The sequence below is a fragment of the Ectopseudomonas guguanensis genome (assembly GCF_900104265.1).
GTDB lineage: Bacteria > Pseudomonadota > Gammaproteobacteria > Pseudomonadales > Pseudomonadaceae > Aquipseudomonas > Aquipseudomonas guguanensis.
On sequence record NZ_FNJJ01000008.1, the window covers coordinates 74000 to 130117 of the forward strand.

Annotated in this window: 54 protein-coding genes (1 of these 54 running past the window's edge); 17 read left to right on the forward strand and 37 right to left on the reverse strand. The window is 65.6% G+C overall.

What is annotated here, in order from left to right; translation table 11 throughout:
* From tssI to BLS61_RS13205, 24 genes are all read right to left on the reverse strand, one after another.
* On the reverse strand, positions 1–533 hold a 533-nt coding region (gene tssI / locus BLS61_RS13095; RefSeq protein ID WP_139205561.1), incomplete at its 3' end, for a type VI secretion system tip protein TssI/VgrG.
* Positions 534–557: 24 nt separating this feature from the next.
* Positions 558–1529 (reverse strand): serine/threonine-protein kinase, encoded by a 972-nt coding sequence (locus BLS61_RS13100; RefSeq protein ID WP_208598804.1) that lies wholly within the window; start codon positions 1527–1529, stop codon positions 558–560.
* Positions 1526–2254, reverse strand: a complete 729-nt coding sequence (locus BLS61_RS13105; protein ID WP_090431497.1) for a PP2C family protein-serine/threonine phosphatase — start codon at positions 2252–2254, stop codon at positions 1526–1528. The genes BLS61_RS13100 and BLS61_RS13105 overlap by 4 nt, the downstream gene beginning before the upstream one ends.
* Entirely contained in the window at positions 2254–5793 is a 3540-nt protein-coding gene (gene tssM / locus BLS61_RS13110; protein ID WP_090431499.1) for a type VI secretion system membrane subunit TssM, read from the reverse strand. The genes BLS61_RS13105 and tssM overlap by 1 nt, the downstream gene beginning before the upstream one ends.
* Positions 5790–6671, reverse strand: a complete 882-nt coding sequence (icmH, locus tag BLS61_RS13115) for a type IVB secretion system protein IcmH/DotU (protein ID WP_003242082.1) — start codon at positions 6669–6671, stop codon at positions 5790–5792. Before icmH ends, tssM begins: the two co-directional genes overlap by 4 nt.
* Before the next feature lie 2 nt (positions 6672–6673).
* Positions 6674–8005 carry a type VI secretion system baseplate subunit TssK gene (gene tssK / locus BLS61_RS13120; protein WP_090431501.1) on the reverse strand — a complete coding sequence of 444 codons (1332 nt, stop codon included), beginning with the start codon at positions 8003–8005 and terminating at the stop codon, positions 6674–6676.
* Positions 8002–8484 (reverse strand): type VI secretion system lipoprotein TssJ, encoded by a 483-nt coding sequence (tssJ, locus tag BLS61_RS13125; protein ID WP_003242077.1) that lies wholly within the window; start codon positions 8482–8484, stop codon positions 8002–8004. The genes tssK and tssJ overlap by 4 nt, the downstream gene beginning before the upstream one ends.
* Positions 8485–8489: 5 nt before the next feature.
* Entirely contained in the window at positions 8490–9686 is a 1197-nt protein-coding gene (gene tagH, locus BLS61_RS13130; RefSeq protein WP_090431503.1) for a type VI secretion system-associated FHA domain protein TagH, read from the reverse strand.
* Between the two features lie 20 nt (positions 9687–9706).
* A complete protein-coding gene (locus tag BLS61_RS13135) occupies positions 9707–9841 on the reverse strand; it encodes a hypothetical protein (protein ID WP_011920432.1) in 135 nt (44 codons plus the stop codon).
* A 37-nt stretch (positions 9842–9878) separates the two neighbouring features.
* Positions 9879–10268, reverse strand: coding sequence for a DUF805 domain-containing protein (locus tag BLS61_RS13140; RefSeq protein WP_167358725.1), 390 nt, complete (start codon positions 10266–10268; stop codon positions 9879–9881).
* 11 nt (positions 10269–10279) lie between these two features.
* A complete protein-coding gene (locus BLS61_RS13145; RefSeq protein WP_090431508.1) occupies positions 10280–11794 on the reverse strand; it encodes a sigma-54 interaction domain-containing protein in 1515 nt (504 codons plus the stop codon).
* 10 nt (positions 11795–11804) lie between these two features.
* Positions 11805–14405, reverse strand: a complete 2601-nt coding sequence (tssH, locus tag BLS61_RS13150) for a type VI secretion system ATPase TssH (protein WP_090431510.1) — start codon at positions 14403–14405, stop codon at positions 11805–11807.
* A 117-nt stretch (positions 14406–14522) separates the two neighbouring features.
* Positions 14523–15560, reverse strand: a complete 1038-nt coding sequence (gene tssG, locus BLS61_RS13155) for a type VI secretion system baseplate subunit TssG (RefSeq protein ID WP_090431512.1) — start codon at positions 15558–15560, stop codon at positions 14523–14525.
* Entirely contained in the window at positions 15524–17314 is a 1791-nt protein-coding gene (gene tssF / locus BLS61_RS13160) for a type VI secretion system baseplate subunit TssF (RefSeq protein ID WP_090431514.1), read from the reverse strand. Before tssF ends, tssG begins: the two co-directional genes overlap by 37 nt.
* 27 nt (positions 17315–17341) lie before the next feature.
* Positions 17342–17728, reverse strand: a complete 387-nt coding sequence (locus tag BLS61_RS13165) for a hypothetical protein (protein ID WP_090431516.1) — start codon at positions 17726–17728, stop codon at positions 17342–17344.
* Between the two features lie 63 nt (positions 17729–17791).
* Positions 17792–18181, reverse strand: a complete 390-nt coding sequence (locus BLS61_RS23465; protein WP_139205557.1) for a hypothetical protein — start codon at positions 18179–18181, stop codon at positions 17792–17794.
* A complete protein-coding gene (locus BLS61_RS13170; protein ID WP_090431518.1) occupies positions 18174–19646 on the reverse strand; it encodes a PAAR domain-containing protein in 1473 nt (490 codons plus the stop codon). The genes BLS61_RS23465 and BLS61_RS13170 overlap by 8 nt, the downstream gene beginning before the upstream one ends.
* Complete coding sequence (gene tssE, locus BLS61_RS13175; RefSeq protein WP_003242065.1) at positions 19636–20061, reverse strand: type VI secretion system baseplate subunit TssE; 426 nt, start codon at positions 20059–20061, stop codon at positions 19636–19638. Before tssE ends, BLS61_RS13170 begins: the two co-directional genes overlap by 11 nt.
* 6 nt (positions 20062–20067) lie before the next feature.
* Positions 20068–21546 (reverse strand): type VI secretion system contractile sheath large subunit, encoded by a 1479-nt coding sequence (tssC, locus tag BLS61_RS13180; RefSeq protein WP_090431520.1) that lies wholly within the window; start codon positions 21544–21546, stop codon positions 20068–20070.
* Between the two features lie 25 nt (positions 21547–21571).
* Positions 21572–22078 (reverse strand): type VI secretion system contractile sheath small subunit, encoded by a 507-nt coding sequence (gene tssB / locus BLS61_RS13185; protein ID WP_003242063.1) that lies wholly within the window; start codon positions 22076–22078, stop codon positions 21572–21574.
* A gap of 54 nt (positions 22079–22132) precedes the next feature.
* A complete protein-coding gene (gene tssA / locus BLS61_RS13190; protein WP_090431522.1) occupies positions 22133–23695 on the reverse strand; it encodes a type VI secretion system protein TssA in 1563 nt (520 codons plus the stop codon).
* 436 nt (positions 23696–24131) lie between these two features.
* Complete coding sequence (locus BLS61_RS13195) at positions 24132–25034, reverse strand: D-hexose-6-phosphate mutarotase (RefSeq protein WP_090431524.1); 903 nt, start codon at positions 25032–25034, stop codon at positions 24132–24134.
* Positions 25035–25131: 97 nt separating this feature from the next.
* On the reverse strand, positions 25132–26508 hold the full coding sequence (locus BLS61_RS13200) for a TRAP transporter large permease (RefSeq protein ID WP_090431526.1): 1377 nt from the start codon (positions 26506–26508) through the stop codon (positions 25132–25134).
* A complete protein-coding gene (locus BLS61_RS13205) occupies positions 26501–27046 on the reverse strand; it encodes a TRAP transporter small permease subunit (RefSeq protein ID WP_090431528.1) in 546 nt (181 codons plus the stop codon). The genes BLS61_RS13200 and BLS61_RS13205 overlap by 8 nt, the downstream gene beginning before the upstream one ends.
* A gap of 243 nt (positions 27047–27289) precedes the next feature.
* On the opposite strand from BLS61_RS13205, the gene BLS61_RS13210 reads away from it, so the two are divergent.
* The gene (locus BLS61_RS13210) at positions 27290–28387 is read left to right on the forward strand and encodes a TRAP transporter substrate-binding protein (protein WP_090431530.1); all 1098 of its coding nucleotides are present in this window, start codon (positions 27290–27292) and stop codon (positions 28385–28387) included.
* A 77-nt stretch (positions 28388–28464) separates the two neighbouring features.
* Here the strand turns inward: BLS61_RS13210 and BLS61_RS13215 are convergent, their stop codons facing one another.
* Entirely contained in the window at positions 28465–28869 is a 405-nt protein-coding gene (locus tag BLS61_RS13215; protein ID WP_013713264.1) for an acyl-CoA thioesterase, read from the reverse strand.
* A gap of 363 nt (positions 28870–29232) precedes the next feature.
* Here BLS61_RS13215 and BLS61_RS13220 point away from each other — a divergent pair, with 363 nt between their 5' ends.
* The 4 genes from BLS61_RS13220 to BLS61_RS13235 all read left to right on the forward strand — a co-directional run bounded on the left by BLS61_RS13220 (position 29233) and on the right by BLS61_RS13235 (position 31485).
* Positions 29233–29430, forward strand: coding sequence for a hypothetical protein (locus BLS61_RS13220; RefSeq protein WP_090431532.1), 198 nt, complete (start codon positions 29233–29235; stop codon positions 29428–29430).
* A 19-nt stretch (positions 29431–29449) separates the two neighbouring features.
* Positions 29450–29614, forward strand: coding sequence for a DUF1328 domain-containing protein (locus BLS61_RS13225; RefSeq protein ID WP_024306218.1), 165 nt, complete (start codon positions 29450–29452; stop codon positions 29612–29614).
* Between the two features lie 15 nt (positions 29615–29629).
* The gene (locus tag BLS61_RS13230) at positions 29630–30091 is read left to right on the forward strand and encodes an inhibitor of vertebrate lysozyme family protein (RefSeq protein ID WP_090431534.1); all 462 of its coding nucleotides are present in this window, start codon (positions 29630–29632) and stop codon (positions 30089–30091) included.
* 164 nt (positions 30092–30255) lie between these two features.
* Positions 30256–31485, forward strand: a complete 1230-nt coding sequence (locus BLS61_RS13235; protein WP_090431536.1) for a nucleoside recognition domain-containing protein — start codon at positions 30256–30258, stop codon at positions 31483–31485.
* Positions 31486–31733: 248 nt separating this feature from the next.
* Here the strand turns inward: BLS61_RS13235 and BLS61_RS13240 are convergent, their stop codons facing one another.
* A complete protein-coding gene (locus BLS61_RS13240; protein ID WP_090431538.1) occupies positions 31734–32315 on the reverse strand; it encodes a hypothetical protein in 582 nt (193 codons plus the stop codon).
* A gap of 284 nt (positions 32316–32599) precedes the next feature.
* Here BLS61_RS13240 and BLS61_RS13245 point away from each other — a divergent pair, with 284 nt between their 5' ends.
* On the forward strand, positions 32600–33577 hold the full coding sequence (locus tag BLS61_RS13245) for an NAD-dependent epimerase/dehydratase family protein (protein WP_090431540.1): 978 nt from the start codon (positions 32600–32602) through the stop codon (positions 33575–33577).
* Here the strand turns inward: BLS61_RS13245 and BLS61_RS13250 are convergent.
* Together BLS61_RS13250 and BLS61_RS13255 are read right to left on the reverse strand one after the other, a co-directional pair.
* Positions 33546–33761, reverse strand: coding sequence for a dodecin (locus BLS61_RS13250; RefSeq protein WP_090431542.1), 216 nt, complete (start codon positions 33759–33761; stop codon positions 33546–33548). The two genes, BLS61_RS13245 and BLS61_RS13250, sit on opposite strands and share 32 nt — an antisense overlap.
* Before the next feature lie 120 nt (positions 33762–33881).
* Positions 33882–34760, reverse strand: coding sequence for a LysR family transcriptional regulator (locus BLS61_RS13255; RefSeq protein ID WP_090431543.1), 879 nt, complete (start codon positions 34758–34760; stop codon positions 33882–33884).
* Between the two features lie 124 nt (positions 34761–34884).
* Between BLS61_RS13255 and trpB the strand changes: the two genes are divergently transcribed.
* Positions 34885–36099 (forward strand): tryptophan synthase subunit beta, encoded by a 1215-nt coding sequence (gene trpB / locus BLS61_RS13260; RefSeq protein WP_090431545.1) that lies wholly within the window; start codon positions 34885–34887, stop codon positions 36097–36099.
* Positions 36096–36905, forward strand: a complete 810-nt coding sequence (gene trpA, locus BLS61_RS13265; protein ID WP_090431547.1) for a tryptophan synthase subunit alpha — start codon at positions 36096–36098, stop codon at positions 36903–36905. The genes trpB and trpA overlap by 4 nt, the downstream gene beginning before the upstream one ends.
* Before the next feature lie 74 nt (positions 36906–36979).
* Here trpA and BLS61_RS13270 read toward each other — a convergent pair whose 3' ends face one another.
* Positions 36980–38416 (reverse strand): SulP family inorganic anion transporter, encoded by a 1437-nt coding sequence (locus BLS61_RS13270; RefSeq protein ID WP_090431549.1) that lies wholly within the window; start codon positions 38414–38416, stop codon positions 36980–36982.
* A gap of 203 nt (positions 38417–38619) precedes the next feature.
* Here BLS61_RS13270 and BLS61_RS13275 point away from each other — a divergent pair, with 203 nt between their 5' ends.
* A complete protein-coding gene (locus tag BLS61_RS13275; RefSeq protein ID WP_090431550.1) occupies positions 38620–39363 on the forward strand; it encodes an SDR family oxidoreductase in 744 nt (247 codons plus the stop codon).
* Positions 39364–39431: 68 nt separating this feature from the next.
* On the opposite strand, the gene dkgB is transcribed toward BLS61_RS13275, so the two are convergent.
* Complete coding sequence (gene dkgB / locus BLS61_RS13280) at positions 39432–40235, reverse strand: 2,5-didehydrogluconate reductase DkgB (protein WP_090431553.1); 804 nt, start codon at positions 40233–40235, stop codon at positions 39432–39434.
* A gap of 198 nt (positions 40236–40433) precedes the next feature.
* Here dkgB and BLS61_RS13285 point away from each other — a divergent pair, with 198 nt between their 5' ends.
* Positions 40434–41327, forward strand: a complete 894-nt coding sequence (locus BLS61_RS13285) for a LysR substrate-binding domain-containing protein (RefSeq protein ID WP_090431555.1) — start codon at positions 40434–40436, stop codon at positions 41325–41327.
* Between the two features lie 131 nt (positions 41328–41458).
* Here the strand turns inward: BLS61_RS13285 and pbpG are convergent, their stop codons facing one another.
* Both pbpG and BLS61_RS13295 read right to left on the reverse strand, forming a co-directional pair.
* Positions 41459–42361, reverse strand: coding sequence for a D-alanyl-D-alanine endopeptidase (pbpG, locus tag BLS61_RS13290; protein WP_024306200.1), 903 nt, complete (start codon positions 42359–42361; stop codon positions 41459–41461).
* A gap of 111 nt (positions 42362–42472) precedes the next feature.
* Complete coding sequence (locus tag BLS61_RS13295) at positions 42473–43393, reverse strand: choline sulfate utilization transcriptional regulator (protein WP_090431557.1); 921 nt, start codon at positions 43391–43393, stop codon at positions 42473–42475.
* A gap of 113 nt (positions 43394–43506) precedes the next feature.
* Here BLS61_RS13295 and betC point away from each other — a divergent pair, with 113 nt between their 5' ends.
* The 3 genes from betC to BLS61_RS13310 all read left to right on the forward strand — a co-directional run bounded on the left by betC (position 43507) and on the right by BLS61_RS13310 (position 48217).
* Positions 43507–45018, forward strand: coding sequence for a choline-sulfatase (betC, locus tag BLS61_RS13300; RefSeq protein ID WP_090431558.1), 1512 nt, complete (start codon positions 43507–43509; stop codon positions 45016–45018).
* 72 nt (positions 45019–45090) lie between these two features.
* Positions 45091–46011, forward strand: a complete 921-nt coding sequence (locus tag BLS61_RS13305) for a choline ABC transporter substrate-binding protein (RefSeq protein ID WP_090431560.1) — start codon at positions 45091–45093, stop codon at positions 46009–46011.
* A gap of 634 nt (positions 46012–46645) precedes the next feature.
* On the forward strand, positions 46646–48217 hold the full coding sequence (locus BLS61_RS13310) for a SulP family inorganic anion transporter (protein WP_090431562.1): 1572 nt from the start codon (positions 46646–46648) through the stop codon (positions 48215–48217).
* 206 nt (positions 48218–48423) lie between these two features.
* Here BLS61_RS13310 and aroE read toward each other — a convergent pair whose 3' ends face one another.
* Both aroE and hemF read right to left on the reverse strand, forming a co-directional pair.
* The gene (gene aroE, locus BLS61_RS13315) at positions 48424–49245 is read right to left on the reverse strand and encodes a shikimate dehydrogenase (RefSeq protein WP_090431564.1); all 822 of its coding nucleotides are present in this window, start codon (positions 49243–49245) and stop codon (positions 48424–48426) included.
* A gap of 107 nt (positions 49246–49352) precedes the next feature.
* Positions 49353–50267, reverse strand: a complete 915-nt coding sequence (gene hemF, locus BLS61_RS13320) for an oxygen-dependent coproporphyrinogen oxidase (protein WP_090431567.1) — start codon at positions 50265–50267, stop codon at positions 49353–49355.
* A 143-nt stretch (positions 50268–50410) separates the two neighbouring features.
* On the opposite strand from hemF, the gene BLS61_RS13325 reads away from it, so the two are divergent.
* A complete protein-coding gene (locus BLS61_RS13325) occupies positions 50411–51388 on the forward strand; it encodes an NADPH:quinone reductase (RefSeq protein WP_090431569.1) in 978 nt (325 codons plus the stop codon).
* A gap of 138 nt (positions 51389–51526) precedes the next feature.
* On the opposite strand, the gene tsaC is transcribed toward BLS61_RS13325, so the two are convergent.
* The 3 genes from tsaC to BLS61_RS13340 form a co-directional block, all read right to left on the reverse strand.
* A complete protein-coding gene (tsaC, locus tag BLS61_RS13330; RefSeq protein ID WP_090431571.1) occupies positions 51527–52084 on the reverse strand; it encodes an L-threonylcarbamoyladenylate synthase type 1 TsaC in 558 nt (185 codons plus the stop codon).
* Between the two features lie 67 nt (positions 52085–52151).
* Entirely contained in the window at positions 52152–53270 is a 1119-nt protein-coding gene (gene dprA, locus BLS61_RS13335; RefSeq protein WP_090431574.1) for a DNA-processing protein DprA, read from the reverse strand.
* An 81-nt stretch (positions 53271–53351) separates the two neighbouring features.
* Complete coding sequence (locus BLS61_RS13340; protein WP_090431577.1) at positions 53352–54389, reverse strand: LysM peptidoglycan-binding domain-containing protein; 1038 nt, start codon at positions 54387–54389, stop codon at positions 53352–53354.
* Between the two features lie 153 nt (positions 54390–54542).
* On the opposite strand from BLS61_RS13340, the gene def reads away from it, so the two are divergent.
* The 3 genes in view from def to rsmB are tightly spaced (at most 45 nt apart) and all read left to right on the forward strand, a layout consistent with a single transcriptional unit that may run on beyond the window.
* Positions 54543–55049 carry a peptide deformylase gene (gene def, locus BLS61_RS13345; RefSeq protein ID WP_003242326.1) on the forward strand — a complete coding sequence of 169 codons (507 nt, stop codon included), beginning with the start codon at positions 54543–54545 and terminating at the stop codon, positions 55047–55049.
* Positions 55050–55094: 45 nt separating this feature from the next.
* Positions 55095–56039: a methionyl-tRNA formyltransferase gene (gene fmt / locus BLS61_RS13350; RefSeq protein ID WP_090431825.1), complete on the forward strand. Its 945-nt coding sequence runs from the start codon at positions 55095–55097 to the stop codon at positions 56037–56039.
* Positions 56036–56118, forward strand: partial view of a 16S rRNA (cytosine(967)-C(5))-methyltransferase RsmB gene (gene rsmB / locus BLS61_RS13355; RefSeq protein ID WP_090431579.1) — the 5' end (the start) only. The gene runs 1231 nt beyond the window's last position; the window shows 83 of its 1314 coding nt (coding positions 1–83); the start codon lies at positions 56036–56038; its stop codon lies off the right edge, out of view. Before fmt ends, rsmB begins: the two co-directional genes overlap by 4 nt.

Consider the following 56118-nt stretch of genomic DNA (forward strand, 5'->3'; position numbering starts at 1 on the left):
TGGCCGCTTTCGCTGTGCTGGAAGTGGTAGTGGATGCCTTCCTCCTCGCACAGGCGCTGGACGAAGTGCAGGTCAGTCTCGTCGTACTGCACGCAATAGTCGCGCTGCGGGTAGACGCTGGGGCCTAGCTGGAACTGGTAGCGGCCCTCCACGATGCCGTGCTCTTCCAGCACCTGGGCGACGATCTGCGGCACCGTCAGGTGCTGGAAGATGCGCTGGTTGGTGCGGTGCGCCAGGTAGGCGAGCTGCGGCACGATGGCCAGGCGATAGCGGGTCAGGCGTTTGCCGGACTCGCCCTGCTCGACCCGGTGGATCAGGCCGTGGATGCCGTCGCCATTGGGGCTGAAGGCGAGGAAGGCGCGCTGGTGTAGCAGGCTGGCCAGATCGAGATCCGGGCGTTCGCTGATCAGCTCGACATCGAAGCGATAGGGCTGGCTGATGGCCTCGCGGCCGTTGAATTCGAGCACCTGCAGATCGTGCTCGACGCCTTCGATGGTCAGGCTGAAATGGGTTTCATTGGCCGGGTTGAACATGTACGTATCCTTTCGATTGAGTCCTTATGCCTTGCCCAGCCAGCGGCGCAGACGCGACGCCGGTGGCCGGCGAAACGCGTCGAGCAGCTCGCTGCAGTCGATCTGCCGCTGGCTTTCGTCGAAGGCCAGCGCGGTGCGCAGGGCCTGCCAGCAGTGCAGCGGCACCTGCGCCGGGCGTTGCAGCTGCCTGTCCAGCTCCATGCTCTTGGCCTGCTTGGCGCTGAGACGGCGAAACGGGTGTTGCCCGCTGGCCAGCTCGACCAGTACGCAGGCCAGCGCATAGACATCGGCAGCCGCCGACAGCGGCGCGCCTTCGAGCAATTCCAGCGCGGCGTAGCGCGGCGTCCAGGCGGCGATGCGGCTGCGGCACAGGCGCGGCAGACCGGGCAGCAGGCCCTCCACCGGCTGGCCGAGACCATAGTCGAACAGGCGCAGGCCGTCTTCGGCCAGCATCACATTGCTGGGCTTGAGATCGCCATGCAGCACGCCCAGCTGATGCGAATAGCACAGGGCTTCGAGCAGCGGGATGGCAATACCGCGCAGTTCGTCCCAGGGCAGGCCCTCGGGGCGTTCGCAGAGCAGCTGATCGAGGGTCAGGCCGCGCAGCAGTTCCAGGGTGATGAAGGCGCGCTGGCTGGGAATGTCCACCTCGAAACCGAACAGACGCACCACGTTGGGGTGGCTGAGCCGCGCGGTGAGGGCGAACTCGCTGTAGAGCAGGGCGTTGGCGTCCGGGTATTCGGCGAAGTCGTCGCTCAGGGTCTTCAGCGCGACATAGGGCTCGGGGTCGCCGAACTGTTCGCGCAACAGGTCGCGCGCGCGGTATACCGCGCCCATGCCGCCGACGCCGAGCAGACGCTCGATCTTGTAGCGGCCGCCGAGCACTTCCGGCAGCTCGCCGGGAGCCTGGCGCGGCGTTTCGCGCACAGGTTCCCTGGCAGCAGTGGCGGCCAGGGCGAAGTAGGTGAGGTCGCTGGCTTCGGCGGCTTCGATCATTGGCGGATCACCACGGCACTGAGGTTGTCACGGGCAGGGCCGTCGAGCACGCGCTGGAACAGGCGCTCCACGGCCAGGTGCGGCGAAGGCAGGTTGAGGCAGGCGCCCAGCTCGTCGGCGGAAACGCCCTGGTAGAGGCCGTCGCTGCACAGCAGGAAGACGTCGCCGGGCAGCACGTCGAGTTCGAGGATGTCCAGCTGCAGGGTTTCGCTGGCGCCGATGGCGCGGGTCAGGGCATGCGCCGCCGGGTGACGCGCGGCCTCCTGCGGCGTCAGGCCCTGTTCGTCGATCAGTTGCTGCACCAGCGAATGGTCGCGGCTGAGCTGATACAGACGCGCACCGCGCCACAGGTAGCAGCGGCTATCGCCGGCCCAGACGCAGGCGGCGCGGTCGCCGTCGAGCAGCAGGGCGACCACGGTGCTGCCGATCACCGTGTCCGGGCGGTCGGCGGTTACCGTCAGCTCCTGGCCGAGGCGATGATTGAGCCGGTGCAGCGCCTGACGCAGCGCCACCAGACGCTGCTCCAGGCTGCCCTGCGCCAGCTCGGCCAGTTGCTCGACGATCAGGCGGCTGGCCAGGGCGCCGTTCTGGTGCCCGCCCATGCCGTCGGCCACCACCCACAGGCCCTGCTCGGGAAGGGCCAGGAAGGCGTCCTCGTTGCGCGCGCGCACCTTGCCGGTGTCGGTGCGCGCGGCGCTGCGCCAGGCGTTGACGACTGCCGGCATCAGAGCGTCGCCGGCAGCTTGAAGCTGCGCAGCAGGCCGATGTCGAACGGGTTCGGCGAACGCTGGCTGTGCAGCAGGTAGTTGGCGTGCAGGCCGCCGAGGTTGGCCTTGAGGATCAGCACGTCACGACCGCTGTGGTAGTCCACGTCCATCAGGTCGAGCAGGCGGAACAGCGACCAGGGGCCGGTGTTCTTCTCGATGCCGACGCGGCGACCGCCGAGTTCCTCGACCACCAGGCTGGTGCGGTCTTCCTCGCTTGCCGCCGGCCAGCGGAAGGCGGTGGCGACGATCGGGCCGTGGCGGTATTCCAGCTGTTGCTTGCCGAAGCGGAAGTCGGCGCGGCTCAGGCTGGAGTCCAGCGAGTAGGGCTCGAGCTTGAACAGCACCTGCGGCTCGGCCGGGTTCTCGGCGAAGAAGCTGCGGCGGATCACCTGGGCGCGGCTCATCTGCAGGAGGAACTCGCGCGACAGCGGCAGGCCGCGGCCATCGACGCGGCGCAGGCGATACTCGTCGGCGCTGCCGCTGACGAAGGGGCGCAGGTACTGGTCGAAGAAGCGCTCGGCGATGCCCTGGGCCTTGAAGAACTCGCGGAAATCCGCCACTGCCACGTCGCTCTCGCTGTGCGCGCTGAACGGATAACGCTGCTTCAGCGAGTTGTCGTAGGCGGCGTACAGCTCGCTCTGATAGCGCTGGTTGAGGAAGTGGTAGGCGTCGTTGAGCACCAGGGTCCAGCTGTCCTCGGCCAGCAGCGCCAGCCAGTTGCCCACCGGCTGCGGCAGGCGCGCGGCGGCGCTGCGCACCTGGTTGATCGCATCGCGCTTGCCGGCCATGCGCGCCTTGGCCATCTCGAACGCGGCCTGGTCGCTGGCACCGGCATTGGCCAGGCTGGCCAGCTGGCGCTGCAGTTCGTCCAGCGCCTGCAGGCTGGCGGCCAGTTCGATACCGGCACCGCCGTTTTCATCGAGCAGCTTGTGCAGTACCTCGAAGCGGCGTTCCAGGGTCTTGCGCGCGGTGTCCGGGGTGTTCTTGGCCAGGGCCTGCTGCGCCTGTTCGGCGGCGGCGCTGGCCAGCTTGGCGGCCTTGCCCAGCTTGCCCTTGGCGCCTTCCAGCGCTTCGGCGGCGGCACCAGCGTCGTCGGCGGCCTCGGCCAGGCCCTTGAAGCGGGTGTTGTCGCGCACTTCCACCAGCAGTTGCAGCAGCGGCGAGTTGGCCGCGGTCAGGCCGCTGAGCAGGGCGGCGCCACGGCCGGCACTGCCGATCGGCTCCAGGCTGAGCTGGGCGATGGCCTCGCCCCAGTAGTTGCCGTAATCGCGGAAGTACAGCTGCTCCAGCTCCACCATCAGGCGGCCGAGGTCGCCAGCGCTGAGGCTCTCGCCCTCGCCCAGCACCCAGTTGTCGCGCAGGATCTCGCGCACCAGGTTGCCGCCCTGGGCGGTGAAGGTCTTGCTGTAGCCGGCCTGGGTGTAGAAGCCGGGGATGGCGTAGTCGCTGCCATTGATCAGCCCGGCCTGCGGCCCGAGCTTCTGGCTCAGACGGTAGTCCGGCAGGCTGCGCGCCTGTTCGCGCAGCATGCGATAGACCACACCCGCCAGCGACTCGCTGCGCAGCACCTGGCGCGCCTGGGCGACCAGCTGGGCGTTGAGCGCATAGGGCGCGAAGGACTCGTCGAGCAGACGGGCGAAATGGGTGTTGAGGCCGTGCTGCGCCGGGCTGTTGCCGGCATAGCGCAGCGACCAGTCGGCGGCCACCCACTCCTTGAGGAAGGCGGCGTCGCGGCGCTCTTCCAGATTGAGCATCAGGTAGGCGCGCAGGCTGCCGAGCAGGCGCTCGCGGTCGCCGAGGTTGGCGCGGATCTGCGCCTCCAGCTGGCGCGCCACACGTGGCAGCAGCAGGGTTTCCAGCTCGGCGCGGTAGGTCGAATAAACGGCCGGATTGACCGCTTCACCCTGGAACAGGCCGGTACGCTGCAGGTAGGACACCTCGCCCTTGGGCGGGAACACCAGGGTGGCGGCGTAGCTGCTGTCCAGCGCCTTGAGGGTCTGCAGGGCGTCGTCCTGCGGGTTGAGCGCCTGGTGCTCGCGGGTGAGCTTCTGGGCGATCTCGCGCAGTTCTTCCAGGCGCCCGTGGTTGGCCGAGAAACCGCTGGCCCAGAGCACGCCGAACAGCGCCAGCACGGCGAAGGCGGTGGCGTACATGGCGCGCTGGCCCCAGTCGATGCGGCGCACTTCCTTCTGGTCGAGCCCGGCCAGGTCGGCCTCGGGGAAGATCACCCGGCTGAGCAGGTGGTTGATGAAGCGTGCACGGCCGGTGCGGAAGGTCGGCAGGGCGCTGCCGGCCAGGCCGAGGTTGCGGCCGATGCCGGCGGTGAGCGGGTCGAGCTGTTCGTTGAGCTGCGGTGCGCTGGTCAGGTAGAAACCGCGCAGCTTGCTGGCGCGCTGGTAGCGGTTGCCGGCGAAGGCCAGCTCGATGAACAGGCACAGGCGCTCGCCGATCTGGCCGAGCTGGTGCGGGAAGTCGAGGATGCGACCACGGCGCTGGGTATCGCGCTCCTGGTGCATGCGCAGAATCACCTGGCTGTTGAGGCGGCGCAGCAGTTCCTCGAACTCCTGGCGCACCACGGCCACGTCGCTGGCATTCTGCTCCTTGCGGAAGCTGGCGCCGAGCACCTGCTCGCTCTCCTCGCGCGACAGCTGGTCGAAGAACTCGTCGAAGCCCAGCACCTTGTCGGCCTTGCTCAGCACCAGGTAGACCGGCACGTCGGCGCCCAGGCGCTGGTGGATCTCGTGCAGGCGCTGGCGGGTCTGGCGGGCCAGGGTTTCCAGCTCCACCTCGCTGCCGCCCTGCAGCTGTTCGACCGGGATGCTCACCAGTACGCCGTTGAGCGGGCGCGCGCGGCGCTGGCGCAGCAGGCCGAGCAGGGTGCCCCAGGCGCGGCCGTCGACCTGCGCGTCGGGCTGGGTCAGGTAGCGCCCGGCGGTATCGATCAGCACGGCGTGGTCGGCGAAGTACCAGTCGGCATAACGGGTGCCGGAGACGTCCTTGGTCAGGCGCTGGCTGTCGCCGCGGTTGAGCGGGAAGTCCAGACCGGAGAAGTCCAGCAGGCTGGTCTTGCCGCTGCCCTGCGGGCCGAGCAGCAGGTACCAGGGCAGGTCGTTGCGCCACTTCTCGCTGCGCCCGCGGTACAGGCTGGAGCGCTTGAGGGTGCGCAGGGCGTCCTTGAAGCGGTGGCGCAGCTCGTTCTGCTCCTCGCTGATCTGCTCCTCACGACGCAGGCGCTCCTGCGCCTCGGCGTCGTTCTCCTCGGCCTTCTTGCGTGCGGTGGCGCGCCAGCTGGCGAATACCATGGCCAGGCCCCAGAGCAGGAACAGCAGGCTGATGGTCAGCAGGCGGCTGGTGGCCGACTCCCAGAACTTGTAGTCGTCGACCGCCAGCAGCGGGCCGACGAACCACACCAGCAGGGCGAGGACCAGCACCAGCAGCAGGCTCCAGACCCAGGTCTTGCGGAAAAAGGCGCCAAGTTTGGCGAAGAAGCTCTTCATTTCACGTCATCCATGCTGACACCCGAGGCCGGGTCGAGTTGCTGATACGGCTTGAGGACGGTGTCGCGCTGCTCGCCGAGCACCCAGGCGAAACCGGCGTACATCATCACCAGGCACATCAGGGTGAACAGCGCCACCAGCCACCACGGCACGATGCGCACCAGGCGCCGGCGGGTGTCCTTCAGGCCCTGCCAGTGCGGCGAGACTTCGCGCGGCACATCGCCGCGCAGCTGGCGGATCTGCCGATAGAGGCTGTCGCGCACCGCTTCCAGCTCGAGCATGCCGCGCGGCAGCACGCGGTACTTGCCCTCGAAACCGAGCGACAGGCACAGGTACATCAGCTCCAGCATCGGCAGGTGCTTGACCGGGTTGCGCGACAGGCGCTCGAGCAGCTGGAAGAACTTCTCGCCGCCGAAGGTCTCGTTGTGGAAGGAGGACAGCAGGCTCATCTGCGACCACTGGCTCTCGTTGCCCCAGGGCGTGGTCACCACGGCCTCGTCGACCACGGTGCACAGCACGTAGCGCGCGGCCATCACCTGGCTGCTTTCCGCGCCATCATGCAGGGCGCGGTGTTCGAACAGCTTGATCTCGCGAGTCAGGCGCTGGTTGAGGGCGTCCAGGTCCTCGCTTTCAAAGCTGTGCTTGAGCCGCACCACTTCCGAGAGCAGCGCGGAGGCCGCCGCCACCAGCGGGTTGAGGCTGATGTTGAAGCTCTCCGCCGGGCGCAGGCGCGCGGCGAAGATCATGCGCTCTTCCAGCTGCTCGAACTTCGGCGGCGCGCTGAAGTCGGTCAGCGGGCTTTCGGCGCGGGCTTCGCCCTTGCGGTTGAGGATGACCGTCTTGTCATCCTGGCCATATTCCATTTCCTTGATGGTCATCGTCAGTTCCTGATCGCCCAGAATTTCAGCTCAAGCCCGGAGAACTCGCCGGACACGTGGAAGGCGAAGCCGCCGGAGCGTTCCAGCTGCGCCAGTTCCTCGGAGCTGAGCTCCAAGGCGAAGTAGGTCTTGCCCGAGTGGAAGGGGATCTGCCGCGGTGCCACCGGCAGCGGTTTGACCTTGATCCCCGGCAGGTGCAGGTTGACCAGCTGGCGGATGCGCTCCACCGGGCCGACCTTGAGGTGCGCCGGCAGGCGCTGGCGCAGCTCCTCGGAGTCGCACTGGGCGCTGGCGGCGAGCACGAAGCTGGAGGTGCCGAGCAGCTTGTGGTCGTGCAGCGGCGACACCTGAATGCCGTACTGGCGCTGCTGCAGGAGCATCTCGATGGCGTGCTGTTCGAGCACCATCGACAGCACCTGGCGAATGGCGTCCATCAGCTTGCGAAAGCTCATGCCCTGGTCGCTGTGCAGGTAGCGGCCTTCCAGACGCGGGCGCTTGGTCTCGCTGGAGAAGGTGGCCAGCTCGCCGAGCAGGCCGACCAGCTCGCGGTAGATCAGCTCCGGGTGCACCTGCTCGACGCCCAGGTGGTGACGCAGGATCGGCTCGTAGCGGTTGATCAGCTGCAGCATCATGAAATCGCCGACCTCGGCGCCGCCCACCTTGCCGGTGGCGCGGATGCGCTCGGCGAGGATGTCGCCGCGGTGGGCGAGCATGCTGATCACTTCCTTGAGGCAGGAGAGCAGGTAGCCGGAAGCCTGGAAGTTGACGTAGGTCGGGCTGAATTCCGGGTCGAGGCTGATGACCCCGTCCGGCGTGGTGTCGAGCACCTCGCACAGCTTGAGCTTCACATAGGCCTGGTCGCTCTGCTGCTCGCCGAGCAGCAGGCGGAAATCCGGGCGGCCGGTGCTGACCTGGCTGACGCTGCTGTCGCCGGCGTTGCAGTCGGCGACTTCCTCGTCGAAGGCGACGTAGCGCGCCAGCACGTCCTTCTGCTCCGGGCGGCGGCTCTCGATATGGTTGCCGGTGACCAGGGGCAGCGCCAGGTACACCGGGGTGTTGCCGGTGTTCGGCGGCACGTCCAGGCCCAGCGGCTCACGCTCGGCGCCGAGGTCGAACAGGCTGCCGTCGGGCAGCACGCCGCTGGCCTTGCTCACTACCAGCTTGCCCATGTTGAGGAACTGGCGGTCGATCTCCAGTTCGAAGAAGCCCCAGGCGTAACTGTCCAGTTTCTGCGTGCGTACCTTGAGCTGGTGCTCGAAGTAGCGATCGTTCTGCTGGAAGTGCTGCGGGCGCAGCAGCATGCCTTCCTGCCAGATGACTTTATGCTGGCTCATCGGCTGCGCTCCTGCTCGGCATCGAGGTTGCGGATGCCGCGCTCGTCGAGGCGCAGGCGCGCCTGGTTGCGCTGCTGCTCGTCGATGGCGATGACGTAGCGCCAGTTGGCTTCCGGCAGGTCGCGGTAGGCGGCGAGCACGCCGACATAACGGCTGCCTTCACCCACCGAGAGTTTCAGCTCGCGGGTCTCGCCCGGGCGCAGCTCCAGTTCCTCGAGGGTCACCAGGTCCGGCGCCAGGGCCTCCTTGGGGCGCTGGTAGAGGGAGAAGAAATCGGCGTTCTCGAAGGCCACCGGGTGCTTGAGCTCCATCAGGCGCAGCACGATGGGCGAGGGGCGGCCGTGCAGGTCCGGGTTGAGCTGGTCGCTGCCGGCCAGGCTCAGGTCCAGCTTGGTCATGCTCGAATAGGGCGACAGCGCGGCGCAGCCGGCCAGGCTCAGCAGTGCGGCGATGAAGGCGAGGGAAAGCAGGCGAGGCATGGGCATCATCCTTGAAGGTCGGTGTTGAGGGTGGCGATCAGGCGAACCTGCTCTTCGTAGGCATTGGCGAAATCGCGGGTGAACAGGCGGTCGCTCCAGTCGTCGTTCTGCGCCAGATCCGCATGCAGGCGGCGGTAGGCGCGCCAGCGGCTGCCGGCGGTGGCGAGCAGCGGCTTGCGGCCGTTGCGTTCGAAGCGCATGGCCAGCTGCTCCGGGGCGAACTGCTCGAACATGCCCTTGACCGCCGCGCGGCTGGCGGCGAGCAGCGCCACCTGGTGCGCCTGCAGGTCGCGAAAGCCGCGGCTGATGGCCTGCTCGGCAGGCAGCTGGCCGGGTTTGCCGCCACGCAGCAGGGCGCTCAGCGTCTCGCCGCTGTCGAGTCCGTGCTTGAGCGGGTTGTTGCCGGCGCCCTGCACGGTGGTCAAGGCCAGACGCAGCTCGTTCTTCAGTTCGCCGCGCGTGCGCAGGGCCTGCTGCAGGCTGCCGACGCTCTGCCTGAGCAGCTTGGCGGCATTGAGCGCCAGGGCTTCGCGGGCATCGTCGTCGAGATCGTCGAGGCGCACGCCGAGGGCATCGGCAAATTTTTCCCAGAAGCTCGGCGGCAGGCGCTCGGGCTCCGGCGCGGGTTTCGGCTGCGCTGGCGGCGTCGGCATCACCAGCTCGGGCACCAGCAGGTTTTCCTCGTCGATCTGCGCGTAGTCGCGCTGCTGCGCCTGGGCGGTGCTGGGGCGCAGCACGGCGGTCAGGTCGTCCACCTCGGCATAGACGCGCTCCTGCTGCTCCAGCGCAGTGAGCGGGTCGAGGTCGAGGAAGGCGTCGTCGGGGATGATGCTGCCGGCCGCCTGCGGCAGGCCGATATCGCCCTCGAACATGGCCGGATCCTGGATCAGCCGTGCGCGAATCTCGAAGTCGCCCAGGCAGTACACGCTGCCGTGCTCGATACGCTGCGGGCGGCCCTTGGCCAGGCTGGCGCCGCTGTCCTTGAGGGCGATGCCGTTGCTGCTGGTGTCGGTCAGGTAGAAGGCGCCATCGCGATAGCTGACCTCGGCGTGGCGGCTGGAGAGGATGCGCTTGCGATCGGGGATCACCCAGTCGCAATCCTCGGCACGGCCGATCACGCCGCCGGCCTGTTTGAAGGTCTTGGTGGTCAGCAGGCCCGGCACGAACTGCTGTGCGCTGACCATCTCGAATACCAGTTCCATGGTGACTGTGCTCCTTGCGGTCAGTGGCCGCGCTTCTCGGCTTGCGGATCGCCCAGCGGGCGGTATTGGTCGTCGCTGAACTTGTAGTTGCCAGTGCAGCCGGCCAGGACGAGGGCCAGGGCCAGCAGGGCGGCGGTCCGGTAGCGATGCAGCATGGAATGCGCTCCTTGAAGAGAGGTGAAAGTGAACATGTCAGGCCGCTCCGGCTATCTGCGTGGCAGCGGAACGTTTCAACACGGGAGGACCGTAGCGATTGGCCTGGCGTTGCCCGGGCCAGATCAGCAGCAGCGGCCAGATCAGATTGATCAGCAGTACCCAGTAGCCGCTCCGGCCCAGGTCATGCAGGCGACGAACACCGGCAGTCAGCGTGGCGATCCACCAATAGATCAGACCGAAAACGACGAGAACCGAGAGCACGTACTGCATCCACAACGGAGAGTTCTTGTTGCTCAAGGCCATAACCAGGAAAAGTGGCCAGGCGCTCCACACATGGAGCAGCAGATACTTGATTCGCCCAATTCGTCCGCTGGAGATCATTGGCTCCAGCACGAACGACGCTACACGGCCCAGTAAATTCTTCATGGCCTCTCCCATCACACTTCGCTCGGGCTGATCTTCAGCCGTTGCATGCGGTACAGCAGGGTGCGCCGGGGCAGGCCCAGCTCGTTGGCGGCGTTGGTCTGGTTGCCGCGGTTCTTGCGCAGGCAGTCGAGCAGCAGGTTGCGTTCGAGCCGGTCCATGCGCTCGCGCAGGCTCAGCGGCGCGCCATCGGGGTGCTGCGTCTGCTCTAGATTGAAGTGCTCGGGCAGCAGCTCGCCGCCTTCGCACAGCAGCACGGCGCGCTCCACCAGGCCCTTGAGTTCGCGCACGTTGCCGGGGAAGGCGTAGCCGGCCAGGTGCTCCAGGGCGGCGTCGCTCCAGCGGCAGGCGTCGCGCTGCAGCAGGCCGCTTGCGGTGGCGGCGAAGTGGCGGGCGAGCAGCAGGATGTCCTCGCCCCGCTCGCGCAGCGCCGGCAACTCGATGGGGAAGTGCGACAGGCGATAGAACAGGTCTTCGCGGAAGCGGCCTTCTTCGACGCGCCGGCGCAGCTCCTGATGGGTAGCGGCGACGATGCGCACGTCGACCTTGTGCGTCTCGCTGCTGCCCAGGGGGCGCACTTCGCCCTCCTGCAGCACGCGCAGCAGCTTGGCCTGCAGCCCCAGGGGCATGTCGCCGATCTCGTCGAGGAACAGCGTGCCGCCATCGGCGGCGTCGAACAGACCCGGCTTGTCACGGTCGGCACCGGTGAAGGCGCCGCGGCGATAGCCGAACAGTTCGCTCTCCAGCAGGTTCTCCGGCAGCGCCGCGCAGTTCTGCACGACGAAGGCCTTGCTGCGCCGTGCGCCGCAGTCGTGGATGGCGCGGGCGACCAGCTCCTTGCCGGTGCCGGTTTCGCCGGTCAGCAGCACGCTGACCGGGCTGTGCAGCACCTTGCCGATCAGCTGGTAGACGCGGCGCATGGCCTGGCTCTGGCCAAGCAGGCCATAGCCGCTGGCGCAGGGCGTGCCGGGTGCGGGGGAAGCCGGCTCGGGGGTTTCTGGAGCACGCAGGCGCTGTAGCAGCTGCAGCTGGGCCAGGGCAAAACTGCCGAGCTGGGCGAAGGAGGCGGCGAAGCCCTGCAGGCTGCGCCGCTCGTGGCTGGCCACCAGCAGCAGGCCGCGGGTATGGCCGACGCCGTCATGCAGCGGCAGGCACAGCAGGCTGCGCCAGGCACGGCCGGCCTCCGGCAGGCAGGCGATGCCGTGCAGGGCGCTATCGAGTTCGTCGATGCACAGCACCTGGTTCTGGCACAGGCAGTACTGCAGCAGCTGTTCGCCGTCGTAGTCGCTGGGCAGGCTGGCGGCCTCGCGCGGTTGCAGCAGGCCGTCCAGCCACTCGGCGGACAGGGTCAGGCGCGTATGGGTGTTATCCAGCAGGTACAGCTGGCCCAGTGCGCAGTCGGCCAGGTCGGCGGCAGCACGCACCAGATCGGCAAGCAGACGCTCGCCGCTGGCAGCGCCAGCCAGCTTGGCGTAGCTGCTGAGCAGAGCTTCGGCGTAACGCAGCGGTTGCGGGACTTCGGCGAACATCGGCAACACCTCAGGCGAACTCGCAGGTCACGGCCGAGTCGGCGTCCAGGGTGGCGTGCACGCGTTGCAGCTGCTCGCCGGCAGCCATGGCGTCGAGCAGGCGGTCGACCACCAGCGGCTGCAGGTGCTGGTCGATCAGGTGGTCGATCAGACGGGCGCCGCTGTCGCCATGGGTGCAGCGCTCGGCCAGGTGCTCGACCAGGCCGTCGCAGTGGCTGAAGGCGAGCTGGCGACGGGCCAGGCGCTCGCCGAAACGGGCCAGCTTGAGGCCGACCAGCTGGCGCAGCAGGTCGCCGTCCATGGGGTAGTAGGGCACCACGCGCATACGCCCGAGCAGGGCCGGCTTGAAGTGCTGGGTCAGTTGCGGGCGGATGGCCAGCTCCAGGTCCTCGGCAGCCGGGCGCTCGCCGCCGGCGCAGAGGCTGGCGATGCGCTCGCTGGCCAGGTTGCTGGTCATCAGGATCAGCGTGTTGCGGAAGTTGATCTCGCGCCCTTCGCCGTCGTTGGCCACGCCCTTGTCGAAGATCTGGTAGAAGACGTTCATCACGTCCGGGTCGGCCTTCTCCACCTCGTCGAGGAGGATCACCGAGTAGGGCTTTTGCCGCACGGCTTCGGTAAGCATGCCGCCTTCGCCGTAGCCGACGTAGCCGGGCGGCGCGCCGATCAGACGCGAGACGGTGTGTTTTTCCTGGAACTCGGACATGTTGATCACGGTGAGGAAGCGCTCGCCGCCGTACAGCAGGTCGGCCAGGGCCAGGGCGGTTTCGGTCTTGCCGACGCCGCTGGGACCGACCAGGAGGAACACGCCCACCGGCGCATCGGGCCGGTTGAGGCCGGCGGCGGTGGCGCGCATGGCCCTGTCCAGCGCCTGGATCGCCTGCTCCTGGCCGCGCACGCGCTGGCGCAGGTCGTCGGCGAAGGTGATGACCTTGGTGTTGTGCTCACGCGCCAGCTGGCTCAGCGGCACGCCGGTCCAGTGGCTGATCACCTCGGCCACCAGGCGCGGGCAGACCTCGAAGCTGACCAGGCGCTCGCTGGCCTGAGCCGCGGCCAGCTCGGCCTGGAGGGCGCGCAGTTCGGCTTCCAGTTCCTCCAGGCTGGCACGTGGCGCGTCGGTTTCCTCTTCATCGCCAGCGAGACGCGCCGCGGCGCACAGCTTGCGCTGCTCGAGCAGGCGCTCGGCCAGGTCGCGCTGGATCGACCAGCGGGTTTCCACCTGCTCCAGTTCGGCGCGGGCGGCGACCAGACGGGTTTCCAGGGCGTCCAGCGCTTCGTGGTCGATATTCAGGCCGGCGTCCAGGTCGCGGCGCATGGCCTCGCCCTGGCGCTCGCCCTCGGCGATCTCGCCGCGCAGGCGCTCCAGCGCCTCGGGCGCGGCGGCCAGGCTGATGCGCACGCGGGCGCAGGCAGTGTCGAGTACGTCCACCGCCTTGTCCGGCAGCTGACGGCCGGCCAGGTAGCGCGCCGACAGCTCGGCGGCGGCGACCACGGCGTCGTCACGCAGGTAAATGCCGTGGCTCTTCTCGTACACCGGCGCCAGGCCACGCAGGATGGTGACTGCCTCGTCGACAGTGGGCTCGTGCAGTTGCACCGGCTGGAAGCGACGGGCCAGCGCCGGGTCCTTCTCGAAGTACTTCTTGTACTCGCTCCAGGTGGTGGCGGCGATGGTACGCAGCTCGCCACGTGCCAGCGCCGGCTTGAGCAGGTTGGCGGCATCGCCGCTGCCGGCCTGGCCACCGGCGCCGATCAGGGTATGGGCTTCGTCGATGAACAGGATGATCGGCTTGGGCGAGGCCTTGACCTCGTCGATCACGCCCTGCAGGCGGCGCTCGAACTCGCCCTTGACGCTGGCGCCGGCCTGCAGCAGGCCGAGGTCCAGGCACAGCAGCTCGACGCCCTTGAGCACCTGCGGCACCTCGCCGGTGGCGATGCGCAGGGCCAGGCCCTCGACGATGGCGGTCTTGCCCACGCCGGCCTCGCCGACCACGATGGGGTTGTTCTTGCGCCGGCGGGCGAGGATATCGACCATCTGGCGGATCGCGCCGTCGCGGCACAGCACCGGGTCGAGCTTGCCGTCGCGGGCCTGCTGGGTGAAGTTGTGGGTAAAACGCGCCAGGTTCGACTCGCCCGGCGCCGCCGCTTTGCCGCCCGCGGCCTGCGGCTGCTGGCTGAGGGCGAAGTCGCGCAGACGCTCGGCATTGAGCTTGCTCAGCAGCGTCTGATAACGGCTGCCGGCGTAGCGCATGGGGTTGCGCAGCAGGGCGAGGATCAGCGCGGCCTGGTCGATCTGGCTGGCGCCTAGCTCCAGGTTGGCCACCAGCAGGGCGTCCTGCAGCCACTGCACCAGCTCGGCAGAAAATACCGGGTTGCGCGACTCGCTGTGCTCGCCGCGCGGCTGCAGCGCCTGGGCCAGCTCGCCGGCATCGATCTCGGCATCCTGCAGGGCGCGCGCCAGCAGGCTTTCCGGGCGCTCGAGCAGGCCCAGCAGCAGATCCTCTACGAGGATCTTGTTGCCGCCGCGTACCACGCAGCGTTCGGCGGCCATCTCCAGGTCGCGCTTGCTCGCGGCGTCCAAGGCTTGAACCAGTTGTTGCAGGTCGACGTTGATCATTTCATCTGTCCTTAGTGTGAAAGTCGCGCAGCGACGCCTTCCTTTGCCCTTCACCCTCCGGGAGAAGGTGGCGCGAAGCGCCGGATGAGGGCGACGGGCATGCCGTGAAGGCTTTCATCATTGGGCGAGCCTCTCGCGGCGTGCCTGTTCGTGAATCTTGCTGCCGAGGGTGACCAGACCGTCGGCGTTCTCACGGCCGAGCCAGGTGGTCCAGCCCAGCAGGCAGGGGTTGCCTTCGCCGATGCGCAGGTCGCGGATTTCGTCCTGACGCAGCTCCAGGCGGATGTCGTAGTCCAGCGGATCGCGCAGGGTGAAGCGCACCAGCGCGCAGAGCGGCTGGTAACCCGTGCCGATCGGCAGGAACTCGTGAAAGCGCGTCCAGCCCAGCTGGCGCACGTGGATGCGGAACTTGCCGCCGCGGTCGCGGACGCGCTCGCCGAGCACGGTGTCTTCGCCGAGCAGGCTGTTGGCGCGGCCGAGGCGGTTGCGCTGTTCTTCCAGCACCACCACCTGGCGCTCCAGGCACTGCTCGATGAACAGCTCGGCGTGCTTGAAGTAGTAACGCAGCACCGACTCGATCAGCGCCGCCGAATGGGCGCGCAGGCTGAGCAGGCCGAGGTAGGGCAGCAGGCGCTTCCAGTTCAGCTCCTGGGCCTGGCGGATCTGCTCGCTGCCTAGGCCGATCAGGGCAAACAGGTGCGCGGAGAAGGCGTCCATCGCCCCGCTCTGGAAGCTGGCGCGGTAGCGGTACTTCTGCCAGATCGGCAGCAACAGGCGCTGCAGACGGTTGTTGAACAGGTCGAGGAAGTCGCGGGTCGGGTTGCCGTCCTCGCTGTCACCCAGGGCCTGTTCGCTGTAGAAGGCCGGCAACGGCGAGCCGCCGCCGAACAGGCCGACCAGGTTGACGCGCATGCGCGCGCGCAGCTCGCCGTGCTCCTCGAAGAACTGCACGCGATCGATATCGCTGCCGGGGAAACCCAGGCTCGGGTTGGCCTGGAATTCCAGGTACTCGTAGAGGCGCTCGTCATCCAGTTGCGGATGGGCAACCTTGAGGCGCTCCAGCACCAGCTGTACGGCCTGGAACAGGCTGTACTCGCGGATGCCCCGGCTGAGCCGGTTCAGAGCAGGGGCTGCTGCCCCATGCGTGGCGTCCATTTGTACAACTCTCCCTGTGTGCTCTGTACGTGCAGCTCGTGGTAGCTGTTGAGGCTGGCGTAGAGGGCGAAAAATTCATTGAGTACCGAGGCGAAGAGGAACAGGTCGCCCTCGCCCAGGTAGCCGTCCGGGTTCATGGTCAGTTCGGTGCGCACGCCGCGTACCGGCAGGCCGCGATGCAGGCGGTCGACATGGCGGTGGCCGATGCTCTTGAGGCCACCGAGCAGGCGCTTGCTGACGCGCTCGGCGTGCTGGTCGTAGTAGCGCGGCAGGTCGTAGGTCTCGAGGATCACCTTGAGCGCCTCGACGTTGGCCAGCGACAGGTAGTTCAGCGACATGTTGGAAATCAGCTTCCACAGGAAGTCGCGGTGCAGCGGCGGCGCGTAGCAGGGGGTGACCGCACTGATGTTGCGGAAGCTGAGAAAATCCGGGGTGTCCTCGCTGGGCAGGCAGATATCGCCCAGGCTCAGCTGACGCGGCAGATTCTGGTTGGTGCAGGTCAGCTCGATGGACAGCGTCTCGTGCTGGTCGAGGTTGCGCAGGCCGAAGCTGAGCCAGGTCTCCAGGCCGTCGCCGAGCATCGACGGCTGCTGACGCACGCTGTAGTGCGGGCGCGCCACCGGCACGTCGAAGCTGGGGTCGTGCTCGAACGACTCGAACGGCACGTACTCCTCGTAGCCCATGCCGCCCGGCTTCCAGCCGGTGACGCGGTCCACCGAGAACACGCCGCAGTGCTGCGCGTCGAATTCGGCCGGCAGCAGCAGGTACTGGTCCTGCTTGCCGTCGAGGCGGATCGGGATGGCGTCGTGCTGGAACAGGTTGACCACCGGCGTGCAGTACAGGCGCACGTTTTCCAGGGTCGGGCGGATGCGCTGCACCCCGGCCTTGTGGATATCGAAGCGCAGCTCCAGGCCGCGCGCCTGCTTGAGCAGATCCTCGGGCAGGCCGTGGATGGCATCCAGGCCAAGCAGGTCGACGAAGAGGAACTTGTCCTGGAAGGCGAAGTATTCCTGCAGGTAGCGATAACCGCGGAAGGTGTTGAGCGGATAGGGGATCAGCGCCTCGTCCTCGGCGAAGCCCACCGGCTGCACCTGCTCGGGCTTGAGCTGCAGGGTGCCGAGAGTCTGGCCGAAGGCATCCTGCATCGGCTTGCCGGCCGCATCGAGCAGCACCAGCTGGATACCGCCGAGGTTGCGCAGCAGCGCCAGGTAGAGCATCTGACCGATATAGCGCTCGCCGGCCAGGTGCAGACGCAGCTTGTTCAGGCCGATCTCGCCGATATGACCATCGGCGCTCATGCCGAGGCGCAGGCTGAGCAGCGCGCCGTCGCCCTTGACCGAGTAGTCCAGGCCGTTCAGCGCCAGCGGCAGCACCTCGGTGGGGTAGCAGGTGCGAAAGCGGCAGGTGACGCCCTCGATGGCCTTGGCCTCCACCGGCGTGCCGCGCTTGACCGGCAAGGCCGGACCGGGACGGGTCAGCGGGTCGAACTGCAGCATGCTGAAGGCCGGCAGCGGACGCATGTAGTTCGGCCACAGCAGGTGCATCAGCGAATGAGTCAGCTCCGGCAGCTCGTCGTCGAGCTTCTGCCGCAGACGCCCGGTAAGGAAGGCAAAGCCTTCGAGCAGGCGCTCGACATCCGGATCACGCCCAGCCTGGCCAAGAAACGGCGCCAGCGCCGGGCTGCGCTCGGCGAAGCGCTTGCCCAGTTGGCGCAGGGCGGTGAGTTCGCTTTGGTAGTAGTGGTTAAAAGACATGCTATTTGCTCATCCCTAGGCTTGATGTCACGGACACAAGGTTGTATCGCGGATCTTCCATATGACTGGGGTGTGGCCTTTGCGCTCGACCGAAGAGCGTGTCAGCTGTGCAAGGAAGCTCTCCTTGTCAAGCACAACCGATTTTCCTTGCGCCTCAATATCCAGACGGTAGGCATCCGGAATGCTCTCCTCTAGCCTTTCGCTAAACGAGATATAGGAAAGCACCTCAACGGATTCGCCCGCTGCTAGGCTCTGACCGGGCGCGAACGGTCCCTTGCCATTGGAATATTCGCGAACAGATATCTCGACGGGGTAATTGCATACATTCTCGAAATCGACGATATGCACCGTTTTCGGTTGCGCGCTGCAGCCAACAGCAAGGAGCGAGTAGAACCACAGGAGGCGCTTAATCATCAGCCTTTCCTAATTATGCCGTTGCCACGCGTGCACAGGAATTACGAAATATCATTAATCCAACTACTCCGAGCACAATGAACTATCGCTGAAAATCCATATATGGCTATTACCTTTCACCACAGGCTTCATCCCCGATAGCCGCTCGATTAATTCATCCCTACCTAAACTCAATACCTTGCCTCTACCAAAAAAGACCCTGAGCTTATAGTCACTCTGCACTTGATCGGTAACACTCTCTGTGTAAGCCATATAGGAGGCAACAACGGCCTGTTTTCTTGGCGCAAGAGGCGTCTGATATGGCGACAGATCAAAGTTAGATCTATTCTCGGCTTCAACCGTCAACTCTTCTGCACAGCTATTTTCGAACAGCACGACATTGTGACGCGTCACTTGAGATGTACAAGCGATCACTGGCATCAGAAATATCACAATGAATAGTCTTTTAATCATTGAATTTTATCCGGCCCAGCCACACTAAACCTTTAACATCGTTTTCAGACGCCACCATGCGGCTAAATCTGTCTTTCCAGTAAACCTGCGTACTGTGATAGTGCATAATGTCTATTTCACCAGTCACCGGCATCGGGTTATTAGGTTTTTCACTTTGCCACAGGGTCGATGTGCTCTTATGAGTCCACGAATACTGTGGGATCAGACCACCATCGCCATATTCATTAAGCACTAAATGCCCAAACTCATGAGCGGCAGTCTCTTTGAACAGCCCATCAGCGAAGTCCTGTCCATCAGACCACCTAGATGGCGTATTACTCTCAACCACGAACTTGAAATAGGCATAACCCAGGTTATGGTGGATTTTCCGGAACACCCCGAAACTGGTTGAGCGTCCACCATCGTTTGTCAGGTTTTCAACAAGCGGGAAGTTTTTTGCCTTTGGCTCGATATTAATGTCAGCCGTGACACTGACCTTATAGCTCCCCACACTAGTATTTACTGGGACTCCGATACCCAGCGCACGATCTCCGCTGCGCGACCAGTAAAATTCAATGCCAGCCTTTGCCAAGTGCTCTAGCGTTTGGTAACTCAAGGCAGTTATATGGCTATTACTACCCTCTATACCTCCGTCCGAAAAACTCGGTCGCACGGTGACATTTACCTCTCCGGCGCTACGATCCACTCGAACATCGACCCACTCCACTTCTTGGGCCTTGTTCGTCAACTTGAATTCGCTCACCTGCTGCTCAGAGCCCCTGATAGCGGTAAGCCGGATAAACAGATCGGCGCTTTTCAACACCTTGGTATCGAGAACACCCGTGTTGCTGTAACCGTCCCACTGCCAGAGGTGCTCCCCCTCGGGTAGCAACGACGCGGTATCGGTTTCGCTGTAAAGCAACGCTTCACCATCGAAGACCTCCAGAGTCAGTCTGTCGGCCTCCTGCCTGCGATTGCGTATCAGGAAATCGATGGTTTCCTGATTCTTCGTAGTACCTTGAGCCAACTCTTCATAGTCGGGAATCATCAGGGGCGTCAGTACACGATTGCCTCCACGCTTTAGGCTAATGCTGTAATCCAGCCCTGGCTGTTCAGCCGCTTGTACCGGGGGAACAAGGGCGTTGACGACAGTTGCTGCCGCTCCGGCCAGAGAAAGCGGAGCAACCGGGCTGACCGCCGCCCCGCCGCCACTAGCCCCAATAATCACCGTCCCCGATCCGCCAATCACCACATTGCCGTGGCTCCCCACCGAGCCCACCACAGCCGCCGGCTTACCATTGATCAGCACGTTCGGAATCACCGCGCCGGCCATGGCGCCGCCGCAGGCGGAGGCATCGCCCATGCGCGCGGCGGGCAGGCTGTCGAACAGCACGTCGGGCGAGCCGGCGGCGATCGGGTTGGTGCCGTGGCCGGGAATCGGGCAGGCGGTGGGATCGCCGAGGCGGGCTGCGGGTTTACCGGACATGTGAGGCTCCTGGGTTGACCTTGACCTGACCGCTGCCGTCCAGGCTCGCGGAGAAACTGACCTGACGCCTGACGCCATCCATCTCCAGCATCGCGTCGATGGCGAAGGCCTGGCGCAGCGGGTCATGAGTGCGCGGCAGGGAAATCACGCGCACCTGGGTCAGTCGGGGTTCGTACGCTTCGATAAAGCGTTCGATGGCGATACGCGCCTGCTGCAGCGAGTCGTGCAGCGACAGGCGCATATCGTTCAAATCGGGCAACCCGTAGTCGGGCAGCGTCTGCACACTGCCCGCACGGGTGCTGAGCATCTTGGCCAGATGGGCAGCCACCGAGGCCATGGCGGCGACCTCGCGGCTCCAGCCGGCACGTTGGCCGGCCTCGCCACCGAGGCGCTCGAACAGGCTGCCGTAGGCCATGGCTGCTTACTCCTTGTCCAGCTTGCCGACCAGCGACAGGGTGAAGTCGGCACCCATGTACTTGAAGTGCGGGCGCACGTTCAGGCTGACGCGGTACCAGCCCGGCTCGCCTTCGACATCGCTGACGATGACCTGGGCGGCGCGCAGCGGACGGCGGCTACGCACTTCGGAGCTGGGGTTCTCCTGGTCGGCCACGTACTGGCGAATCCACTTGTTCAGTTCCAGCTCGAGGTCGGTACGCTCCTTCCAGGCGCCGATCTGCTCGCGCTGCAGCACTTTCAGGTAGTGGGCCAGGCGGTTGACGATGAACATGTACGGCAGCTGGGTGCCCAGCTTGTAGTTCAGCTCGGCGGTCTTGCCTTCTTCGCTGATGCCGAAGAACTTCGGCTTCTGCGCCGAGTTGGCGGAGAAGAACGCGGCGTTGTCGCTGCCCTTGCGCATGGTCAGGGCGATAAAGCCTTCCTCGGCCAGCTCGTACTCGCGACGGTCGGAAACCAGCACCTCGGTAGGGATCTTGGTCTCGATCTCGCCCATGCTCTCGAAGTGGTGCAGCGGCAGGTCTTCCACCGCGCCACCGCTCTGCGGGCCGATGATGTTCGGGCACCAGCGGAACTTGGCGAAGCTGTCGGTCAGACGGCTGGCGAAGGCGTAGGCGGTGTTGCCCCACAGGTAGTGCTCGTGGCTGTTGGCCACGTTTTCCTTGTAGACGAAGGTCTTCACCGGGTTGTCTTCCGGATCGTACGGGTTGCGCAGCAGGAAGCGCGGTACGGTCAGGCCGACGTAGCGGGCGTCTTCCTGCTCGCGGAAGCTCTGCCACTTGGTGAATTGCGGGCCTTCGAAGTGGTCCTTGAGGTCCTTCAGGTCCGGCAGGCCGGTGAAGGTTTCCAGGCCGAAGAATTTCGGGCCGGCCGAGGCGATGAACGGGGCGTGGGACATGCAGGCCACCGAGGCGACGTACTGCAGGGTCTTGACGTCCGGGGCGCTCGGGTCGAAGTAGTAGTTGGCGATCAGGGCGCCGACCGGCTGGCCACCGAACTGGCCGTACTCGGCGGTGTAGATGTGCTTGTACAGGCCGGACTGCACGATCTCCGGGCTGTCTTCGAAGTCATCGAGCAGATCCTGCTTGGAGGCGTTGAGGATTTCCAGCTTGATGTTCTCGCGGAAGTTGGTGCGATCCACCAGCAGCTTGAGGCCACGCCAGGAGGATTCCAGGGCCTGGAAGTCCGGGTGGTGGAGGATCTCGTCCATCTGCCGGCTGAGCTTGGCGTCGATCTCCGCGATCATGCGGTCGACCATGGCCTTCTTCACCGGCTCGTTTTCGTTCTGCGGCTTGAGCAGCTCTTCGATGAAGGCCGATACGCCGCGCTTGGCGATGTCGTAGGCCTCGTCATCGGGAGTCAGTTTGGTTTCGGCGATGATGCGGTCGAGAATGCCGAATTCGGCGGCGCTGTGGCTGCTTTCTACGGCTGCGCTAGTCGTGCTCATGAATATGCGTCCTTGTCAGTGGGGATCAGGAATCCAGCTTGTCTTTGGCGGCCAGGCCCAGTTCGCCGAGCACGCGGTCGCGCGAGTCGTCGTCGGAAAGCACGCTCTCGATCGCCTTGCGGAAGGCCGGGGCGTTGCCCAGCGGGCCTTTGAGGGCGACCAGGGCGTCGCGCAGTTCCATCAGCTTCTTCAGCTCCGGTACCTGCTCGACCAGGTTGGCGGGGTTGAAGTCCTTCATGGAGTTGATGCGCAGCTGCACGGCGAGCTCGTCATCGGTCTGCTCGTCCTGCAGACGGTTCGGCACGGCGAAGGTCAGGTTCAGTTCCTGCTTGGCCAGCACTTCGTCGAAGCTGTTCTTGTCGATGCTGATGGGCTTGCGGTCTTCGATCTTGCGATCGTCGGCACGCTGGGTGAAATCGCCGAGCACCATGAGTTTCAGGGGCAGTTCGATTTCTTCCTGGGCGCCGCCAGTGGCGGGTTTGAAGGTGACGTTGATGCGTTCCTTGGGGGCTACCGAGCCTTCTTTGGCCATGGCTGTTCTCCTTTGCGTTGATGGCCCGGGGGCCTTGATTGGCGTATTGGCGCCTTACTCCAGCACCACCTCGAGGTCGAGGTGGCACAACCTGCGATAGATCTCGTCTTTGCTGTCGCGCACCGCATGGTTCTGCGGCAGCAGCTCGCAGCAGTTGTGCAGCAGGCGCAGCACATCCAGGGCGAGATCGGGTTCCCACTCGCCGAGGCCCGAGGCCTGCAGCGTCTGGTCGAGCGATTCGAGTTGGGTCTTGGCCAGGTCGTACTTCTTCGCGGCGAAGCACAGGCGGGCCAGGGTCAGTTGCCAGAAGAAGCGTTCGCGGCCGCCACGGGCGCGCGACATGCCCTGCTTGAGCTGCTGCACGGCGGCCTTCAGGCCGTCCTTGCGCAGGCCGGGGAGCACCTGCTGCAGCGCCTCTTCCCAGGGCGGCGTGGCGCCCTGCTCGCTGGCGGCAGGTTTCTTTTCCACTTCCGGGGCCTGCAGGTGCGGCAGCACATGGGCGCCGATCCAGGCGCGGGTTTCGGCATCGGCGAAGGGCACACCGTCGTGGAAGCGCAGCTCGTCGAGGCCGGGCACGCGCTGCAGGAACAGGGCGAGCTGGATTTCCACCTCGCGCATGGCCTGCTCGGCCTTGAGCTCCTGCAGGCATTCCCAGACCAGGCGCTGGCCATCGAGCCAGAACGGCGCACGGGCAATGCTGGCTTCCAGATCGGCGAGCAGGTCGGCGTAGGCGCCCTGGGCGAAGCGCTCCTTGTACGACGCCAGCTTGTCGGCCGGCAGACCGCGCAGGGCGGTGATCTGTTCGGCGTTGCGCTCGGGCAGTGACTCGATGGGCAGCCACAGCAGGGTACGCGCCAGGCGCAGCGGCTTGAGGTCGGTGGCCTTGTTCTTCAGCCACCAGGCGCACAGTGGGCGGGCGGCGTCCTGCTGGCCGCGCAGGGCCTTGTGCGCATCCTTCTCGCTTTCGATGGGGCCGCTGCCGGTGATGATCTGGGTGGCGACCTGCTTGACCTGGGCGATTGCGGCGCCCACCGCGCCCGGCTCGGCCTGGCCCTGGCTGGCGCGCTTGATCTGCTCGTCGAGGCGGCGGCACAGCGGCAGCAGCAGCGGCGAGTCCTCGCCGAGGTGGCTGGACAGGGCGGCTTCCAGACCATGCAGGTGTTCGGCAAGACGGCGAAACAGCGGCAGCTGCTCGCTGATCGGTACGTGTTCGGCCAGCGCCTGTTCCAGGCGCGGCAGCAGCCAGTTGATGGCGGCGGCGCGGGTCCGCGCCTTGCGCGGGTGCAGCTCGTGCCAGTGGTGCTCGCAGAGGTAGTGCAGCAGGTTCAGGCCGGCCTGCAGGCCGGCGAAGGATTCGCGCTGGAACAGGCCCCAGGTCAGCCAGGTGGCGGCACGCAAATCCTTGGATTGATTGGTCAGCAGGTGCTCGCTGCCCTCACGCACCTTCTGCCAGTCGATGGCGCCGGTTTCGTGCAGCGAGGAGGCCTTGCCCAGCTCGGTTTCCAGCATTTCGTATTCGCTGGAATAGCGCACATCTTCACCCGCGAAGTTGCCCTCATTAATAGGGGTCTTGGCCAGATTCAGATAATGAGCGGTGAGCTTGCTGGAGTACGTCATTCCATGACTCGACTATATAAAGTGGGCAACTTCCGCGACATTGCAAATGGCCATCAGACCACAGCAAAAACACCGCAGTGCGCAACTTTTTGCGCAGCTGTTTGTGCAACAACTTGCGCAAGATCCTTATAGGTCGGGCATCCTAGCCCCATGTCCAGAGGTGGGCAACCGCTTGAAGTGTGAAATGCCTAACATTCGAGGACATCTTTCAAAATATTACCGGAACGTCAGTACCGAGTACTTGTCCTGCACTTCGAACAAGTTGTCATCTATGTTTTGGCAGAGGGGACATATTCTTCGCTAGTTGTAGGAAATAACTTACTAGCAAATTAGTGGCGCATCACATTTAATGGCAAAGTGATACTTTTTTATGTGACGCCGACCGCTGTTTCGGGTACTGGCTTTGTGCCAGGCGGCCGGCGTCGGAGCGTGACGCTTAGTGTTCAAGCGTCTCGCTGGAAAGCCGCAGGTCGAGTCGGTGCCGTTCGTCGGTTTTCAGCTGCACGACGTCCTCCAGCACGTTGGCCGTCTCGATGCACAGCATGTTCTGCCAGGCGTCATCGGGAAACTGCGACAGACGCCTGGCCTTGTCGATCCAGGGATTCCACAGCACGGCCGAGCGTGAACCACGGGCATCCAGATGAATGCGTCGGCCCCAACCCGGATCGACGATGCTCAGTCGTGCAGGCGTGTCGAGATAGATGCGATCGGTTTCCGCGGCAAATACCGGCGCGTCCTGCTGACGCAGTTCCTGCCAGTCCTGCAGGGTGTCGATATAGCGACAGGCCTGCAGCCCCTCGACGCTGACCTGGCGCACGTCGCTGACGGCGAAGTAGGTGTGCAGGGCCTGGCTCAGGGTCAGCGGCGTATCACCGCGATTGTGGGTTTCCAGGCTCATGCCGAGGTCCTGCGCCAGGCGCACGAAGAAGGTCAGGCCGACATCCCGGGGCCACCCTTCCAGCGGCTGGTTGCGCGTGTCGTAGGCGAAACGCAGGGTGACCGCGTCGTCCTCCTCGTCGATGCCCAGCAGCTCCCAGTCCAGCGCCCGCACCAGGCCATGAGCCGGTGCCTGCTCCAGCTGATAGTGCGCCTGCACCGCCTGCGGATTGCGCCGCAGATCGCCGAACCAGGGCCAGCAGATCGGCACGCCGCCGCGCACGCTTTGTCCAGCCCGATAGGCTGCGTCCGGGCTCAGCCAGATCAGCGGCGGCTGCTCGCCCTGGCGGTAACCGAGAATCTGCGCGCCCTGCTGGGCCACCAGCAGCTCGCTGCCGGCGACGCGAATGCGCCAGCAGGTCAGTTGGTCCAGTTCCACACGTTCGACTTGGGCGGTGCTCATGACGACCTCTCGTTGAGATAGATGACCGGTAGTGTGACAACGCAAGAAGCAAAACGCCCGTCACAGGGACGGGCGTCTGTTGACTGCAAGCTATGACCTACTTGCCGTAGACCTGTTCCGGCAGCCAGGTGATCAGGCCCGGGAAGATGTAGGCGATCACCAGCAGCAGAATCTGGATCAGGATGAAAGGCACCACGCCTTTATAGATAGTGCTGGTGGCCACCGACTTCGGTGTCACGCCGCGCAGGTAGAACAGCGCGAAGCCGAACGGCGGCGTGAGGAAGGAAGTCTGCAGGTTCAGCGCGATCATCACGCCCAGCCAGATCGGGTCGAGCCCCATGGCCAGCAGCACCGGCCCGACGATCGGCACCACCACGAAGGTGATCTCGATGAAGTCGAGGATGAAGCCGAGCAGGAAGATCACCACCATCACCAGGAAGAAGGCGCCGAGCACCCCGCCTGGCAGCTGCGCGAACACGTCCTCGATCAGCGCTTCGCCACCGAAGCCGCGGAACACCAGGGAGAACAGCGAGGCACCGATCAGGATCATGAAGACCATGGCGCTGATTTCGGTGGTGCCATAGGCCACTTCACGCAGCTGGCCGAAGTTCAGCTTGCCCTTGCTCAGCGCCAGCAGCATGGCACCCACCGCGCCCAGGGCAGCAGCCTCGGTCGGCGTGGCGTAGCCGGCGAGGATCGAGCCGAGCACCGCGCCGATCAGAATCAGCGGCGGCACCAGGGCCTTGATCAGCTTGCCCCACTCGATCGGACCGAGCTCCTCCTGCGGCAACGCCGGCAGCTTCTTCGGCTGGAAGATCGCGGTGGCGATGATGTAGACGATGTACAGGCCGACCAGCAGCAGACCGGGCAGCAGCGCACCGACGAACAGGTCGCCGACCGAGACGGTCTTCGGCGAGAAGATGCCCATCTTCAGCTGCGCCTGCTGATAGGCGCTGGACATCACGTCGCCGAGCAGCACCAGCACGATGGATGGCGGGATGATCTGCCCCAGCGTGCCGGTGGCAGCCAGGGTGCCGGTGGAAATGGCCGGATCGTAGCCGCGACGGAGCATGGTCGGCAGTGCCAGCAGGCCCATGGTCACAACCGTGGCACCGACGATGCCGGTGCTGGCAGCCAGCAACGCGCCAACCACGCACACGGAAATCGCCAGACCGCCACGCAGGGTGCCGAACAGGCGCGACATGGACTCGAGCAGATCCTCGGCCACCCGCGAGCGTTCCAGCATCACCCCCATGAACACGAACAGCGGCACGGCCAGCATGGTCTGGTTGTTCATGATGCCGAACAGGCGGTTGGGCAGGGCGCTGAGGTAGCCGGGGTCGAAGGTGCCGGTGACGACGCCGATGGCGGCGAACAGCAGGGACACACCGGCCAGGGTAAAGGCCACCGGGAAGCCGGCCATCAAGGCCACGCAGATACTGACGAACAGCAGAATCGCCATCAACTCAGCCATGCTTCACCTCCGGAGCCGGCAGGCGACCGCTGATAACGTAGAGCGCCTTGATCAGGTTGGAAATGCCCTGCAGTACCAGGCTTACCACCAGTACCAGGATGATGCTTTTCTGCAGATAGACGAACTTGAGCCCGCCGGACTCGCCGGACGCTTCGCGCGTCGACCAGGAATTGCTGACGTAGTCCCAGCTGGCCCAGCCGAGAAACAGCGCCACCGGCAGCAGGAACAGCAGATTACCGAGAATCTCCACCAGCGCCTGACGGCGGCCGCTGAACTTCTGGTAGAAGATGTCGACGCGCACATGGCCGTTGCGCTGCAGCACCCAGGCCGCGGCACCCATGAAGACCAGCGCGTGGGCGTACAGAACTGCCTCCTGCAGTGCGGTAGCGCCAATACCGAAACCGTAACGCAGCACCACGACGATGGCGGTACCGATCACCAGAAATACGGTCAACCAAGCGCAGGCCTTGCCGAACACGCTGTTCAGAGCGTCGATTAGATTTGCAAGAGCGAGGGGAAATGAAGGCTTGTCGGACATAGTGAGTCCTTTATCGTTATGAGTAGGAGACAGACAGCAAACCGGTTGGCTGCACGTCACGCCGCCGGCGTCCTTGTGGGCCGCAGGCCGGCGATTCTAGGCAGGCTCTCGGTATCGCAGCAATGCCCGTACAACTTTAGTCGTATTGGCTAGGCTTGTAGGTCACGACCCCCTATGTTATTCACGCCCGGTCTACCTCCGGCGATCCCGTGGTAAGACCAATACAACAAGAAGGAGCATTGCATGAAACGTCGCGACATACTCGCCGCAGCGGGCGTAGGCCTTGCAGCAACCGCACTGGCTGGCTGTAAAGAAGAGGCCAAGAGCGCCGCCCCCCAAGAGGGTTCGAGTTCCCAGACCTTCAACTGGAAGATGGTCACCTCCTGGCCGAAGAACTTCCCGGGCGTCGGCGTGGGGGCCGAGCGCTTCGCCAGGCTGGTCGATGAAATGAGCAACGGCCGCCTGAAGGTCAAGGTGTACGCCGCCGGTGAGCTGGTACCAGCTCTGGAAGTGTTCGATGCAGTCTCCCGCGGCACCGCCGAAATGGGCCACGGAGCGCCGTACTACTGGAAGGGCAAGGTCCCGGCCGCACAGTTCTTCTGCGCCTCGCCGTTCGGCCCGAATGCCCAGGAAATGAACGCCTGGCTGCACCGTGGCGGTGGCCAGCAGCTGTGGGAAGAGGTGTACAAGCCGTTTGGCGTGCTGCCGATGGCCTGCGGCAACACCGGCGTGCAGACCGCCGGCTGGTTCAACAAGGAAATCAACTCGGTCGACGACTTCAAGGGCCTGAAGATGCGGACCCCGGGTCTGGGCGGCGAAGTGCTGACCAAGATGGGCGGCACCGTGGTCAACATGCCGGCCGGCGAGATCTTTACCGCCATGCAGACCGGCGCCATCGACGCCACCGAGTGGATCGGCCCGTACAACGACCTGGCCCTGGGCCTGCACAAGGCTGCCAAGTACTACTACACCCCGGGCTGGCAGGAGCCGAGCGTGCTGTTCGAACTGGACGTCAACCTCAAGGCCTGGGAAACCCTGCCGGCTGACCTGAAAGCCATCGTTCGCGCCGCCGCTCGCGACGTCAACGGCGACATGCTCGACGACTACAACGCCAAGAACATGGAAGCCATGGAACAGCTCAAGGCCGATGGCGTGGAAGTACGCCGCCTGCCGGACGAAGTGCTGGCGCGCCTGAAGGAAGTGGCTGCCGAGGTGGTCGAGGCCAGCGCCGCGGCCGACCCCGCTGCCGCCAAGGTCTGGGAACACCAGAAGGCCTACCTGCAGCGCCTGTACGCCTACGCGGAAAGCAACGAGAAGGACATCTACAATATCCGCGGCTGATCGCCAGGACCCAATGAAAACGCCGGCTGAAGCCGGCGTTTTCATTTCTGCGATTCGCTGCTACGGCGCGAACTCGCTCAGCCGCGGCGCGGCGGCACCGGACGGGTGCGGCCACTGCCATCGATGGCGACGAAGACGAACACCGCTTCGGTGACCTTGCGCCATTCATTGGACAACGGATCGTCGCTCCATACCTCGACCATCATCTGGATCGAACTGCGGCCGATCTCCAGCGCCTGGGTATAGAAGGACAGCTGCGCACCCACCGCCACCGGCACCAGGAAGGCCATTCGATCGATAGCCACGGTCGCCACGCGGCCGCCTGCGACCTTGCTCGCCATCGCGGTGCCGGCGAGGTCCATCTGCGATACCAGCCAGCCGCCGTAGATGTCACCGAAACCATTGGTCTCGCGCGGTAACGCAGTGATCTGCAGGGCGAGGTCACCCTGGGGAATCGGGTCTTCCTGTTCGTAGTCGTTCATCGGCTCGAGACTCGCGGCGCGGTTGTTGTTCTGGGCGCGGAACCCGCATGGCACACGGGCGCAGCGAGTATACCGACTGTGCAGTCGACGGGCGACCGTTCTAGCCCGTCGCAGCGCTCGGCAAGCTCTGCGCCGTCGGGCAAAACGCACGACCGAGAAAACCGCATTCGGGCAGGATGCCCGCCACCACAGGCCATCACCCACTTTTAAATAATTGATTTAAAACAATTTTAATCAAAACGGCAGTCTGGCACGGGCGCTGCAATGTCCTGTTTGGGTAGCCGGTCATGCACCGGTCGCGATGCAAGAAAGGAAGAGACGGAATGCCACGCCATCCGCCTCGAACGCAACAGGAGAACCGCCATGTGGATAGTCGCTCTGGTATTGGCCAGCCTGCTGCTTCTGCTCAGCCTGATGCTCGCCAGCGTCCTGCTGATTGGCCAGACCCTGTGTGCGAGCCGCAACACCGCCGAGCTGGAGCTGCCCACGGGCGCTGAACCCCAGCCATCGGTCCCAAGCAACGCGCAAGACCCCTGGCCTGCCTGGGCCATTCCCCATTGATCCATCGAGGAGAAACACCATGCTAAGTTGGGCAGTCACTTTCCTGATCATCGCCATCATCGCCGCTGTACTGGGCTTCGGTGGTATCGCCGGCACCGCTGCAGGTATTGCCAAGATTCTGTTCGTAGTGTTCCTGGTGCTGTTCATCATCTCGTTCGTGATGGGCCGTCGCCCTCGGATGTGACGCAGGGAGACCTGGATGCAATCGATTCACGCCATCGCTGCCGCCCTGTTGCTGGGCGGCGCCCTGGCGGCGCAAGCCGCCGACCGCGACGCCAGTTTCCATCCCGGCGAGTTGCTGAGCAGTAACGCCGAGTACCGCGAAGCCTGGCAGGACCTGGTCAAGAACGAAGAACGCCTGCCGGACTGGCTGATCAATCTCAGTGGCCTGTCCACCCCGATGCAAGCCGTGGAAGCTGACGGTGATCGCTATCTGGTCGGCCAGGTGTGCGAAGCGCACAAGTGCTTCAGCCAGCGCGCCTATGTCGCCTTCGAATGGCAGGACGACGACGCCTATGCGCTTTACGTACAGGTGCCGGACGGCCTGCCGGAAGACCGCGCGCCCAGCGAACACGCCAGCCTGCGCTGGCTGGGCGACCCCGACGAGGAAATCCGGCAGATGCTGATGGAGCAGCTGCGCAACGATCCCAACTGGTATTGAGTGACGGCAGTTTGCCGGTTGTCCCCTGGAGACTGCCGGCGCGTTATCATCCCCCGCCATAACGGCATGCCCTCCGTCATCCGGCTCCCCGCGCCAGCTTTTCCCGCCGGGAGAAGGACACCCAGGAAGGCGTCGCTCGCGACTTCGAGCTAAGGGGGATCGCAATGCTCAATGGCCTGTGGCTGAGCTTTTTTCTGCTGGGCGCCGTCGCCGCCCTGGCGCGCTGGCTGCTAGGCGGCGACGCCAGCGTGTTCGCTGCCATGGTCGAGAGCCTGTTCGCCATGGCCAAGCTCTCGGTGGAGCTGATGGTGGTGCTGTTCGGCACCCTGACGCTGTGGCTGGGCCTGCTGCGTATCGCCGAGAAGGCCGGCCTGGTCGATCTGCTGGCGCGCCTGCTCGGCCCACTGTTCGCCCGCCTGATGCCGGAGGTGCCGCGCGGCCATCCGGCACTGGGGCTGATCAGCATGAACTTCGCCGCCAATGGCCTGGGCCTGGACAACGCCGCCACACCCATCGGCCTGAAAGCCATGCGTGCCCTGCAGGATCTCAACCCCAGCGCCACCACCGCGAGCAATGCGCAGATTCTGTTCCTGGTGCTCAACACCTCGTCACTGACCCTGCTGCCGGTATCGATCTTCATGTACCGCGTGCAGCAGGGCGCCGAGGACCCGACCCTGGTGTTCCTGCCGATCCTGCTCGCCACCAGCGCCTCGACGCTGGCCGGGCTGCTGGCGGTGGCGCTGGTGCAACGCCTGCGCCTGTGGGACCCGGTGGTACTGGCCTACCTGATTCCTTCCGCGTTGCTGCTCGGCAGCTTCATGGCGCTGCTCGCCGGCATGAGCGCCGCGGCCCTGGCGGCGCTGTCCTCGCTGCTCGGCAACCTTACCCTGTTCGGTCTGATCCTGCTGTTTCTGGTGGTCGGTGCGCTGCGCCGGGTGGCGGTGTACGAAAGCTTCATCGAGGGTGCCAGGGAAGGCTTCGACGTGGCCAAGAGCCTACTGCCGTACCTGGTGGCCATGCTCTGCGCCATTGGTGTGCTGCGCGCCTCCGGCGCCCTGGATTTCGGCCTCGACGGCATCCGCTGGCTGGTCGAGGCGCTGGGCTGGGATACCCGTTTCGTCGATGCCCTGCCCACCGCACTGATGAAGCCGTTCTCCGGTGGCGCCGCGCGCGCCATGCTGATCGAGACCATGGAGAACTTCGGCGTCGACAGCTTCCCGGCGCTAGTCGCGGCCACGGTGCAGGGCAGTACCGAAACCACCTTCTACGTGCTGGCGGTGTACTTCGGCGCCGTCGGCCTGCAGCGTGCGCGGCATGCGGTGGGCTGCGCGCTGGTCGCCGACGCGGCCGGGATCATCGCCGCCATCGGCGTGTGCTACTGGTTCTTCGGCTAGACGGTCTACCGCCTCCTGCCGGGCTTTCAGGGTGTCCGACGCCGCCCGGGCCGCACTCCGATACCCTCGAATATCCGGCTGCGATCTGTAGAACATTGGTGCGCATGGCGCACCCTACTGGGCGGTGGACGTTCTTGTCACCGGCGTATGGCTGAGGGCGGTCGTAGGTGCGCCGTGCGCACCACTGTGCAGATATTCCCGACCATGGCCAACCCGGCCGCGATACGGGAGCGCTTGGCGCACGGCGGCTATTCGCCGAAACCGAGCGTCCTGCCGGCCCAGGTCAGCAGCGGATCATCATGCTCGTACTGGCGCAGGGCGAGGAGCTTGGGCGCGACGAAGGCCTCGAAATCCTCGGCACGCTCGAAGTAGACGCCGGTGAAAATGGCGAACATCGACTTGTTGCCCACCGTGGCATAGAACAGGTTGCCCACCGGCTCACCGTCCTGGGTCAGCAGCTTGAGGCTGGCGCGCGCGGCCAGTTTGGTCTGCAGCGGCAGCTCCTGCTCCACCAGGCCGCTGCCGCGCAGGCCGAACGAAGCGCCGAAGGTTTCCGCGTAGCTGGTCATCAGCGCGTCGCTGGCACGCGGATAGAGCGAGACGCCGCTGTAGAGGTAGAACCAGTCGCTGCCTTCGCTCTCGAAGCTGAGGTCGATGCTGCGCGCCGCGTAGGTCACCAGCTTCTCGTAACGACCACCATCCGGCGCGTCGTAGGCGGAGAAATCCTCCCCGCTGAGCAACAGACGGCGCTCTTCGACGAGCGGAGCTTCACTCTCGATGCAGCCGCCGAGCGACAGCGCGACCAGCAGCATCAGCAGCGATCTGAACATGGCATTCCTCCCTGAACGTGCGCCGCCAGCTTGCCCGAATCGCCAGGAGCTCGCCAGCGATCGCCGTGCGCGCTGTGCACGAGGCCACACCGTTGGTCGGCTCGCGCGCACAGGCATGGCCAATAGCCAGCTCCCCCGCCACCTGGCGGCATTCCTCGACCTAGACTGGCAGAGGGCTGACAACTACAGACACCAGGCCTGCTCAGCGCATGCCCAGCAAGCACCGCCGTGCTTGCCGCGATCGAACGGGCCAGGCGGACGCTCTGCGCCGCGGGGAGATACCCATGCGCATTCTGATCACCGGCGCAGCCGGCTTCATCGGCCATCAACTGCTCGACGAACTGGCCATCCAGCACCCCGAATGGACCCTGATCGCCGCGGACATTCGTCCCCTCGACAGCCGTGGGCTGAAAGCCAATGTCGAGCCGGTCCTCCTCGACATGGGCCGCCCGGCGCAGGTACGCGCCTGCATCGCCGGCTGGAAGCCGGACGCCATCGTCCACCTGGCCACGGTGATAAGGCCGCCACGCGACATGAGCGAGGCGCACCTGCATGCCATCGAAGTCGGCGGCACCCAATGCCTGGTGGACAGCGCCGCGGTCAATGGCGTACGCCAGCTGATCGTCACCAGCTCCGGCGCCGCCTACGGCTACACACCGGACAACGCCGAATGGATCGACGAGCAGCATCCCCTGCGCGGCCATCCGCACTTCGCCTACGCCCGGCACAAGCTAGAGATCGAGCAGCTGCTGGCACGCAGCCGCGCCCAGCATCCGCAGTTGCGTCAGCTGATCCTGCGCCCCGGCACCATTCTCGGCCGTCGCCTGAACAACCCGGTCAGCGACCTGTTCAAGAAACACGCCGTGCTCGGCGTACGCGGCCACGACAGCCGCTTCGTGTTCATCTGGGAGCAGGATGTGGTCGGCATCATCCGCCAGGGGCTGGAGCAAGCCAGCGAAGGCATCTACAACCTGGCCGGTGACGGCGCACTGAGCCTGGCGGAAATCGCCGAGATACTGGGCAAGCCCTACCGCCCGCTGCCGGCGATGCTGCTGGCCGGCGCGCTGCGCCTGCTCAAGCCGCTGGGGCTGAGCCAGTACGGCCCGGAGCAGCTGGATTTCCTGCGCTACCGGCCGGTACTGAGCAACCAGCGGCTGAAAGACGAATTCGGCTACCAGCCACGCTATTCCAGCCGTGAAGCCTTCTTCGCCTTTCTCAACGCTCAGGGCATCAGCTACCGCTCAGGCGAAAGCCGACCTTGAGCGTGACCTGATAGTGACCCACCTTGCCGTTCTCGATATGGCCGCGCGTGTCGACCACCTCGAACCAGTCCATGTTGCGCACGCTCTTGGCGCACTCGGCCAGGGCGTTCTCGATGGCATCCTCGATGCTGGTGCGGGACGAGCCGACGATTTCGATCTTCTTGTAGGTGTGGTGATCGGTCATGACAGAACTCCTGTGGCTTGAAGGTACTTCTTCAGACTAGCCGCACGGATGTAAGTGTCATCTAACGCTGGTGCACTGGCGTCGCGCCTTGCGCCATGCGATCTGACGAGGCGCCGGCGTTCACGCCAGCTCTTCGCGCAGCCAGCGCGCCAGACGCTCGCTGCGCGGGTCGGCGCGACGCGTCCACAGCGCCAGGCAGCCGCTGGTCTCGACGAAGCCCCAGGGCGCCACCAGGCGACCGGCGCACAGGTCGTCAGCCACCAGCGTCTGTGGCGCGATGGCGACACCGAGCCCGGCAGCGGCTGCCTCCAGCAGGTAATAGAGATGTTCGAAACCCTGGCCCTGCTGCAGTCGCTCGGGCGCCAGCCCCTTGGCCTGCGCCCACTGTGGCCAGGCCTGCGGGCGCGAGGTGGTGTGCAGCAAGGCTTCGGTATACAGCGCATCGGCTGAAGCCGCCGCCAAGCGCGCATGGTTGGCGTAGCGCGGGCTCAGCACCGGGCCGATGCGCTCGGCCGCCAGCTCGAACACCTGCATGTCGGCCGGCCAGGGCGGGTCGGCGAACAGCAGGGTGGCGTCCACCTCGGCGCTGCGCGGGTCCAGCTCGCCCTGGCTGGCCGAGAGTTGCAGGCGCAGCTCGGGCAGTTCGCGCTGCAGGCGATCCAGGCGCGGGATGAACCAGCGCGCCAGCAGGCTGCCCGGGCAGCCGAGCACGAAGGGACGCTCCTCGGTTTCGCGGCGCAGCGTGGCGCAGGTATCGCGCAGGCGCTCGAAGGCCTCCGCAGCGGCATCGCGCAGGCGAAGACCGGCGGCGGTGAGCTTGACGCCACGGCCGTCCTTTTCGAAAAGGCTCACGGCAAGCTGTTCTTCCAGAGCACGGATTTGTCGGCTGATGGCACCGTGGGTCACGTGTAGCTCTTCCCCGGCACGGCTGATGCTCATAAGGCGCGCCGAGGCCTCGAAGGCTCGCAGGGCGTTGAGTGGAGGCAGTTCACGACTCATGGATTTGTGACTTTTTCTGACATGTCACTGCAATCTAATCGCTTTTCCCCATCTCGGCCAGGGGTAGAATGAACCCATCACTCACTCGCCCTGCTAGCCATTGGCTGTCGACAAGGAGCACGCCATGACCTCATTTCGTACCGGCCCCGACGCTCGCGGCCTGTTCGGCCGCTTCGGTGGTCAGTTCGTCGCCGAAACCCTGATGCCGCTGATCAACTCGCTGGCCGCCGAGTACGAGAAGGCCAAGAGCGATCCGGCCTTCCTCGAAGAGCTGGCCTACTTCCAGCGCGACTACATCGGCCGCGCCAGCCCGCTGTATTACGCCGAACGCCTGAGTCAGCACTTCGGCGGGGCGAAGATCTACCTCAAGCGCGAAGACCTCAATCACACCGGCGCGCACAAGATCAACAACTGCATCGGCCAGATCCTCCTGGCCAAGCGCATGGGCAAGCAGCGCATCATCGCCGAGACCGGCGCCGGCATGCACGGCGTGGCCACCGCCACCGTGGCCGCGCGTTTCGGCATGCAGTGCGTGGTTTACATGGGCACCACCGACATCGACCGCCAGCAGGCCAACGTCTTCCGCATGAAGCTGCTCGGCGCCGAGGTGATTCCGGTCACCGCCGGCACCGGCACCCTCAAGGACGCCATGAACGAGGCCCTGCGCGACTGGGTGACCAACGTTCACAACACCTTCTACCTGATCGGCACCGCAGCGGGCCCGCACCCGTACCCGGCCATGGTCCGCGACTTCCAGTCGGTGATCGGCAACGAAGTGCGCGAGCAGATCCTGGCCAAGGAAGGGCGTCTGCCCGACTCGCTGGTGGCCTGCATCGGCGGTGGCTCCAACGCCATCGGCCTGTTCCACCCCTTCCTCGATGACGAAGGCGTGCAGATCGTCGGCGTCGAGGCGGCCGGCCACGGCATCGACACCGGCAAGCATGCGGCGAGCATGGCCGGCGGCGCGCCGGGCGTGCTGCACGGCAACCGCACCTTCCTGCTGCAGGACGACGACGGCCAGATCACCGATGCCCACTCGATTTCCGCCGGCCTCGACTACCCCGGCGTCGGCCCGGAACACGCCTGGTTGCACGAGATCAAGCGCGTCGAATACGTGCCGATCAGCGATGACGAAGCCCTCGAGGCCTTCCACCAGTGCTGCCGCCTGGAAGGCATCATCCCGGCCCTGGAAAGCGCTCATGCGCTGGCCGAAACCTTCAAGCGTGCGCCGAAGCTGCCCAAGGATCACCTGATGGTGATCAACCTGTCCGGTCGTGGCGACAAGGACATGCAGACCGTGATGCACCACATGCAGGACAACCAGGAGAAGCACGCATGAGCCGCCTGCAGAACCGTTTCGCCGAACTGAAAGCGGAAAACCGCGCCGCGCTGGTGACCTTCATCACCGCCGGCGACCCCGACTACGCCACCTCGCTGAGCATCCTCAAGGGCCTGCCGGACGCTGGCGCCGACGTGATCGAACTGGGCATGCCGTTCACCGACCCGATGGCCGACGGCCCGGCCATCCAGCTCGCCAACATCCGCGCGCTGGCCGGCAAGCAGGGCATGCAGCAGACGCTGCAGATGGTTCGCGAATTTCGCGAGGGCAACCAGAGCACGCCGCTGGTGCTGATGGGCTACTACAACCCGATCTTCGTCTACGGCGTCGAGCGCTTCATCAGCGACGCCAAAGAGGCCGGCGTCGACGGTCTGATCGTGGTCGACCTGCCGCCGGAGCACAACGACGAGCTGTGCGAGCCGGCGCAGAGCGCAGGCATGGACTTCATCCGCCTGACCACCCCGACCACCGACGACGACCGCCTGCCCACCGTGCTGGCTGGCAGCTCCGGCTTCGTCTACTACGTGTCGGTGGCCGGCGTGACCGGCGCCGGCGCGGCGACCATGGATCACGTCGAGGAAGCCGTGGCCCGCCTGCGTCGCCACACCGATCTGCCGCTGTGCATCGGCTTCGGCATCCGCACCCCGGAGCACGCCGCCGAAGTAGCCAGGCGCGCCGAGGGCGCGGTGGTCGGCTCGGCGCTGATCGACAAGATCGCCGAGGCGAAGAGCCCGCAGCAGGCTATCGACGGCGTGCTCGGCCTGTGCCGCGAACTGGCCGAAGGGGTACGCGGCGCGCGCCGCTGATCGCTTTCGATCCCCCCAAAAAATCGCTGCACCTGGCGACAGGGCAGCGGTTTTTTCATTATGGCATCAGCCGTCTATTCGCCCGCGCGCTTGAGCAACTGCTTGCAACGGTCGGACAGGTGCACCACGCGCAGATGCTTGCCGGCGCGTTCGTAGCGTTCGCGCAGGGTCTTCAGCGCGGCGATGGCCGAGTAGTCGACGAAGCTCAGGTGGCGGCAGTCCAGGGTCACTTGTTGCGGGTCTTCGGCCGGCTCGAACTGCGCCAGGAAGGTGGTGCAGGAGGCGAAGAACAGTGTGCCATGCACGCGGTACAGCTTGCTGCCGTCGGCCTGCATATCGCTGTCGGCATAGAGTTCGCGGGCATGCTGCCAGGCGAAGTTGAGCGCGGCGATGACGATGCCGCAGAGCACGGCGGTGGCCAGGTCGGTGGCCACGGTGATGGCGGTCACGGCGACTATCACCAGCACGTCGTTGGCCGGCACCTTGCCGGCCACGCGCAGCGAACCCCAGGCAAAGGTCTGCTGCGCCACCACGAACATCACACCCACCAGTGCTGCCAGGGGGATGCGTTCGATCAGCGGCGAGAGGAACAGCACGAAGAGCAGGATCATCACCCCGGCGACAACGCCGGACAGCCGCCCACGCCCGCCGGAACTGAGGTTGATCACCGTCTGGCCGATCATCGCGCAGCCGCCCATACCGCCAAACGCGCCGGACACCATGTTGGCCGCACCGAGCGCCACACATTCGCGATCCGGATGGCCACGGGTGGCGGTGATCTCGTCGGTGAGGTTCAGCGTCAGCAGGGTTTCCAGCAGGCCGACCAGGGCCATCAGCACCGCATAGGGAGCGATGATGGCGAGGGTTTCCAGGTTCCAGGGAATGTCCGGCAGCATCAGGCTCGGCAGCCCGCCGGCGATCTGCGCCATATCGCCAAGGGTGTGGGTCGGCAGATCCAGCAGGTAGACCAGCGCGCCGATGCCGAGGATCGCCACCAGGGCCGGCGGCACCGCGCGGGTCAGGCGCGGCAGCAGGTAGACGATGACCATGGTCAGCGCCACCAGACCGAGCATCAGGTGCAGCGCCTTGCCCTGCAGCCAGTGGCCGTCGTGCTGGAAATGCTCGAGCTGGGCCAGGGCGATGATGATGGCCAGGCCGTTGACGAAGCCCAGCATCACCGGATGTGGCACCATGCGGATCAGCTTGCCCAGGCGCAGCAGGCCGAACGCCAGCATGATCAGGCCGCCGAGCAGCACCGTTGCCAGCAGGTACTGCACACCGTGCTGCACCACCAGTGCGACGATCACTACCGCCATCGAGCCGGCCGCGCCGGAAATCATGCCCGGCCGCCCGCCGAACAGTGCGGTAAGGGTGCAGATGATGAAGGCGCCATACAGCCCCATCAGCGGGTTGACCTGGGCCACCAGGGCGAAGGCGATGCATTCGGGCACCAGGGCGAAGGACGAGGTCAGGCCGGCCAGCAGGTCGGCGCGCAAGCTTGCAGGTTTCATGAGCAGGTGCGGGTCGCTAGAAGGGCGCGCATGGTAACCCCCGAGTCCGCTAGGGGCCACCCGTCCTGCCCACTGGTTACTGACGAGCCTCTGCCGTAGGGTGGACAACGCTTTTTTGTCCACCATTGGACTCGTCAGGTGGTGGACGGGTGACGCGTCGTCCACCTTACGCATGATGACCACAACGAACAGGAGACCTCCCCATGAGCAAGAACCTGCTGATCACCGGTGCCAGCCGTGGCATCGGCCGCGCCACCGCCCTGCTGGCCGCCGCTGGCGGCTGGACGGTCGGGGTGAACTACCGCAGCGACCGCGCCGCCGCCGATGAGGTGGTGGCGCAGATCGAAGCCATGGGCGGCACTGCCGTCGCCTTACCGGGCGATGTCGCGGTCGAAGAGGATGTACAAAGCCTGTTCGCGGCCATGGACAAGTTCGGCCCGCTGCACGGTCTGGTGGTCAATGCCGGCATCGTCGCGCCGCCCCTGCCGCTGCTGGAGATGAGCGGCGAGCGCCTGCGCCGTATGTTCGACGTCAACGTGCTGGGCAGCTACCTGACCGCTCGCGAAGGTGCGCGGCGCATGGCCCGTAGCCGCGGCGGTGAAGGTGGCTCGATGGTGCTGGTGTCGTCGGTTGCCGCCAGCCTTGGCGCACCTTTCGAGTACGTCGACTACGCCGGGGCGAAAGGCGCCATGGATGTGCTGACCCGCGGCCTGGCCAAGGAACTGGGCGGTGAGGGCGTAAGGGTCAACGCCGTGCGGCCGGGGCTGATCGATACCGAGATCCACGCCAGTGGCGGCCAGCCGGACCGCGCCGAGCGCCTCGGCAGAACCACGCCACTGGGGCGCGCCGGGCGTGCCGAGGAAGTCGCGGAAGCGATCATCTGGCTGCTCGGTGACAAGGCCAGCTACACCACCGGTGCACTGATCGATATAGCTGGCGGCCGATAGCGCCCAGAGTCGCGGCTAAAGCCCCTCCCACACATTCGTGGTCAGGCCTGCGCACCAAAACCAACGGCTCAATCCCAGCGCGGCGCAAAGCCCGGGTTGGCAACGCGTTCGCCACGATCCAGCGCCTCGATGGCTGCCATGTCTTCGGTGCTCAGGCGCAGCTCGGCAGCGGCCAGGTTGGCGGCCAGGTTCTCGCGCTTGGTCGAGGAGGGGATCACCGTATAGCCCTGCTGCAGCGACCAGGCCAGGGCCACCTGGGCCGGGCTGGCGCCATGGGCGGCGGCGATGCGCTGGATCTCCGGTTCAGCCAGCACCTTGCCGTAGGCCAGCGGCATGTAGGCGGTCAGATGGATACCCTGCTGCCGAGCGAATGTCACCAGCTTGCGATTCTGCAGCAGCGGATGGATTTCCACCTGGTTGGTGGCGATTTCGTCCACGCCCACGGCCTCGATGGCCTCGCGCAAATGGGCGATGGTGAAGTTGGACACACCGATGGCCGCGGTCAGCCCCTGGCGCTTGGCCTCGAGCAGCTCGCCCAGATACTGCGCCACGGGAATCTCGTCATTCGGCGACGGCCAGTGGATCAGGGTCAGGTCGACCCGCTCCAGGCCCAGGCGCTGCAGGCTCTCGCGCAGGCTGGGAAGCACCCGGCCACTGCCGAGGTTCTCGGTCCACACCTTGGTGGTGACGAACAGCTCGTCACGCGCCACGCCGCTGTCGGCAATGGCCTGGCCGACCTCGGCCTCGTTGCCGTAGATCTGCGCCGTGTCGATATGCCGGTAGCCCAGCTCCAGACCGGTGCGCACCGAGTCGACGGCGACCTGATCCTTGAGACGGAAGGTGCCGAGGCCGAAGGGGGGAATGAATTTCATGAGAAGCTCCTCACAGATTGCAGAACGCTGGCCGAGCATCGGAACGCAACGGGTATCGAAAGATTCGGCAGCATCGATCAGGCAAAAGTTGCAGCACCTTGCCTGGCGGCGAGCGGGGTTGAGGTGGCGCAGTATCCGCGCCAGACTCCTGCGGAAAAAGCCGGAAACTCCACAAGCACCTTTGACTGAAGATCAACAATGAAAACCAGCCTGGAAGAAATGCTCGCCTTCGTCAGCGTGGTCGACAGCGGTTCGATCAGCGCCGCGGCCGAGCAGCTGGAACAAACCGCCTCGGGTGTCAGCCGCGCACTGAGTCGCCTGGAGGAAAAGCTCGGCGTTACCCTGCTGCGCCGCACCACGCGACGCCTGGAGCTGACCGAAGAGGGTGAGGTGTTCCTGGCTCAGGCGCGGCGCATCCTGGCCAGCGTCGAGGAAGCCGAGGAGCAGATGACCCTGCGCCGCCAGGCACCGGCAGGGCGCTTGCGCATAAACACCGCCTCGCCCTTCATGCTGCATGCGATCGTGCCGCTGATCGGCGAATTTCGCGCGCTTTATCCGCAGATCGAGCTGGAACTGCACAGCGACGACCGCATCATCGACCTGCTGGAACGACGCACAGACCTGGCCATCCGCATAGGTCATCTGCCGGACTCCAGCCTGCACGCGCGGCCCCTGTGTCACAGCTATCGTCGCGTGCTGGCCAGCCCCAAGTACCTGCGCCGGCAGGGTACGCCGGCACGCACCGAAGACCTGTCGGGACACAGCCTGATCGGTTTCACCGAGCCTGACAGCCTCAATGAATGGCCTCTGCGCCATGCCCTCGGCGAACGCTGGCGCATCACCCCAAGCCTGCGCGCCTCCAGCGGCGATACCGTTCTCGCACTGGCCCTGGCCGGCGAGGGTGTGGTGTGCCTGTCGGATTTCATGACCGATACCGCTCGCGCCAGCGGCGCATTGGTGGAGGTGCTGGCCGAGCAACGGGTGGAGGTGCGCCAGCCAATCAACGCGGTGTACTACCGCAACACCGCGCTGGCGTCGCGCATCACCTGTTTTCTCGATTTCCTCAGCGAACGGCTGGGCTGCCCGCGTTGACGCACCACGACCGTAGCCCGGATGCAATCCGGGACCCATCTGACGGTTTCCCCGGATTGCATCCGGGCTACACGACGGCACAACGAAAAAGGGCGACTCACCGAGCCGCCCTTCTCTGCATCAGTGCCAGGTCATTGCGCGGCCTGCAAGCTCCACTCGGCGAGCTTCTGCTGCTTGTAGCTGAGGGCGGCGGCCGGCACCGGGGTGACCTTGCCAGTCTCCATCCAGCGTTTGAGGCGGTTGGCGTCGGCCATATGGGTGTACTTGCCGAAGGCGCCGAGCACCACGAAAGCCACCGGACGGTTGGCGATGGTGGTGGCCATCACCAGGCAGCGACCGGCGGCGTTGGTGAAGCCGGTCTTGCTCAGGTTGATGTTCCAGTCGGCCTTGCGCACCAGCGCATTGGTATTGCGAAAGCCCAGGGTGTAATTGGGCTTGCGGAAGGCCACGGTGGCTTCGGAATCGGTGCTGAACTGGTGGATCAGCGGGTACTGGTTGGCCGCCTTGACCATCAGCGCCAGATCACGGGCGGTGGCAACGTTCTGTTCGGACAGGCCGGTGGGTTCGACGAAGTGGCTGTTGTGCATGCCCAGCGCCCTGGCCTTGGCGTTCATCGCCGCGACGAAGGCCGCATGGCCGCCCGGATAATGGTGAGCGAGGCTGGCGGCGGCACGGTTCTCCGAGGACATCAGCGCCAGGTGCAGCATGTCGCGCCGGCTGATCTCGCTGCCGATACGCACGCGGGAGAACACGCCCTGCATTTCCTTGGTGTCACGGATGGTGATCGGCAAGACCTCGTCCAGCGGCAGCTTGGCGTCGAGCACCACCATGGCGGTCATCAGTTTGGTGACCGAGGCGACCGGCAGGCGCAGATCCGGGTTGCTGGAATACAGCTCCTGGCCGGTTTTCAGATCGATCAGCAATGCACTACCGGCGGCCAGCTCCTGCTTGGGCTGGGCTGGCGCGGCCTGGAGGTTCGAAACAACAAGGCTACCGCACAGCAGCAGGCCCAAAATCGAATGACGGAGTTTCACGGTTCAGCTCACCGGTTGGAGTGGAGGGGCCGCAAGCACATTTCGCACGATGGCGGTGTGCGGCGGCGCTCAGTATAGGGACTCGGCGCCCGCTATTGCAGTATGGCCCGGTTAAACGGTCGCCGCTGGCGAATCCAGCTCGGCCTGCAACCAGTCGACGAAACGCGCGGTCAGGCGCTGGCGGCGCTTGCGCTCGGGCAGTACCAGGTAGTAGCCGAGCGCCGAGTGCGCTTCGGCCTCGCCCAGACGACAGAGCAGCCCCTGCGCGAGAAGTTCATCCACCAGATGGCGCCAGCCGATGGCCACGCCTTGCCCGGCGATTGCGGCCTGGATCAGCAGGGTGTAGTTGTCGAAGCGCAGGGCACCGGGCATCGGCTGGCTGGCGATGCCGAGGGCGCGGAACAAGCCCTCCCAGTCGAACCAGCGCGAACGGTGTTCCGGGCGCAGGTGCAACAGTGGCAGCTCGGTCAGCACCTGGGCCGGCAGCGGCGGCTGACGCTCACCGAGCAGACGCGGGCTGCACACCGGGAACACCTCTTCACGAAACAGCAGATGCGCTTCGCCGTGCTTGAAACGACCATCGCCGAAGCGGATCGCCACGTCGATGTCACTGGGCACCGCGGCCGGGTCGCGCTCGCTGGTGATCAGGCTGACGTCCACCTCCGGATACAGGCGGTTGAAGCGCTGCAGACGCGGCATCAGCCAGTAGGCGGCGAAGGCGAAGTCGGTGGCCACCTGCAGCACCTCATGCTGCTGACGCGCGGTAACGGCGACGAGCCCGGCATCGAGACTCGTCAGCCCTTCCTGCACATGCGCCAGCAGCAGTTCGCCGGCTTCAGTCAGGACGATGCCGCGATAGACGCGATCGAACAGGCGCGTGGCCAGTTGCTGCTCGAGGCGTTTGATCTGCTGGCTGATGGCCGGCTGGCTGCTGCCCAGTTCGCTGGCAGCGGCGGTGAAACTGAGCTGGCGCGCCGCCGACTCGAACACCCGCAGCGCGTCGAGCGACAGCCCATCGATGGCTTTGAACATAAGCCCTGCTTATCCGAGGCATGTGTCGCAGCCGGGTTTACCCTGCTGCCGTTCTACCGGAATCATGGAGACAGCACTGTCGCATAAACCAACAGTATGGAATAGCCGCCACCATGAAGCGCCCGAACATCCTCTTCATCATGGCCGACCAGATGGCCGCGCCGATACTGCCGCTGCACGACGCCGCCTCGCCGGTGCAGATGCCCAACCTGATGAAGCTGGCCGAGCAGGCCGTGGTGTTCGACTCGGCCTACTGCAACAGCCCGCTCTGCGCACCGTCGCGCTTCACCCTGGTCAGCGGCCGCCTGCCGTCGAAGATCGGCGCCTATGACAACGCTGCCGACTTCCCCGCCGACGTGCCCACCTACGCCCACTACCTGCGCCGCCTCGGCTACCGCACGGCGCTGTCGGGCAAGATGCACTTCTGCGGCCCGGACCAGCTGCATGGCTACGAGGAGCGCCTGACCAGCGACATCTACCCGGCCGACTACGGCTGGGCGGTGAACTGGGACGAGCCGGACGTGCGCGCCAGCTGGTACCACAACATGTCCTCGGTGCTGCAGGCCGGCCCCTGCGTGCGCAGCAATCAGCTGGATTTCGACGAGGAGGTGGTGTTCAAGGCGCGCCAGTATCTCTATGACCACGTGCGCCTGACGCCGGAGCAGCCGTTCTGCCTGACCGTGTCGATGACCCACCCGCACGACCCCTACACCATTCCCCGCGAATACTGGGATCGCTACGAAGGCGTGGACATCCCCATGCCGCGCCAACACATCGAGCAGGCCGAGCAGGATCCGCACTCGCAGCGCCTGCTCAAGGTCATCGACCTGTGGGACAAGCCGCTGCCCGAGGACAGGATCCGCGACGCCCGCCGCGCCTACTTCGGTGCCTGCAGCTATATCGACGACAACATCGGCAAGCTGCTGGGGACCCTGGAGGAATGCGGCCTGGCCGAAGACACCCTGATCGTCTTCTCCGGCGACCACGGCGACATGCTGGGCGAGCGCGGCCTCTGGTACAAGATGCACTGGTTCGAGATGTCCGCCCGCGTGCCGCTGCTGGTGCATGCCCCGAAGCGCTTCGCCGCGCATCGGGTCAGCCAGTCGGTCTCAACCCTCGATCTGCTGCCTACCCTGGTGGAACTGGCCGGCGGCCAGATCGAGCAGGGCCTGGAACTGGAAGGCCGCTCACTGCTGCCGCACCTCAAGGGTGAGGGCGGGCATGACGAAGTGCTCGGCGAATACATGGCCGAAGGCACGCTCAGCCCGCTGATGATGATTCGCCGCGGGCCATGGAAGTTCGTCTATTCCGAACAGGACCCGCTGCTGCTGTTCAACCTGGACAATGACCCGCTCGAGCGTCAGAACCTGGCCGAGTCCAGCGAGCACAAGGGCATCCTCGCCGGTTTCCTCGCCGAGGCCCGCGAACGCTGGGATATCCCGGCGATCCACGCCGCCACCCTGGCCAGCCAACGCCGTCGCCGACTGGTGGCCGAGGCGCTGAGCCAGGGCAAGCTGACCAGTTGGGATCACCAGCCCTGGGTCGACGCCAGCCAGCAGTACATGCGCAACCACATCGACCTCGACGACCTGGAGCGCCGCGCGCGCTTTCCGGCAGTCGGTTGAACCTTTGCTCCACGCCACGAGCCTGAGCCTTGAAGCTGCCACCCCAAAACAGAAGAAAAAAGGAGAGACGCCATGAACCGATTCAGTGTGCTGTTACTCGCCACCGCGCTCAGCAGCGCCGGCAATGTCTGGGCCGAGGATGCAGCCTGCAGCACGGTCAAGCTCGGTGATCCCGGCTGGAGCGACATCGCCGTGACCAACGGCATCGCCAGCTTCCTGCTCGACGGCCTGGGCTACAGGGCGGAAAGCCAGACCCTGGCCGTGCCGATCATCTTCGCCGGGCTGCAGAAAGGCCAGGTCGACGTCTTCCTCGGCAACTGGATGCCTGCGCAGCAGAGCAACTACGACAAGTTCGTCGCCAGCGGCGAGGTGGACAAACTGGCGCAGAATCTCGAAGGCACCGAATACACCCTGGCCGTACCGACCTATGCCTATGAGGCCGGGGTGAAAACCTTCGCCGACCTCGACAAGCACGCCGACAAATTCGGCAAGAAGCTTTACGGCATCGCTTCCGGCTCGCCGGCCAACGAGTCGATCAGGCAGATGATCGCCGCCGACGAGTTCGGCCTCGGTGACTGGAAACTGGTGGAATCCAGCGAGCAGGCGATGCTGGTACAGGTGGGCCGTGCGGTGAAGCGCGAGCAGTTCGTGGTGTTTCTCGGCTGGACGCCGCATCCGATGAACGTGCAGTACGACATGAAGTACCTCAAGGGCGGCGAGAAATATTTCGGCGACAGCGGCCAGGTCAACACCCTGGCGCGCAAGGGCTATGCCGCGCAGTGCCCGAACGTCGGCAAGCTGCTCGCCAACCTCAAGTTCACCCAGGACATGGAGAACGCCATCATGGATCAGGTGCTGAGCAAGCAGGCCAGCAACGACGCGGCGATCAAGGCCTGGCTCAAGGCCAACCCGCAGGTGCTCGATGGTTGGTTGCAGGGCGTCACCACCCGCGACGGCGGCGATGGCCTGGCTGCGGTGAAGGCGCGACTTTGAATGCGGAGCGCTCGTTCGGGCAGGAGCGAACGGGCAGCGTTCCGCTTTATTCGCGATCATGGTCGGGCACCGAGCCAAACCCCGTCGCGAATACATTGAGGGTGCAAAGACCCGTAGGGTAGGCCGTAGGGTGTAATGCTGTTCACATAAGAAACGGTGGAACGCGATCAGTCCCCTCGCCCCTCTGGGGAGAGGGTTAGGGCGGGCCGCGTTCGGCGAGGGGAAACAGGCGGTTTCGCGGTGTTTCCGACCCTCTCCCCCAGCCCCTCTCCCATGAATGGGCGAGGGGAGCAAGGCGTGTGCAACCTTAAGTGAACAGCATTAGGCCGTAGGGTGGGCTTTAGCCCACCAGCGGTAGTTGGCATGGGCTAAAGCGGATCGCCGCCCGGCCCACCCACAAGGCTCCCGAGCCTTCCCTGGAACCCTGGCAACAGCTACCCGGGACATAGCCAACGAACTCGCTCCACCAGCGGTAAAAACCTTAACTGAGCGGCCTTGGGCGCCTGACCGTTACGCAATTTCATCACGGCTATCGCGCTCCGAGCGCGGCGCGGAACGATCCGGATGGTTCCGCAACGGCTGCCGGGCCGCGTCGTTTACACTTCATTTCCCGGACGAAGCAAGCCAGCCAACGATGCCGCTACCCGATCTCCACACTCTGTTGCCCTTCCTGCGCTGGCTGCCCGGCACCAGCCGCAAGACCCTCGGCAACGACCTGCTGGTCGGCCTGACCGGGGCGGTGCTGGCCCTGCCGCAGTCGCTGGCCTATGCGCTGATCGCCGGCCTGCCCGCCGAGTACGGCCTGTACGCTGCCATCGTGCCGGTGATCGTCGCCTGCCTGTGGGGCTCGTCCTGGCACCTGATCTGCGGGCCGACGGCGGCCATCTCCATCGTCCTGTTCACCAGCGTCAGCCCGCTGGCCAAAGCCGGCAGCGAACAGTTCATCGCCCTGGTGCTGCTGCTGACCTTCCTCGCCGGGCTGTTCCAGTGGTTGCTCGGCCTGCTGCGCTTCGGCGCTCTGGTCAACTTCGTCTCGCAATCGGTGGTGCTCGGCTTCACCCTGGGCGCGGCGCTGGTCATCGCCATCGGCCAGATTCCCAACCTGCTGCGGGTGGAAATCGCCAGCCAGGCCACCGCCCTGGCCAGCCTGTTGCAGATCGGTCGACACCTGCCCGAGGCGCACTGGCCGAGCCTGGCCCTGGCCGCCTTCACCCTGCTGCTCTGTGTGGCGATACGACACCTGTGGCCGAAGGCACCAGCGCTGCTGGTCGGCCTGGTCGCCGGCAGTGCACTGGTGTGGCTGTTGCCGGAACGCCTGGTTGGCGGCATCGCCCTGGTTAGCGCCTTCGAGGGCGGCCTGCCGCCCTTCACGCCGCTGCAGTTCGACCTCAACAGCCTGCTGCAGCTGCTGCCGGCGGCGGTGGCCTGCGGCATGCTCGGGCTGGTCATCAGCCTGTCCATCGCCCGCGCCCTGGCGGTCAAATCGCACCAGTTCCTCGATGCCAATCAGGAGGTGCGCGCCCAAGGGCTGTCGAACATGCTCGGCCCCTGGTTCGCCGGCTCGCTGTCGGCAGGTTCCTTCACCCGCTCGGCACTCAACCTGCAGAGCGGCGCGCGCACGCCGCTGGCCGGGGTGTTCTCGGCATTGCTGGTAGCGCTGTTCGCGGTGTTCGGCGCGGCATTGCTGGCGCATGTTCCGCTGCCGGTGATGGCCGCCGGCATCCTGCTGATCTGCTGGGGCCTGGTCGATCTGGCGGCGATCCGCGCGCTGCGCCGGGTCAGCCGTGCGGAGTTCGCGGTGATGCTGCTGACCCTGCTGGCCACTCTTTTGCTGGAACTACAGACGGCGATCTACGCCGGCGTGCTGGCCTCGCTGTTCTTCTACCTCAAACGCACCTCGCAACCGCGCGTGCGCCTGTGGCAGGACGGCGACGACGAGGTGCTGCGCATCGAGGGCTCGATCTTCTTCGGCGCCTGCCATTACATCCAGCAGCTGCTGCAGCGCAGCCGCGGTCAGCGTCTGGTGATCGACGCGCGGCATATCAACTTCATCGACTACGCCGGGGTGGAGATGCTGCACCAGGAAGCGCGCCGCCTGCAGGCATTGCAACGCAGCCTGGTGCTGCGCCAGGCGCGGCCGCAGGTGGTGGAGGAGCTTCTCAAGCTCGAAAGCGCCGAGCGCTGCCCGGTGCAGTTCGAGGATTGAGCCAGATAGGAGCGGTGCGCACGGCGCACCCTACGGACCGGTGTTGCCCTCGCCATCGGTGTTGGGCTACCGGCGGCAAAGGTAGCGATACCCCCTACTTACCGTGCCCGGCAGGGCGGATATCGTAGGGTGCGCCGTGCGCACCAGCTATCGAGCCGTCCGGGCGGCGACGTGCCCCCACAGGCCGGAGCGGGGAAGACTCAGGCTCAGCCCGCCAGCTGACGGCGCAATTCGGCCAGCACCGGCGCGGTGTTCGGGCGCACGCCGCGCCATAGCGCGAAGGCTTCGGCGGCCTGCTCGACCAGCATGCCGAGGCCATCCAGGCAGCGCGCGGCACCGTGCTCGGCCGCCCAGCGGTTGAAGGCGGTGGGCTCCTTGCCATACATCATGTCGTAGCAGAGCGTGTGACCCGGCTGGATCAGGCTCGGCGCAATCGGCGGCAGCTCACCACCAAGGCTGGCGGAAGTACCGTTGACGATCAGGTCCACCGGCGCGTCGATCCAGTCGAAACCAGCGGCGACCAGAGGGCCGAGATCGGCGAATTCGCGCACCAGCTGTTCGGCCTTGCTTAGGGTGCGGTTGGCGATCACCAGTACCGCCGGCTTCTGCGCCAGGAAGGGTTCGAGCACACCGCGCACGGCGCCACCGGCACCCAGCACAAGGATGCGCTTGCCAGCCAGGCTGAAACCGGCGTTGGCCTGCAGGTCGCGGGTCAGCCCGGCACCGTCGGTGTTGTCGCCGAGCAGGCGGCCGTCTGCCAGTTTCTTCAGGGTATTCACCGCACCGGCGCGGCGGGCGCGCTCAGTGAGCTCGTCGGCCAGGCGAAAGGCCTCTTCCTTGAACGGTACGGTGACATTGGCGCCCAGGCCGTCGGCGAAGAAGGCACGGGCATCGCCGACGAAATCGTCCAGCGGTGCAAGCCGCGCTTCGTAGGTCAGCGCCTGGCCGGTCTGCTCGGCGAACAGCCGGTGGATCAGCGGTGACTTGCTGTGGCCGATGGGGTTGCCGAAGACGCAGTAGCGGTCCATGGAAAGTCCTTGAAGGAAGTTGCCGGCTTTTCTCGTAGGGTGCGCCATGCGCACCGGGTACTCTCTGGTGCGCGCAGCGCACCCTACGCAGGTTGCGTGTCCCGGAATCAGGCCCCCGAAAGCCAGTCACGATCTGTGAGGAAATATTCGGTCAGGCGCGCTTCCTCGCTACCCGGCTCTGGCTTCCAGTCGTAGCCCCAACGCACATGCGGCGGCAGCGACATGAGGATCGACTCGGTACGCCCGCCGGACTGCAGGCCGAACAGGGTGCCACGATCGAACACCAGGTTGAACTCCACGTAGCGGCCACGACGGAAGGCCTGGAACTCACGCTCGCGCTCGCCGAAGGGGGTCAGCTTGCGGCGCTGGACGATGGGCAGGTAAGCCTGGATGTAGGCATCACCGATGGCGCGCATGAAGGCGAAGCTGGTGTCGAAGTCCCACTCGTTGAGGTCGTCGAAGAACAGCCCGCCAATGCCACGCGGCTCGCCACGGTGCTTGAGGTGGAAGTAGCGGTCACACCAGGCCTTGAACTTGGGATAGACCTCGGCACCGAAGGGCGCGCAGGCGTCACGGGCGACCTGGTGCCAATGTACGCAGTCCTCTTCATTGGCGTAGTAGGGCGTGAGGTCGAAACCGCCGCCGAACCACCATACCGGCTCCTCGCCTGCCTTCTCGGCGCTGAAGAAGCGCACGTTGGCGTGCGAGGTCGGCACGTAGGGATTTTCCGGGTGGATCACCAGCGACACGCCAAGGGCCTGGAAGCCACGGCCGGCCAGCTCGGGGCGATGGGCGCTGGCCGACGGCGGCAGGCTGTCGCCGAACACGTGGGAAAAATTCACCCCGCCCTTTTCGATCAGCGCGCCGTTCTCGATCACCCGCGTGCGGCCGCCACCACCGGCCGGGCGCTGCCAGGCATCCTCACGGAACAGGGCCTGGCCATCCTCGGCTTCGAGGGCGGCGCAGATGCGATCTTGCAGGTCGAGCAGGTAGGCCTTCACGGCCTCGGTACGGTCAGTCACGGCGGCACCTTGAGCGGGAGCGAATCGAAATCGGCGGGCAGCATAGCATCCACGGCCGCGCCTTCGCAGTTGACGACGGTCGATCAGGGCGTTTGGATAGACCCTTTCGCCGCCCACGGCGGCTCACGCAGAAGGAATCCCAGATGGCCAAGCGAATCCAGTTCAGCCAGCACGGCGGCAGCGAGGTGCTGGAGTACCGTGACTACCAGCCGGCCGCTCCCGGCCCGCGCGAAGTGCGGGTGGCCAACCGCGCCATCGGCCTGAACTTCATCGACACCTATTTCCGCAGCGGTCTTTACCAGCCGCCGGCGCTGCCCTCGAGCCTGGGTACCGAAGGTGCCGGTGTGGTCGAGGCAGTCGGCAGCGAGGTCGACGGCCTCAAAGTGGGCGACCGCGTCGCTTACGCCACCGGCCCGCTCGGTGCCTACAGCGAGCTGCATGTGCTGCCCGCCGACAAGCTGGTGAAACTGCCGGACAGCATCAGCTTCGAACAGGCCGCCGCGGTGATGCTCAAGGGCCTGACGGTACAGTACCTGCTGCGCCAGACCTACGAGCTCAAGGGCGGCGAAACCATCCTGTTCCACGCAGCTGCCGGCGGCGTCGGCTCTTTCGCCTGCCAATGGGCCAAGGCGCTGGGCGTCAAGCTGATCGGCACCGTCAGCTCGGCGGAGAAGGCAGCGCGGGCCAAGGAGCAGGGCGCCTGGGCGACCATCGACTACAGCCACGAGAACGTGGTGCAGCGCGTGCTGGAGCTTACCGACGGAGCCAAGTGCCCGGTGGTCTACGATGGCGTCGGCAAGGACACCTGGGAAACCTCGCTGGACTGCGTGGCACCACGCGGCCTGCTGGTGAGTTTCGGCAATGCTTCGGGTGCGGTGACCGGCGTCAACCTGGGCATCCTCGCCCAGAAGGGCTCGCTGTATGTCACCCGCCCGACCCTGGCCGGCTACGCCACCAGCGCGCAACGCCTGCAGGCCATGGCCGATGAGCTGTTCGGCATGATCGCCAGCGGCCAGCTGCAGGTGGAAATCAGCAACCGCTACGCGCTGAAGGACGCCGCCGCCGCCCAGGATGCGCTGAGCTCGCGGCAGACCACCGGCTCGACCATCTTGCTGCCTTGACGGCGGCGGCGGCAGGCGGCAGGCGGCAGGCGGCAGGCGGATCAGCGTGATACGGTGAACCCAAGGCGAGAAGCGCTCCGACCGCTTCTCGCCCTGGCTTCAAGCCTGCAGCCTGCCGCTTGAAGCCTGCCGCCGCCCCTAGGACGGCCGAATCACATCGCCCGTGCGCAAATCGCGAATCAGGCTGGGATTCCTGCGCCCGCCCAACGCGCCGCCGAGCACCTTGTCCAGCTCGCCGGGAAAATACTGCTCGACGCGCAGACGCGAACGCGCAGCAGGGCGCCCGGCTGGATTGGCCGAGGTCGAAATCAGTGGCCCGGTCAGACGACAGAGCGCTTGCACCAGCGGATGAGCACTGACACGTAACGCCACGCTGTCGTGCGCGCCGGTGACCCATGCGGGCAGGCGGTCCTGGTGCGGCACCAGCCAGGTATTCGGGCCAGGCCAGCTGCCAGCCAGGCGCTCCTGCCAGACCTCCGGCAGCTCATCGAGGAGAAAGTCGAACTGGTCGATATCGTCGGCCACCAGAATCAGCCCCTTGTGCACGGGCCGCTCCTTGAGGGCCAGCAGGCGGTCCACGGCGGCTTCGTTCCAGGGGTCGCAGCCCAGGCCCCAGACCGCTTCGGTGGGATAGGCAATCACGCCACCGTCACGCACCACCCGCGCCGCTTGCCGTATCTGCCAGTTGCTGGCCATGGGTCGTCTCCCCGCCGTTGGAATGGGCGGCAGTCTATCCAAGCCAGACCACTGCGGCCATTACCCTTCATGGACAACGCGCCAGCCAGCGCCCGCCCTCGCAGCAGACCAGGCCGTCCAGCTCCAGTTCGGTCAGTGCCGCCAGCACCTGCGTGAGTGGCCAGCCGCTGCTGTGCGCCAGGGCCTCGCTGCTGTGAGGCGCTGCGTGCAGCAAGGTCAGCAAAGGATGCAGCTCGGCACGCGACTGCGCCGCTGGGGCTGGCTGGCCACCTGGTGTCTGCCAGCCGCGCAGGGCCTCGAGGATATGCTCGATGCTTTCCACCAATGTGGCGCCATCACGAATCAACTGATGACAGCCCCGCGCGCCCGGATGGTGGATCGAGCCGGGAATGGCGTACACCTCGCGACCCTGCTCGGCAGCCAGACGCGCGGTGATCAGCGAACCGCTGGAAGGACTGGCCTCGACGACCAGCACGCCCAGCGACAGACCACTGATGATCCTGTTACGCCGCGGGAAATTGCTCGCCTGCGGCGGACAATCCAGCGGCAATTCGGAAACCAGCGCGCCACCCTGCTCGATGATCCGTGCCGCCAGCCCCGCATGTCGCCGCGGGTACAGGCACTGCAGGCCGGTGCCCAGCACGGCGACGGTTTTGCCGCCCCCATCCAGTGCCCCCTGGTGCGCGGCGCCATCGATGCCCAGCGCCAGCCCGCTGGTGATGACGAAGCCGCCGGTGGCCAGACTGCGGGCAAAGGCCCGTGCGTTATCCAGGCCCGGCTGCGAGGCACGCCGGCTGCCGACCATGGCCAGTTGCGGCACCTCCAGTACGCCTGGCTCGCCGGCCACGAACAGCAGCGGCGGCGCATCGGCCAGCTCGGCCAGCAACGCCGGGTAGCGCGGATCGTCCCACATCAGCACATGCTGATCAGGCTCCTGCAGCCACTGCAGCGCAGCGCGTGCCCGTTCGCGGATTTCCGCACTGCGCCGTGGCTCGGCGCAGGCGGCGGGTAACCCCAGCGCACGCCAGGCGCTGGCCGGTGCACTGAGCGCAGCCGACGCGCTGTCGAAGGCACTCAGCAGCTTGCGAAAACGCCGCGGCCCCAGCTCCGGCAGCAGGTGCAGGCGCAGGCGTGCTTCGAGTTCGGCAGGAGAGATTGCAGAGGAAAACGAGGAGGAGGCTGACATGAGGATTCTTCCCTGATCGGTGGCGCCGCCATCCTGGCGACCGGAAAGCACGAGCCCCGCTATTGCGGGGCTCGTCGGGTATTACGGGTTGCGGACCTTGTCCATCACTGCCAGCTGCCGGCTGGCCTGCAGCACCAGGCCATAGCTGAGCTTGTCGTAGGTGCGGAACACCATCAGCAGGCCGGAGCGCTCATCCGGAATCTTCACGCTCTCGCCAGTGACGCGATCGCGGACGGTCTCGCCGGTCTTGTATACCGCCAGCACGTTGCCGATTTCCAGGCCGTCGCGCGCACCCTTGTTCAGGGTGACCACGTCGAACTGGCCGATCTGGCTTACACCACGCGGCACGTCGAGGATCAGACCGTTGATCTCGCCCGCCGGCTCGCTGGGCATGAAGGTGGAGTTGATCGCCCGCTCTTCGGTGGGGAACAGACGGTCACCGAGACGTACTTCCTGAGTCGAGCGCTTCAGCAGCAGGGTACCGACATCGCCTTCCTCGGCGACGATCTCGCCGGAACCGATGTCATCGGCGTTGATGCCGAGGAATTCCTTGGTTTCCGGGTCCACGTAGGTCTTGCCCTGACGGAAGATGCCGTAGGCCGGATGCTCTTCGTCGAACTGGCCGCGAGCGTAGACGCGGTCGCCGGCGCCACTGACCACGCGCTCGGCGTTGCCGGCGACAATGTAGGGCTTGCCATTGAACTCTTCCGGGGTATCGACGATGCGGTTGCTCAGCAGGAAGCTGTTGATCGCTTCCAGCGGGATGGTCGGGATCGCCTCGGCCATCGGCGTGCTGCGCACTTGCGGCGACAGCTTGATGGTGCCGCGCGACTCGCCGCGGTTGAGCATCAGGCGTGGCTGGCCGTCGACATAGACGAGATTGAGGGTATCACCGGGGTAGATCAGGTGCGGGTTGGCCACCTGCGGGTTGGCGTGCCAGATCTCCGGCCATTTCCACGGCTGGCGCAGGAACTTGCCGGAAATGTCCCAGAGGGTATCGCCCTTGACCACAGTGTAGCGGTCCGGGTGACCGTCCTTGAGTTGCACTTCGGCCTGAGCCAAGCTGGTCAGGGCCAGTCCGCCAGCTGCAAAGAGCAGGGCGAGTAGTGATTTCCTCATACGGTGAATCCCTTTATTATGTGCCTTCACGTGAAGCGCCCTAGCGCCGCGTGCCAAACCCGCTGATTACGCGGCGTGAAGCCGTTTTTCAATGCTGTTCATCATCTTAGCAGCGGATTTTGACTTTATTCCACAAGTGCATCACAAACGCATATGGCGATCCTGAATATCCTCGAATTTCCTGATCCACGCCTGCGTACCATCGCCAAACCGGTGGACGTCGTGGACGACTCCATCCGTCAGCTGGTCGACGACATGTTCGAGACCATGTATGACGCTCCGGGTATCGGCCTGGCAGCGACGCAGGTCAACGTGCACAAGCGCGTGGTGGTCATGGACCTGTCCGAGGACAAGTCCGAACCGCGGGTGTTCATCAACCCCGAGTTCGAATCGCTGACCGACGAGATGGACCAGTATCAGGAAGGCTGCCTGTCGGTGCCCGGCTTCTACGAGAACGTCGATCGCCCGCAGAAGGTCAAGATCAAGGCGCTGGACCGCGATGGCCAGCCCTTCGAACTGATCGCCGAAGGCCTGCTCGCCGTGTGCATCCAGCACGAGTGCGATCACCTCAACGGCAAGCTGTTCGTCGACTACCTGTCCAACCTCAAGCGCGACCGAATCAAGAAGAAGCTGGAAAAACAGCATCGCCAACGCGCTTGACCTCCGATTACCCGAAAGGCTTGCCACGGCAAGCCTTTTTCTTTGGTGACTGCTCCCATGCGTATCGTCTTTGCCGGCACCCCGGAATTCGCCGCCGAACATCTCAAGGCTCTGCTGGCCAGCCAGCACGACATCGTTGCCGTCTACACCCAGCCGGACCGCCCGGCGGGTCGTGGTCAGAAGCTGATGCCGAGCCCGGTCAAACAGCTCGCCGTCGAGCACGCTATACCCGTCTACCAGCCGGCCAGCCTGCGCAACGAAGAGGCCCAAGCCGAGCTGGCGGCGCTCAAGCCGGACCTGATGGTGGTGGTCGCCTACGGCCTGATCCTGCCGCAGGTGGTGCTCGACACGCCGCGCCTGGGCTGCATCAACAGCCACGCCTCCTTGCTGCCGCGCTGGCGCGGCGCGGCGCCGATCCAGCGCGCGGTACAGACTGGCGACCTTGAGTCCGGCGTCACCGTGATGCAGATGGAAGCGGGCCTGGACACCGGGCCGATGCTGCTCAAGGTCAGCACGCCGATCTCGGCGGAAGACACCGGCGGCAGCCTGCATGATCGTCTCGCCCGACTCGGCCCACAGGCCGTACTGCAGGCCATCGACGGCCTGGCCGCCGGCACCCTGATCGGCGAAGTGCAGGACGATGCGCTAGCCAACTACGCGCACAAGCTGAACAAGGACGAGGCGCGCCTCGACTTCAGTCGCCCGGCCGTCGAGCTGGAACGCCTGATCCGCGCCTTCCATCCCTGGCCGATCTGCCACACCACGCTGAACGGTGATGCGCTGAAAGTGCATGCCGCCGAGCTCGGTGAGGGCAAAGGTGCGCCGGGCACCATCCTCGCCGCGGACAAGAACGGCCTGACCGTGGCCTGTGGCGAAGGCGCGCTGCGCCTGACTCGCCTGCAGTTGCCCGGCGGCAAGCCGCTGGCCTTCAGCGATCTGTACAACAGCCGCCGCGAGCAGTTCGCGCCCGGCCTGGTGCTCGGTCAATGAATCCACGTCTGGCCGCGGCGCGTGCCCTGACCGCCGTGCTGTCCGGCAAGGCCTCGCTGGGCAGCAGCCTGCCGCCGCA

Coding starts and splice junctions, on each gene's coding strand:
- BLS61_RS13165 (WP_090431516.1), bottom strand. CDS start 17,728: ATGATTAAGCGCCTCCTGTGGTTCTACTCGCTCCTTGCTGTTGGCTGC.
- BLS61_RS13195 (WP_090431524.1), bottom strand. CDS start 25,034: ATGAGCACCGCCCAAGTCGAACGTGTGGAACTGGACCAACTGACCTGC.
- BLS61_RS13220 (WP_090431532.1), top strand. CDS start 29,233: ATGTGGATAGTCGCTCTGGTATTGGCCAGCCTGCTGCTTCTGCTCAGC.
- BLS61_RS13270 (WP_090431549.1), bottom strand. CDS start 38,416: ATGAAACCTGCAAGCTTGCGCGCCGACCTGCTGGCCGGCCTGACCTCG.
- icmH (WP_003242082.1), bottom strand. CDS start 6,671: ATGACCATCAAGGAAATGGAATATGGCCAGGATGACAAGACGGTCATC.
- BLS61_RS13140 (WP_167358725.1), bottom strand. CDS start 10,268: ATGAAGAATTTACTGGGCCGTGTAGCGTCGTTCGTGCTGGAGCCAATG.
- BLS61_RS13215 (WP_013713264.1), bottom strand. CDS start 28,869: ATGAACGACTACGAACAGGAAGACCCGATTCCCCAGGGTGACCTCGCC.
- BLS61_RS13340 (WP_090431577.1), bottom strand. CDS start 54,389: ATGAGGAAATCACTACTCGCCCTGCTCTTTGCAGCTGGCGGACTGGCC.
- tsaC (WP_090431571.1), bottom strand. CDS start 52,084: ATGGCCAGCAACTGGCAGATACGGCAAGCGGCGCGGGTGGTGCGTGAC.
- BLS61_RS13230 (WP_090431534.1), top strand. CDS start 29,630: ATGCAATCGATTCACGCCATCGCTGCCGCCCTGTTGCTGGGCGGCGCC.
- dkgB (WP_090431553.1), bottom strand. CDS start 40,235: ATGAAATTCATTCCCCCCTTCGGCCTCGGCACCTTCCGTCTCAAGGAT.
- BLS61_RS13250 (WP_090431542.1), bottom strand. CDS start 33,761: ATGACCGATCACCACACCTACAAGAAGATCGAAATCGTCGGCTCGTCC.
- tssC (WP_090431520.1), bottom strand. CDS start 21,546: ATGAGCACGACTAGCGCAGCCGTAGAAAGCAGCCACAGCGCCGCCGAA.
- BLS61_RS13240 (WP_090431538.1), bottom strand. CDS start 32,315: ATGTTCAGATCGCTGCTGATGCTGCTGGTCGCGCTGTCGCTCGGCGGC.
- BLS61_RS13105 (WP_090431497.1), bottom strand. CDS start 2,254: ATGCCGGCAGTCGTCAACGCCTGGCGCAGCGCCGCGCGCACCGACACC.
- BLS61_RS13310 (WP_090431562.1), top strand. CDS start 46,646: ATGCCGCTACCCGATCTCCACACTCTGTTGCCCTTCCTGCGCTGGCTG.
- tssE (WP_003242065.1), bottom strand. CDS start 20,061: ATGGCCTACGGCAGCCTGTTCGAGCGCCTCGGTGGCGAGGCCGGCCAA.
- trpA (WP_090431547.1), top strand. CDS start 36,096: ATGAGCCGCCTGCAGAACCGTTTCGCCGAACTGAAAGCGGAAAACCGC.
- BLS61_RS13135 (WP_011920432.1), bottom strand. CDS start 9,841: ATGCTGCATCGCTACCGGACCGCCGCCCTGCTGGCCCTGGCCCTCGTC.
- betC (WP_090431558.1), top strand. CDS start 43,507: ATGAAGCGCCCGAACATCCTCTTCATCATGGCCGACCAGATGGCCGCG.
- BLS61_RS23465 (WP_139205557.1), bottom strand. CDS start 18,181: ATGATTAAAAGACTATTCATTGTGATATTTCTGATGCCAGTGATCGCT.
- tssH (WP_090431510.1), bottom strand. CDS start 14,405: ATGATCAACGTCGACCTGCAACAACTGGTTCAAGCCTTGGACGCCGCG.
- dprA (WP_090431574.1), bottom strand. CDS start 53,270: ATGTCAGCCTCCTCCTCGTTTTCCTCTGCAATCTCTCCTGCCGAACTC.
- BLS61_RS13275 (WP_090431550.1), top strand. CDS start 38,620: ATGAGCAAGAACCTGCTGATCACCGGTGCCAGCCGTGGCATCGGCCGC.
- tssB (WP_003242063.1), bottom strand. CDS start 22,078: ATGGCCAAAGAAGGCTCGGTAGCCCCCAAGGAACGCATCAACGTCACC.
- BLS61_RS13305 (WP_090431560.1), top strand. CDS start 45,091: ATGAACCGATTCAGTGTGCTGTTACTCGCCACCGCGCTCAGCAGCGCC.
- BLS61_RS13205 (WP_090431528.1), bottom strand. CDS start 27,046: ATGTCCGACAAGCCTTCATTTCCCCTCGCTCTTGCAAATCTAATCGAC.
- tssA (WP_090431522.1), bottom strand. CDS start 23,695: ATGACGTACTCCAGCAAGCTCACCGCTCATTATCTGAATCTGGCCAAG.
- aroE (WP_090431564.1), bottom strand. CDS start 49,245: ATGGACCGCTACTGCGTCTTCGGCAACCCCATCGGCCACAGCAAGTCA.
- BLS61_RS13225 (WP_024306218.1), top strand. CDS start 29,450: ATGCTAAGTTGGGCAGTCACTTTCCTGATCATCGCCATCATCGCCGCT.
- tssG (WP_090431512.1), bottom strand. CDS start 15,560: ATGGACGCCACGCATGGGGCAGCAGCCCCTGCTCTGAACCGGCTCAGC.
- BLS61_RS13245 (WP_090431540.1), top strand. CDS start 32,600: ATGCGCATTCTGATCACCGGCGCAGCCGGCTTCATCGGCCATCAACTG.
- BLS61_RS13210 (WP_090431530.1), top strand. CDS start 27,290: ATGAAACGTCGCGACATACTCGCCGCAGCGGGCGTAGGCCTTGCAGCA.
- BLS61_RS13255 (WP_090431543.1), bottom strand. CDS start 34,760: ATGAGTCGTGAACTGCCTCCACTCAACGCCCTGCGAGCCTTCGAGGCC.
- BLS61_RS13235 (WP_090431536.1), top strand. CDS start 30,256: ATGCTCAATGGCCTGTGGCTGAGCTTTTTTCTGCTGGGCGCCGTCGCC.
- BLS61_RS13325 (WP_090431569.1), top strand. CDS start 50,411: ATGGCCAAGCGAATCCAGTTCAGCCAGCACGGCGGCAGCGAGGTGCTG.
- BLS61_RS13145 (WP_090431508.1), bottom strand. CDS start 11,794: ATGTTCGCCGAAGTCCCGCAACCGCTGCGTTACGCCGAAGCTCTGCTC.
- BLS61_RS13200 (WP_090431526.1), bottom strand. CDS start 26,508: ATGGCTGAGTTGATGGCGATTCTGCTGTTCGTCAGTATCTGCGTGGCC.
- tssJ (WP_003242077.1), bottom strand. CDS start 8,484: ATGCCTCGCCTGCTTTCCCTCGCCTTCATCGCCGCACTGCTGAGCCTG.
- BLS61_RS13100 (WP_208598804.1), bottom strand. CDS start 1,529: ATGATCGAAGCCGCCGAAGCCAGCGACCTCACCTACTTCGCCCTGGCC.
- def (WP_003242326.1), top strand. CDS start 54,543: ATGGCGATCCTGAATATCCTCGAATTTCCTGATCCACGCCTGCGTACC.
- BLS61_RS13170 (WP_090431518.1), bottom strand. CDS start 19,646: ATGTCCGGTAAACCCGCAGCCCGCCTCGGCGATCCCACCGCCTGCCCG.
- tagH (WP_090431503.1), bottom strand. CDS start 9,686: ATGGAACTGGTATTCGAGATGGTCAGCGCACAGCAGTTCGTGCCGGGC.
- tssK (WP_090431501.1), bottom strand. CDS start 8,005: ATGAGCCAGCATAAAGTCATCTGGCAGGAAGGCATGCTGCTGCGCCCG.
- BLS61_RS13285 (WP_090431555.1), top strand. CDS start 40,434: ATGAAAACCAGCCTGGAAGAAATGCTCGCCTTCGTCAGCGTGGTCGAC.
- tssF (WP_090431514.1), bottom strand. CDS start 17,314: ATGTCTTTTAACCACTACTACCAAAGCGAACTCACCGCCCTGCGCCAA.
- trpB (WP_090431545.1), top strand. CDS start 34,885: ATGACCTCATTTCGTACCGGCCCCGACGCTCGCGGCCTGTTCGGCCGC.
- BLS61_RS13295 (WP_090431557.1), bottom strand. CDS start 43,393: ATGTTCAAAGCCATCGATGGGCTGTCGCTCGACGCGCTGCGGGTGTTC.
- tssM (WP_090431499.1), bottom strand. CDS start 5,793: ATGAAGAGCTTCTTCGCCAAACTTGGCGCCTTTTTCCGCAAGACCTGG.